The organism is Nitrosarchaeum sp., from assembly GCF_025699065.1.
In the GTDB taxonomy this organism is placed as follows: Archaea; Thermoproteota; Nitrososphaeria; order Nitrososphaerales; family Nitrosopumilaceae; genus Nitrosarchaeum.
The window spans coordinates 1-57,450 of the sequence record NZ_JAILWF010000007.1 but is presented as its reverse complement, the minus strand read 5'-3'; the positions used below and the strand labels follow the sequence as shown (position 1 = coordinate 57,450).

General features: G+C 32.5%; 66 protein-coding genes, 6 tRNA genes and 1 pseudogene (1 of these 73 only partly in view). 38 read left to right on the top strand and 35 right to left on the bottom strand.

The features are described from left to right. The 3 genes from K5782_RS08475 to K5782_RS08465 all read right to left on the bottom strand — a co-directional run. Positions 1-23, bottom strand: a tRNA-Arg gene (locus K5782_RS08475) (it extends 52 nt beyond the left edge of the window). A 33-nt stretch (positions 24-56) separates the two neighbouring features. Continuing rightward, the gene (locus K5782_RS08470; RefSeq protein WP_297465762.1) at positions 57-899 is read right to left on the bottom strand and encodes a DNA glycosylase; all 843 of its coding nucleotides are present in this window, start codon (positions 897-899) and stop codon (positions 57-59) included. Position 900: 1 nt separating this feature from the next. Beyond that, positions 901-2,166, bottom strand: coding sequence for an MBL fold metallo-hydrolase (locus K5782_RS08465; protein WP_297465760.1), 1,266 nt, complete (start codon positions 2,164-2,166; stop codon positions 901-903). Positions 2,167-2,279: 113 nt separating this feature from the next. On the opposite strand from K5782_RS08465, the gene K5782_RS08460 reads away from it, so the two are divergent. Then, positions 2,280-2,492, top strand: coding sequence for a hypothetical protein (locus K5782_RS08460; RefSeq protein ID WP_297465756.1), 213 nt, complete (start codon positions 2,280-2,282; stop codon positions 2,490-2,492). A 163-nt stretch (positions 2,493-2,655) separates the two neighbouring features. Further along, complete coding sequence (locus tag K5782_RS08455; protein ID WP_007403030.1) at positions 2,656-2,958, top strand: 4Fe-4S binding protein; 303 nt, start codon at positions 2,656-2,658, stop codon at positions 2,956-2,958. Positions 2,959-2,996: 38 nt separating this feature from the next. On the opposite strand, the gene tgtA is transcribed toward K5782_RS08455, so the two are convergent. Together tgtA and K5782_RS08445 are read right to left on the bottom strand one after the other, a co-directional pair. Further along, positions 2,997-4,508: a tRNA guanosine(15) transglycosylase TgtA gene (gene tgtA / locus K5782_RS08450; RefSeq protein WP_297465754.1), complete on the bottom strand. Its 1,512-nt coding sequence runs from the start codon at positions 4,506-4,508 to the stop codon at positions 2,997-2,999. Positions 4,509-4,539: 31 nt separating this feature from the next. Next, positions 4,540-5,088: an AAA family ATPase gene (locus K5782_RS08445; RefSeq protein ID WP_297465752.1), complete on the bottom strand. Its 549-nt coding sequence runs from the start codon at positions 5,086-5,088 to the stop codon at positions 4,540-4,542. Between the two features lie 73 nt (positions 5,089-5,161). Between K5782_RS08445 and K5782_RS08440 the strand changes: the two genes are divergently transcribed. Further along, entirely contained in the window at positions 5,162-6,352 is a 1,191-nt protein-coding gene (locus K5782_RS08440) for a redox-regulated ATPase YchF (RefSeq protein WP_297465749.1), read from the top strand. A 1-nt stretch (position 6,353) separates the two neighbouring features. Then, entirely contained in the window at positions 6,354-7,337 is a 984-nt protein-coding gene (kae1, locus tag K5782_RS08435; protein WP_297465746.1) for a KEOPS complex N(6)-L-threonylcarbamoyladenine synthase Kae1, read from the top strand. Here kae1 and K5782_RS08430 read toward each other — a convergent pair. Continuing rightward, a complete protein-coding gene (locus tag K5782_RS08430; RefSeq protein ID WP_179365384.1) occupies positions 7,331-7,657 on the bottom strand; it encodes a hypothetical protein in 327 nt (108 codons plus the stop codon). The two genes, kae1 and K5782_RS08430, sit on opposite strands and share 7 nt — an antisense overlap. An 89-nt stretch (positions 7,658-7,746) precedes the next feature. On the opposite strand from K5782_RS08430, the gene K5782_RS08425 reads away from it, so the two are divergent. Together K5782_RS08425 and rdgB are read left to right on the top strand one after the other, a co-directional pair. Further along, a complete protein-coding gene (locus tag K5782_RS08425; protein ID WP_297465743.1) occupies positions 7,747-8,367 on the top strand; it encodes a KEOPS complex kinase/ATPase Bud32 in 621 nt (206 codons plus the stop codon). Continuing rightward, positions 8,351-8,914: an RdgB/HAM1 family non-canonical purine NTP pyrophosphatase gene (rdgB, locus tag K5782_RS08420; protein ID WP_297465876.1), complete on the top strand. Its 564-nt coding sequence runs from the start codon at positions 8,351-8,353 to the stop codon at positions 8,912-8,914. The genes K5782_RS08425 and rdgB overlap by 17 nt, the downstream gene beginning before the upstream one ends. On the opposite strand, the gene twy1 is transcribed toward rdgB, so the two are convergent. Beyond that, complete coding sequence (gene twy1 / locus K5782_RS08415; protein ID WP_297465741.1) at positions 8,877-9,902, bottom strand: 4-demethylwyosine synthase TYW1; 1,026 nt, start codon at positions 9,900-9,902, stop codon at positions 8,877-8,879. The two genes, rdgB and twy1, sit on opposite strands and share 38 nt — an antisense overlap. A 154-nt stretch (positions 9,903-10,056) precedes the next feature. Here twy1 and K5782_RS08410 point away from each other — a divergent pair, with 154 nt between their 5' ends. From K5782_RS08410 to K5782_RS08385, 6 genes are all read left to right on the top strand, one after another. Then, on the top strand, positions 10,057-12,474 hold the full coding sequence (locus tag K5782_RS08410; protein ID WP_297465874.1) for a thrombospondin type 3 repeat-containing protein: 2,418 nt from the start codon (positions 10,057-10,059) through the stop codon (positions 12,472-12,474). Positions 12,475-12,486: 12 nt separating this feature from the next. After that, positions 12,487-14,628 carry a thrombospondin type 3 repeat-containing protein gene (locus tag K5782_RS08405; RefSeq protein WP_297465739.1) on the top strand — a complete coding sequence of 714 codons (2,142 nt, stop codon included), beginning with the start codon at positions 12,487-12,489 and terminating at the stop codon, positions 14,626-14,628. A gap of 85 nt (positions 14,629-14,713) precedes the next feature. Further along, complete coding sequence (locus tag K5782_RS08400) at positions 14,714-16,858, top strand: thrombospondin type 3 repeat-containing protein (protein ID WP_297465737.1); 2,145 nt, start codon at positions 14,714-14,716, stop codon at positions 16,856-16,858. Between the two features lie 70 nt (positions 16,859-16,928). Continuing rightward, on the top strand, positions 16,929-17,885 hold the full coding sequence (gene dusB, locus K5782_RS08395) for a tRNA dihydrouridine synthase DusB (protein ID WP_297465735.1): 957 nt from the start codon (positions 16,929-16,931) through the stop codon (positions 17,883-17,885). A gap of 166 nt (positions 17,886-18,051) precedes the next feature. Continuing rightward, complete coding sequence (locus tag K5782_RS08390) at positions 18,052-18,291, top strand: Lrp/AsnC ligand binding domain-containing protein (protein WP_297465733.1); 240 nt, start codon at positions 18,052-18,054, stop codon at positions 18,289-18,291. A 10-nt stretch (positions 18,292-18,301) separates the two neighbouring features. Then, entirely contained in the window at positions 18,302-18,829 is a 528-nt protein-coding gene (locus K5782_RS08385) for an Lrp/AsnC ligand binding domain-containing protein (protein ID WP_297465731.1), read from the top strand. Between the two features lie 362 nt (positions 18,830-19,191). Here the strand turns inward: K5782_RS08385 and K5782_RS08380 are convergent, their stop codons facing one another. From K5782_RS08380 to K5782_RS08370, 3 genes are all read right to left on the bottom strand, one after another. Further along, positions 19,192-19,548: a DUF6659 family protein gene (locus tag K5782_RS08380; protein WP_297465728.1), complete on the bottom strand. Its 357-nt coding sequence runs from the start codon at positions 19,546-19,548 to the stop codon at positions 19,192-19,194. A gap of 218 nt (positions 19,549-19,766) precedes the next feature. Beyond that, positions 19,767-20,024: a hypothetical protein gene (locus K5782_RS08375; protein ID WP_297465727.1), complete on the bottom strand. Its 258-nt coding sequence runs from the start codon at positions 20,022-20,024 to the stop codon at positions 19,767-19,769. 129 nt (positions 20,025-20,153) lie between these two features. Next, positions 20,154-20,495, bottom strand: coding sequence for a P-II family nitrogen regulator (locus K5782_RS08370; RefSeq protein WP_297465725.1), 342 nt, complete (start codon positions 20,493-20,495; stop codon positions 20,154-20,156). 126 nt (positions 20,496-20,621) lie between these two features. Here K5782_RS08370 and K5782_RS08365 point away from each other — a divergent pair, with 126 nt between their 5' ends. Then, positions 20,622-20,798 (top strand): hypothetical protein, encoded by a 177-nt coding sequence (locus tag K5782_RS08365; protein WP_179365373.1) that lies wholly within the window; start codon positions 20,622-20,624, stop codon positions 20,796-20,798. 109 nt (positions 20,799-20,907) lie between these two features. Beyond that, entirely contained in the window at positions 20,908-21,600 is a 693-nt protein-coding gene (locus K5782_RS08360) for a hypothetical protein (RefSeq protein WP_297465723.1), read from the top strand. Here K5782_RS08360 and K5782_RS08355 read toward each other — a convergent pair. The 14 genes from K5782_RS08355 to K5782_RS08290 all read right to left on the bottom strand — a co-directional run bounded on the left by K5782_RS08355 (position 21,590) and on the right by K5782_RS08290 (position 33,704). After that, positions 21,590-22,174, bottom strand: a complete 585-nt coding sequence (locus tag K5782_RS08355; RefSeq protein ID WP_297465721.1) for a hypothetical protein — start codon at positions 22,172-22,174, stop codon at positions 21,590-21,592. The genes K5782_RS08360 and K5782_RS08355 overlap by 11 nt on opposite strands. A 71-nt stretch (positions 22,175-22,245) precedes the next feature. Next, complete coding sequence (locus tag K5782_RS08350) at positions 22,246-22,467, bottom strand: hypothetical protein (protein WP_297465719.1); 222 nt, start codon at positions 22,465-22,467, stop codon at positions 22,246-22,248. Between the two features lie 45 nt (positions 22,468-22,512). Next, positions 22,513-23,076 carry a TATA-box-binding protein gene (locus tag K5782_RS08345; protein ID WP_007551360.1) on the bottom strand — a complete coding sequence of 188 codons (564 nt, stop codon included), beginning with the start codon at positions 23,074-23,076 and terminating at the stop codon, positions 22,513-22,515. A gap of 68 nt (positions 23,077-23,144) precedes the next feature. Then, positions 23,145-23,594: an ASCH domain-containing protein gene (locus K5782_RS08340; RefSeq protein WP_297465716.1), complete on the bottom strand. Its 450-nt coding sequence runs from the start codon at positions 23,592-23,594 to the stop codon at positions 23,145-23,147. Between the two features lie 5 nt (positions 23,595-23,599). Continuing rightward, positions 23,600-25,150 carry a pyridoxal-phosphate dependent enzyme gene (locus tag K5782_RS08335; RefSeq protein WP_297465714.1) on the bottom strand — a complete coding sequence of 517 codons (1,551 nt, stop codon included), beginning with the start codon at positions 25,148-25,150 and terminating at the stop codon, positions 23,600-23,602. A 77-nt stretch (positions 25,151-25,227) separates the two neighbouring features. Further along, positions 25,228-26,790 (bottom strand): vWA domain-containing protein, encoded by a 1,563-nt coding sequence (locus K5782_RS08330; protein ID WP_297465712.1) that lies wholly within the window; start codon positions 26,788-26,790, stop codon positions 25,228-25,230. After that, positions 26,791-27,588, bottom strand: coding sequence for a MoxR family ATPase (locus K5782_RS08325; protein ID WP_297465710.1), 798 nt, complete (start codon positions 27,586-27,588; stop codon positions 26,791-26,793). A gap of 36 nt (positions 27,589-27,624) precedes the next feature. After that, positions 27,625-29,082, bottom strand: a complete 1,458-nt coding sequence (locus tag K5782_RS08320; protein ID WP_297465708.1) for an NAD(P)/FAD-dependent oxidoreductase — start codon at positions 29,080-29,082, stop codon at positions 27,625-27,627. Positions 29,083-29,267: 185 nt separating this feature from the next. Next, complete coding sequence (locus K5782_RS08315; protein WP_297465705.1) at positions 29,268-29,693, bottom strand: RNA-binding domain-containing protein; 426 nt, start codon at positions 29,691-29,693, stop codon at positions 29,268-29,270. 21 nt (positions 29,694-29,714) lie between these two features. Then, positions 29,715-30,326 (bottom strand): 30S ribosomal protein S3ae, encoded by a 612-nt coding sequence (locus K5782_RS08310; protein WP_297465703.1) that lies wholly within the window; start codon positions 30,324-30,326, stop codon positions 29,715-29,717. Between the two features lie 40 nt (positions 30,327-30,366). Next, positions 30,367-31,629, bottom strand: coding sequence for a serine--tRNA ligase (gene serS / locus K5782_RS08305; protein WP_297465702.1), 1,263 nt, complete (start codon positions 31,627-31,629; stop codon positions 30,367-30,369). Continuing rightward, positions 31,629-31,871, bottom strand: coding sequence for a KEOPS complex subunit Pcc1 (locus K5782_RS08300; protein WP_297465700.1), 243 nt, complete (start codon positions 31,869-31,871; stop codon positions 31,629-31,631). The genes serS and K5782_RS08300 overlap by 1 nt, the downstream gene beginning before the upstream one ends. Beyond that, positions 31,834-33,255, bottom strand: a complete 1,422-nt coding sequence (locus K5782_RS08295) for a DHH family phosphoesterase (RefSeq protein WP_297465698.1) — start codon at positions 33,253-33,255, stop codon at positions 31,834-31,836. Before K5782_RS08295 ends, K5782_RS08300 begins: the two co-directional genes overlap by 38 nt. Next, positions 33,255-33,704 (bottom strand): 30S ribosomal protein S15, encoded by a 450-nt coding sequence (locus K5782_RS08290; RefSeq protein ID WP_297465696.1) that lies wholly within the window; start codon positions 33,702-33,704, stop codon positions 33,255-33,257. The genes K5782_RS08295 and K5782_RS08290 overlap by 1 nt, the downstream gene beginning before the upstream one ends. Positions 33,705-33,831: 127 nt before the next feature. Between K5782_RS08290 and K5782_RS08285 the strand changes: the two genes are divergently transcribed. Continuing rightward, positions 33,832-34,164: a hypothetical protein gene (locus tag K5782_RS08285; protein WP_297465694.1), complete on the top strand. Its 333-nt coding sequence runs from the start codon at positions 33,832-33,834 to the stop codon at positions 34,162-34,164. 112 nt (positions 34,165-34,276) lie between these two features. Beyond that, a complete protein-coding gene (locus tag K5782_RS08280) occupies positions 34,277-34,546 on the top strand; it encodes a hypothetical protein (RefSeq protein ID WP_179366374.1) in 270 nt (89 codons plus the stop codon). Positions 34,547-34,642: 96 nt separating this feature from the next. On the opposite strand, the gene K5782_RS08275 is transcribed toward K5782_RS08280, so the two are convergent. The 3 genes from K5782_RS08275 to K5782_RS08265 all read right to left on the bottom strand — a co-directional run bounded on the left by K5782_RS08275 (position 34,643) and on the right by K5782_RS08265 (position 36,185). Next, on the bottom strand, positions 34,643-35,167 hold the full coding sequence (locus K5782_RS08275) for a hypothetical protein (protein WP_297465691.1): 525 nt from the start codon (positions 35,165-35,167) through the stop codon (positions 34,643-34,645). Positions 35,168-35,205: 38 nt separating this feature from the next. Then, entirely contained in the window at positions 35,206-35,520 is a 315-nt protein-coding gene (locus K5782_RS08270; protein ID WP_297465689.1) for a hypothetical protein, read from the bottom strand. Between the two features lie 95 nt (positions 35,521-35,615). After that, positions 35,616-36,185, bottom strand: coding sequence for a methane monooxygenase/ammonia monooxygenase subunit B (locus K5782_RS08265; RefSeq protein ID WP_007551342.1), 570 nt, complete (start codon positions 36,183-36,185; stop codon positions 35,616-35,618). A gap of 253 nt (positions 36,186-36,438) precedes the next feature. On the opposite strand from K5782_RS08265, the gene K5782_RS08260 reads away from it, so the two are divergent. The 4 genes from K5782_RS08260 (at position 36,439) to K5782_RS08245 (ending at position 39,237) form a co-directional block, all read left to right on the top strand. After that, a complete protein-coding gene (locus K5782_RS08260; RefSeq protein ID WP_007402982.1) occupies positions 36,439-37,002 on the top strand; it encodes a methane monooxygenase/ammonia monooxygenase subunit C in 564 nt (187 codons plus the stop codon). A gap of 116 nt (positions 37,003-37,118) precedes the next feature. Continuing rightward, a complete protein-coding gene (locus K5782_RS08255; RefSeq protein WP_179365358.1) occupies positions 37,119-37,481 on the top strand; it encodes a hypothetical protein in 363 nt (120 codons plus the stop codon). 102 nt (positions 37,482-37,583) lie between these two features. Beyond that, positions 37,584-38,234 (top strand): ammonia monooxygenase, encoded by a 651-nt coding sequence (locus tag K5782_RS08250; RefSeq protein ID WP_048110034.1) that lies wholly within the window; start codon positions 37,584-37,586, stop codon positions 38,232-38,234. Between the two features lie 142 nt (positions 38,235-38,376). Further along, on the top strand, positions 38,377-39,237 hold the full coding sequence (locus K5782_RS08245; protein WP_297465684.1) for a DNA adenine methylase: 861 nt from the start codon (positions 38,377-38,379) through the stop codon (positions 39,235-39,237). A 1-nt stretch (position 39,238) separates the two neighbouring features. Here the strand turns inward: K5782_RS08245 and K5782_RS08240 are convergent. Next, positions 39,239-39,312 (bottom strand) — tRNA-Thr (locus K5782_RS08240). Between the two features lie 91 nt (positions 39,313-39,403). Between K5782_RS08240 and K5782_RS08235 the strand changes: the two genes are divergently transcribed. Further along, positions 39,404-39,526: transfer RNA gene (locus tag K5782_RS08235), tRNA-Leu, on the top strand. Positions 39,527-39,534: 8 nt separating this feature from the next. Here the strand turns inward: K5782_RS08235 and K5782_RS08230 are convergent. Then, positions 39,535-39,921, bottom strand: a complete 387-nt coding sequence (locus K5782_RS08230; protein WP_297465682.1) for a hypothetical protein — start codon at positions 39,919-39,921, stop codon at positions 39,535-39,537. Between the two features lie 201 nt (positions 39,922-40,122). Between K5782_RS08230 and K5782_RS08225 the strand changes: the two genes are divergently transcribed. Continuing rightward, a complete protein-coding gene (locus tag K5782_RS08225) occupies positions 40,123-40,269 on the top strand; it encodes a hypothetical protein (protein ID WP_297465680.1) in 147 nt (48 codons plus the stop codon). Between the two features lie 294 nt (positions 40,270-40,563). Beyond that, a complete protein-coding gene (locus K5782_RS08220; protein ID WP_297465678.1) occupies positions 40,564-41,457 on the top strand; it encodes a helix-turn-helix domain-containing protein in 894 nt (297 codons plus the stop codon). Positions 41,458-41,461: 4 nt separating this feature from the next. Here the strand turns inward: K5782_RS08220 and K5782_RS08215 are convergent. Further along, positions 41,462-41,536 (bottom strand) — tRNA-Ile (locus K5782_RS08215). Between the two features lie 33 nt (positions 41,537-41,569). Next, the gene (locus K5782_RS08210; RefSeq protein ID WP_297465676.1) at positions 41,570-42,124 is read right to left on the bottom strand and encodes a thioredoxin family protein; all 555 of its coding nucleotides are present in this window, start codon (positions 42,122-42,124) and stop codon (positions 41,570-41,572) included. A gap of 80 nt (positions 42,125-42,204) precedes the next feature. On the opposite strand from K5782_RS08210, the gene K5782_RS08205 reads away from it, so the two are divergent. The 5 genes from K5782_RS08205 to K5782_RS08185 all read left to right on the top strand — a co-directional run bounded on the left by K5782_RS08205 (position 42,205) and on the right by K5782_RS08185 (position 45,356). Beyond that, a tRNA-Ala gene (locus K5782_RS08205) sits at positions 42,205-42,278 on the top strand. A gap of 308 nt (positions 42,279-42,586) precedes the next feature. Beyond that, positions 42,587-43,648, top strand: a complete 1,062-nt coding sequence (locus tag K5782_RS08200) for a hypothetical protein (RefSeq protein ID WP_297465674.1) — start codon at positions 42,587-42,589, stop codon at positions 43,646-43,648. A 34-nt stretch (positions 43,649-43,682) separates the two neighbouring features. After that, positions 43,683-44,156, top strand: a complete 474-nt coding sequence (locus K5782_RS08195) for a pantetheine-phosphate adenylyltransferase (RefSeq protein WP_297465672.1) — start codon at positions 43,683-43,685, stop codon at positions 44,154-44,156. Positions 44,157-44,212: 56 nt separating this feature from the next. Beyond that, the gene (locus K5782_RS08190) at positions 44,213-44,542 is read left to right on the top strand and encodes a hypothetical protein (protein WP_048110029.1); all 330 of its coding nucleotides are present in this window, start codon (positions 44,213-44,215) and stop codon (positions 44,540-44,542) included. 64 nt (positions 44,543-44,606) lie between these two features. Continuing rightward, the gene (locus K5782_RS08185; RefSeq protein WP_297465668.1) at positions 44,607-45,356 is read left to right on the top strand and encodes a CxxC-x17-CxxC domain-containing protein; all 750 of its coding nucleotides are present in this window, start codon (positions 44,607-44,609) and stop codon (positions 45,354-45,356) included. Between the two features lie 147 nt (positions 45,357-45,503). On the opposite strand, the gene K5782_RS08180 is transcribed toward K5782_RS08185, so the two are convergent. Then, entirely contained in the window at positions 45,504-45,785 is a 282-nt protein-coding gene (locus K5782_RS08180) for a hypothetical protein (RefSeq protein ID WP_297465666.1), read from the bottom strand. After that, positions 45,785-46,894: a tryptophan--tRNA ligase gene (locus tag K5782_RS08175; RefSeq protein ID WP_297465664.1), complete on the bottom strand. Its 1,110-nt coding sequence runs from the start codon at positions 46,892-46,894 to the stop codon at positions 45,785-45,787. The genes K5782_RS08180 and K5782_RS08175 overlap by 1 nt, the downstream gene beginning before the upstream one ends. A gap of 51 nt (positions 46,895-46,945) precedes the next feature. On the opposite strand from K5782_RS08175, the gene K5782_RS08170 reads away from it, so the two are divergent. The 5 genes from K5782_RS08170 (at position 46,946) to K5782_RS08150 (ending at position 51,599) form a co-directional block, all read left to right on the top strand. Next, on the top strand, positions 46,946-48,337 hold the full coding sequence (locus K5782_RS08170; RefSeq protein WP_297465662.1) for a phenylalanine--tRNA ligase subunit alpha: 1,392 nt from the start codon (positions 46,946-46,948) through the stop codon (positions 48,335-48,337). Further along, on the top strand, positions 48,328-49,965 hold the full coding sequence (gene pheT / locus K5782_RS08165; protein WP_297465660.1) for a phenylalanine--tRNA ligase subunit beta: 1,638 nt from the start codon (positions 48,328-48,330) through the stop codon (positions 49,963-49,965). Before K5782_RS08170 ends, pheT begins: the two co-directional genes overlap by 10 nt. 341 nt (positions 49,966-50,306) lie before the next feature. Next, entirely contained in the window at positions 50,307-50,723 is a 417-nt protein-coding gene (locus K5782_RS08160) for an EVE domain-containing protein (protein ID WP_297465657.1), read from the top strand. A gap of 48 nt (positions 50,724-50,771) precedes the next feature. Beyond that, positions 50,772-51,011, top strand: a complete 240-nt coding sequence (locus tag K5782_RS08155) for an Lrp/AsnC ligand binding domain-containing protein (protein ID WP_048110523.1) — start codon at positions 50,772-50,774, stop codon at positions 51,009-51,011. Between the two features lie 18 nt (positions 51,012-51,029). Then, positions 51,030-51,599, top strand: a complete 570-nt coding sequence (locus K5782_RS08150) for a hypothetical protein (protein WP_297465651.1) — start codon at positions 51,030-51,032, stop codon at positions 51,597-51,599. Positions 51,600-51,636: 37 nt separating this feature from the next. On the opposite strand, the gene K5782_RS08145 is transcribed toward K5782_RS08150, so the two are convergent. Next, on the bottom strand, positions 51,637-52,269 hold the full coding sequence (locus K5782_RS08145) for a hypothetical protein (protein ID WP_007551318.1): 633 nt from the start codon (positions 52,267-52,269) through the stop codon (positions 51,637-51,639). Positions 52,270-52,425: 156 nt separating this feature from the next. Here K5782_RS08145 and K5782_RS08140 point away from each other — a divergent pair, with 156 nt between their 5' ends. Further along, positions 52,426-54,690: an aconitate hydratase gene (locus K5782_RS08140; RefSeq protein ID WP_297465649.1), complete on the top strand. Its 2,265-nt coding sequence runs from the start codon at positions 52,426-52,428 to the stop codon at positions 54,688-54,690. A gap of 10 nt (positions 54,691-54,700) precedes the next feature. On the opposite strand, the gene K5782_RS08135 is transcribed toward K5782_RS08140, so the two are convergent. After that, positions 54,701-54,852 (bottom strand) — tRNA-Trp (locus tag K5782_RS08135). 91 nt (positions 54,853-54,943) lie between these two features. On the opposite strand from K5782_RS08135, the gene K5782_RS08130 reads away from it, so the two are divergent. The 4 genes and pseudogenes from K5782_RS08130 to K5782_RS08115 all read left to right on the top strand — a co-directional run. Further along, a complete protein-coding gene (locus K5782_RS08130) occupies positions 54,944-55,477 on the top strand; it encodes a hypothetical protein (RefSeq protein ID WP_297465647.1) in 534 nt (177 codons plus the stop codon). A gap of 31 nt (positions 55,478-55,508) precedes the next feature. Beyond that, on the top strand, positions 55,509-56,477 hold the full coding sequence (gene pdxS, locus K5782_RS08125; RefSeq protein ID WP_297465645.1) for a pyridoxal 5'-phosphate synthase lyase subunit PdxS: 969 nt from the start codon (positions 55,509-55,511) through the stop codon (positions 56,475-56,477). Beyond that, a complete protein-coding gene (pdxT, locus tag K5782_RS08120) occupies positions 56,474-57,091 on the top strand; it encodes a pyridoxal 5'-phosphate synthase glutaminase subunit PdxT (protein ID WP_297465643.1) in 618 nt (205 codons plus the stop codon). Before pdxS ends, pdxT begins: the two co-directional genes overlap by 4 nt. Before the next feature lie 56 nt (positions 57,092-57,147). Beyond that, a pseudogene (locus K5782_RS08115) lies at positions 57,148-57,450 on the top strand (hypothetical protein); the annotation flags it as partial.

Below are 57,450 nucleotides of genomic sequence, written 5' to 3'. Positions count from 1 at the left end.
TATCCAAGCTGAGCTACCAGCCCAAGAATCTAAAAATTAATTGTCATTTTAAGGGTTTACAACCATTTTTTCTGGTAATTTTCTCTTTCCATTTTAAACAAAAATTGCTGTGCATATCCTGCATATGGGCCGAAATAATTTACAATTTTTTCATGTAATACATTATATTGTTTTTCTGTAATTGATTTTGTCTTAATTTCAAATTTTTCTAAATAATATTTTTTTAAAATTCTAATCATCCAAGTGTCTAATGGGAATGCTTCTGTCTTATCAAGGGAAAATAATAAAATACAATCTGCAACTTTGTTTCCTATTCCTGGTACGCTTAGAATTATCTCTTTTGCATCATAATAATTTAATTTTTTAAGACGCTCAAAATCTATCTTTTTTGATTCTACCATTTTTGCTGCATCAATAATGAATTTTGCTCTATATCCAACACCACAACTTTGAATTTCTTGAATTGATGCATTTGCTATTTTGATTGGTTCTGGAAAACCGTAAAATTCTTGATTATCAAATTTAATCTTTGCACCAAATTTTATCGAGATTTTTTCTAAACTTGATTTAATCTTTTGAATATTGGAATTTGAAGAAACAATAAATGATATAAAACACTGAAATGGATCTTGTCTGATTAGTCTAAGCCCAAGATATTTTTTTACAGCAATTTTAGTTGTTTTGTCTTTTGAAATTAATTTAATTATTTTTTCAATATCATCATCACTTCTAAAAAAATCATATTTTTTTCCACTATGGGATACAACCTCTCCTAAATTATTTATTTTTAAAATATCTTGACCGTTAACACCATACCAAAAATCATCTTGTTTTCTCCAAAGAAAAACTTGTCCACTATTTATTGTATTTTCTATGTTGATTGTACTATAATCTATCATCTCAGATAGTTATTATCTCATTTACATCTGGCGCATGTGTATCAAAACCAAATTTTTCATGAATTTCCTGAGCAAATTTTTTACATGATTCAGAATCTCCATGAACTGTTAAGACTTTAGGATTACCTTTGATTTTTTCAATTATTTCAAAAAGTTCATTTCGATCTGCATGACCTGAAAATTCAAATTGTTTTACCTCTGCAGCAACTCTTAGATCTTTTCCTCTGGTGGATACTTTTCCTGTATCTAGAAGTTTTTTTCCAGGAGTTCCTTCACCCTGGTATGATACAAGAGCAATTCCATTATTGCTGTTAAATGAAAGCTCTTGCAAATAATATGTTGCATTGCCTCCTACTAGCATTCCTGCAGGTGAAATAACAACACATGGTTCCTCTAATGCATGCTTTCTTTTTTCATGATCTCTTATTGCAACTGATTCATTGATTGCATCTGCAAACACTTTTGGATCTCTTAGATATTCTGGATGATTAAACATTATTTCATTTACTTTTAGTGCCATTCCATCCATTATGATTTTGTGTTTAAAGTTTGAACTTCTTAAAATACATGCCATTTCTTGAGAGCGTTCAACTGAAAATGATGGGATAAATAATACTCCTTTTCTATCCATGACCTCATTTGCAAATTCAATTAATTCTTTCTCTGATTCTTTTCTAGGTTTTTGTTCTGTTTGTGAATATGTGCTTTCAATGATTAAAAGATCAATATCTCCAATATCTAGATCTGCTTCACGAAGCATTCTTGAACCATGTGTTTTGATATCTCCAGTATAGAAAAGTCGTTTCTTCTGAGATTCTACTAATACAGAACCTCCCCCAATCACATGTCCTGTCTCTCTTAATTCAAAAGTTGCATTACCTTTAGTAATTTTTTGTCTAAATCCTATCTCTTTTGCATTTCGCATCATATTGTTTAATTCAGGTAGTCCAAATGGTTGAGCATCTTTAGTAATTTTCAGCATATCTTCTATGAGTAATCTTGTTAAATCAAAAGTCGGTGGTGTTGCATAAACATCTGTATTTCCACTGACAAATAATGACGGAACATTTCCTGAATGATCAAGATGAGCATGAGTGATGATGATTGCATCAAGATCTTTTGGTTTTACATGAAGTGGGTATTCTGGTGGCGATCCACGTTTTCCAAATAATACTCCGTAATCTAACAATAGATTTGTTCCATTACAATTTACCAAAAAACCAGAACGCCCTACTTCATTGGCTGCCCCTAAAACTTTAATCTCCAAGAAATAAATTGAATTTTGCTCTACCTTAAAACCTTCTTAGGGTAGAACCGATCATTATGCCTATCATAGAATCTACAAAAGCTTTAATTAGTGTAAGCTAAGATTCGATCCTCATGGGAAGAAGCTTCCAAGAATGGTTAAAACAACAAGATCAAGCAGTAGTTGCTAAAACACGTGCAGGCGACGAAGCAAACAAACCACTTCTTAACCAAATTAACTGGATTTGGGTAAACAATCTGATGAAACAGAAAGCAGACCTAAATCCATCTTCAGCTGAATTACTTGACTGGGTAACCTCTGGTCAAATTGATGCAATGAGAAAATAAACGTGTAACACACGTTATCTTTTTGTTTTTTATTATATTTTTAAAGTTCTTTGTTGATGAATTTTTTCTTTAATTTTTGAAGTTTTGTTACCGATCAATTTCATAACAGGGTTATGGTTTTTGATTATGGTTTAAATAGCAACCAAACAAACATTATGTTGTAATGCCAATAGCAATACTTCCAGACATTGATGAACAAAGATGTATCGGATGTGCACTATGTGTAGAAATCTGTACAACTCTTGGTCCTGATGTCCTTAGAGTAAAACCTGTTGAAGGCTGGAAGAGAGGTAAAGCATTTGTATTTTATCCGGAAAGATGTATTTCTGATGGTGCATGCATCGGTGTATGCCCAACAAAATCAATCTTTTGGATGAGACCAATGAATTACACAGCTGGACAACCAGTACCTCTTCACAAAAACGGTATCTTCATCAAAGGTTGGGCAGAAGACGCTGCACTATAAGCAGAATCTTTTAGCACACACTTTTTTCTTATTTTTATTTAAACAATAGATTTCTTTTTGATATCTTTGGGAAGCATTTTGACATAGTATTTTAAAAATTCATCGGTCTTATCAAAATAAATTTCTGAAAATTGATTATTTTTAAAAAATATTTCCCAAGTGTTTTCAAAAGTTGGAAACTCTGTGGGGTTGAATTTTAATCTTGAAGTTTCATGATGCGATGCAGGAAAGATATCTGAAATTTCTAGTGGGATTAATCCTAAATGTGGACTGTATTGGCAAACTTGAACATTTTTCATCTCTTTGAATTTCCGTTTTAGTGAGAAATATTCATGTGATAGGTATGCTGGTTTTGTATTGGATTCTTTGGTTATGATTAAAGTTTTTTTCTTTGACTTGAATTTTCTAATCGTTTTATGATATGACTGAACTTCTGGACGATATTGATCCTCTTTCCCATAAAGGAAAATAGCTTTTTCTTTGAATTTTGGAGTTGATGTTTCAAAATAATTTGAATTTTCAGTGAAAATATCGATCATTTCAAATAACTTTGGATGTGCTCTTGCTTTTTTTAAGACATATTCCCACAACCTTCCTTCATGGATTGCCTGTTTTACTTTATCTACTTCATTTTTTATTGAATAAAGGTTGTGTAGCGCAATTTCATTAATTTTTTCATGAATTTCTAGTTGACATAATTCATTAGGGGTGTACTTTGAGCAGACTTCACAGTTACATGGAAATACCGAAATATCTGAAAGATTTCTTGTGCCATCATCTGTGATGTACCTTTCTTGTTTAGCGTATAACATGTAAGATGCAGAATCAAAAGTATCACAACCTAGTGCAACTGCAAATGGTATAGTTAATGGATGTCCTGCACCAAAAAGATGTAAGGGAATGGAATGCGGCATCTGTTTTTTTGCAGATACAATCATTTGCGCTAATAATTTGTATTCATATGATTCCATAAATTCTACTGGACTACCTAAAGCTAGCATTTGAAAACCCATATCGACTAAACCTTTAGTTGATTTGGCTACCAGATCAAAATGTTCTCCGCCTTGAATTGGTCCAATCCAGATCTGGCCGTTACTTTCACTGTCTTCAAGTGTCTTCTTTGAGACTTTGAGAGTATGGTTGACGTATGATTCAGCTTTTTTCCATGCAAGTCCGTAACCTGTAGGTTTATCCAACGGAATTGCAAAATCTGTAAGTATCTTTCTTTCAAATTCTGCCATCTCTGGTGGTAAAACTCTGACATCACCATACTCTAATACTTGATAACCTCCAGAGTCTGTCATTATTGCGCCGTCAAAATTTATTATATTATGAATTCCTTTTTTTACGGCTTCGTCACCATAATTGTTTTTGGTGATGTATGCATTTGTAATTACTAAATCAAAACCAATCTCTTTGATCTTCTTAGCTGGAATTGTTTGTTTCACAGGATGAATTACTGGGACATACGCAGGAGTTTCAATTTTTCCATGATTTGTATGTATTACCCCAATTCTTCCAGCCAAGTCACTTTTTAAAATCTCAAACAAGTTACAGATTCTCAATAATAGCATTATTTAATCAATAAGCAAAAAATTTTTTCAAATCGTCATGTTTTGCTACTAAATCAAGCCAATCAACATCCTCACTTGAATCTTCACCATCAATTATGCTCATTACTTTGTTTGTAACTTCTAAAACACTCTTTGTTGTAACATCTACTTGGAATACCTTTACTCCAAATTGATTTATTGCATCATGTACTATTACTCCTAAAATCTCACTACCTGTATTTTCTCTAGTTTTTTCATCTGAGTACTCTCTTTTTTTATACACTGAAATCAAATCATAGGGATTTCTTCTCAATACGATCATTTTACTTATTTGTTCGGATGATAAAACATATGGTGCTAAATGTCCAACAATTAAAGATGACTTTGAAATTTTCTTGTTAATTATTTTTTTTAATTCTTCAGTATCTACATCATTTGTATCTTCATTTCTTTCAAATAATCCTGAATCTTTAGCGATGTTGTTTATGTCTATTATATGTAATTCTAATCGTTTGGCAATTTCATTGGCTATAGTGTGCTTTCCGACTCCAGGATTTCCAGTAATTACTATTGACATATTATAAAACTAACATGAACTGAATTAAACAATTTCTGCAATACTAATAAGTCCAATAGCATTTTTGTGTGTATTGCAAATTGGTTTATTAGGTAAAGCAAATGTTGGAAAATCTACATTTTTTTCAGCTGCTACTGAAACTCCTGTCTCTATCGGTAACTTTCCATTTACAACAATTCAACCAAATGTTGGTGTTGCTTATGTAAAATCTGATTGCGCCTGTAAGCATTTTGAAATTAAACATCAAAATCCATTATGTGTAAATGGAACTCGTTTTATTCCAGTAAAATTAATTGATGTAGCAGGATTAGTTCCTGGAGCACATGAGGGAAAAGGTTTAGGAAACCAATTTCTTGATGATGCAAGGCAAGCTGAAGTCTTGATACATGTTGTTGATATTGCTGGAACAACTGACATTCAAGGACAACCTATCCCTATTGGCACACATAATCCTCTTGAAGATGTTAGTTTTGTTGAAAATGAATTTGATCAATGGTTTACAGATATTCTTCGAAGGGAATGGGATAAACTTACCAGAGAAATAGAACAAAAAAGAGCAAAACTCACTGATGGAATTGCAAAACGATTTACTGGTTTGGGAATTAAAGAATATCAAATACAAGATATTTTACATAAACTAGAACTTAGCTCAAAAAATCCTAAAGAATGGAACGATTCTGACATTCAAACTTTTGTTAAGGAATTAAGAAAAAATACAAAACCATTCATCATTGCAGCAAATAAAGCAGACCTTTGCAAAGATCTTGATATAATTAAAAAAATTCCTGATACAATTGTAGTTCCATGTAGTGCTGAAACTGAATTATTATTACGAAAAGCTTCCAAATCAGGAATGATACATTATGAATCAGGTGATGAAAAGTTTTCTATAGTTGAAAATAAAGAAATATTGCCACAACAACAAAAAGCACTAGATCTAGTAAATACAGTTTTTACAAAAATTCATTCGACAGGAATTCAAAAAATTTTAAATCTTGCAGTATTTGATTTGTTGAAACTCATTGTTGTTTTTCCTGTAGAAGATGAAACAAAATTAACTAACAAGAATGGCGATGTTTTGCCTGATGCAAAATTATTACCGCATGATTCAACTGCAAAAGACTTGGCAGGTTTAATTCATGCTGATATTGCCAAGGGATTTTTACATGCCATTGATTGTAAAACAAAACAAAGAATCGGCGGTGATCATAAATTGAAAAATGGAGACGTGATCAAAATTGTTTCAACATTAAGTAGGGGATAATATGCTTGGTCTTGGAGTTGAAAGCACAGCTCACACTTTCTCATGTGCTATAATAGAAAAAAACGGAAAAAAAGGAAAAATTTTATCTGATGTCAGAAAAATTTATCGTCCACCTGAGGGTGAAGGAATTCATCCTAGAGAAGCCTCAAGACATCACGTTGAAAATAGCTCCATTGTATTATCTGAATGCCTTAAAGAGGCTGGCGTTAAAATCAAAGATCTTGATATTATTTCATATGCTGCTGGTCCTGGTCTAGGTCCTTGTTTGAGGGTAGGTGCAGTAGTAGCAAGATCTCTTGCATCTTATTATAAAATTCCAATCTATCCAGTTAATCATGCATTAGGGCATATTGAATTAGGAAAATTACTTACTGGCGCAAAAAATCCGCTAGTTCTTTTAGTTTCTGGTGGACATACAATGCTTCTTGCATTTCTAAATAACCAATGGAGAATATTTGGAGAAACATTAGATATTACATTAGGTCAATTACTAGATCAATTTGGAAGATCAATTGGATTTGCATCTCCATGTGGAAAAAACATTGAAGATTTAGCTTCATCAACTTCTAATTATGTTCTACTTCCATATTCTGTAAAAGGAAATGATGTATCATTTTCTGGATTGTTATCTGCATCAAAACCAATTATAAAAAAAAGTAAATCTGATGCATGTTTTTCATTACAAGAGACTGCATTTGCAATGATAAGTGAAGTAGTAGAAAGAGCATTATCATTTACTGGAAAAAAAGAATTATTAATTGTCGGTGGTGTTGCTGCAAATAAAAGATTGTCTGAAATGCTACAAGATGTTTGTAAAAGACATACCTGCAAATTTTTTATTGCGCCCCAAAAATATGCAGGTGATTGTGGTAGTCAAATATGTTGGACAGGATTGCTAGAATCTCAAGTAAAAAATGGTGTTTCTATTGAAGAAACCTTTGTACAACAATCATGGCGATTAGATTCAGTTAAAATAGATTATTGATTTTTATGCTCTTTTATGGCATTTTCAATATTTTTTAGCCAATCTTTAGTATTAAAAACACCAAACTTGTATGTCTGTTCACCTTCTTTTGTTTTGGAAGTGAAACATACTTTTTTTATCAGTCGTCCCTCTTTCCACACTTTGTCTACATCATTTAATGAAACATCCATTACTGTATCTCCAAAACGTTTTGAAAAGTCCATCATTCGTGATTTTGTCTTATCAAAAGCCAATCTTTTATTAGTTAAAGTTAAAATTCCTGCACCAAGTTTATCTTCGTTACAATCTTCCTGCTTTAACCTCTTTTCTCCGTCTTCCATGATTCGTTTTTACCCGTATCTCTAGGTTATAATTTTAATGAAAATTATGTTAAATAACTCTAAATTATAACATTTCAATTATCTATTTTATGAAACTACTAAAAAAAGGTGCAGAAGCAGATATCTATCTTACAAAATGGAGTAATTTACCATCAATATTGAAAATAAGAAAGACAAAACCATATCGTAACCCTGTTCTTGATGCAAAAATTAGAAAACAAAGAACAATTAAAGAATCTCAAACAATCTCAGAAGTAAAATCATTTGGAATCCCAACTCCTCTTGTATACTTTGTAAATTTAACAAATTCATCTATTCTAATGCAAGAAATTCCTGGTATGCCAGTTCACGATTTACCTGATTTGAAGATAATCAAATTATCTAAAGAAATTGGTAGACTTGTTGGAATTATGCACAAAAATGGTATTATGCATGGGGATTTGACCACGTCAAATTTTATCTTATACAAAAATAAAGTATATGTGATTGATTTTGGTTTATCCCAGAAAACAATCAAATCTGAAGATCATGCCGTAGATTTGCGATTAATAAAAGAAATTCTAAACAGCGCACATGCAAAAATTATGGAATCTGCATGGAAAAATTTTCTTTCTGGCTACAAATCCGTAGTTGGTACCATTACCTATTCCAAAATTATGCACTCGGTATCTGATATTGAAAGTAGAGGAAGATATGCGACAGTCGTCTGATCTTTTCTTTGTATCATCAAACCATCACAAATATCAAGAAGCAAAAAAAATTTTAGAGTCATTTGATATTAATCTTAAATTTTTTAAATATGATCTTGAAGAAATTCAATCTTCTTCTCTCAAAGAAATTGCATCTAAAAAAGCAATACAAGCATTTCAAAAATGTAAAAAACCGATAATAATAGAAGATGATGGACTTTTCATAGATTCACTAGATGGATTTCCTGGACCTTATTCTTCATATGTTTTCAAAACAATTGGTAACAAAGGGATTTTACAACTCTTAAAAAAAAATAGAAAAGCCAAATTTATCTCAATTATTTCTTATCATGATAATAAACATTGTAGATCATTTGAAGCAAAAATTGATGGAATTATTTCTAAATCACAAAATGGAACAGGATGGGGTTATGATCCAATTTTTATTCCTAAAAATTTTAATCAAACATTTGCACAGTTAACAACTAAAAATGATTTATCCCATCGATACAAAGCACTAAAAAAATTTTCTAATTGGTACTTGAATAAGCTGAAATCCAACGATTAATGGATCTTTGATTGTTTTGTAATATTACAATTCTTGAAACAAGACTCTCATCCATTACTGAAAATATTTCACTCTGTTTTGCTACTTCCTCACTAAATCTTCTCACTTCTTCCATTTCTAACATGTTTGAATGTTCTAATCTGTTAGTTGAACGACCAATATGCATGTAAGACTTTATTTCAATAAAATGTGGACTAGCTTGTTTTAACATTGAAGCAAAAGCCGGAATCATCTCTTTTTGGTCATTGTAATCTCTTATGAGCGTAATTCGAAGTACAGTCCTTGTATCAAGGTGTTTTAACATCTCTAATGTTCTATTCCATCTTTGCCAAGAGTCATCGTATTTCGGTCTGTTAATTTTCAAAAATGAATCATAATCTGCTGCATTTGTAGATAAATACAATTGTGTTGGCAATGCATCTTCATCTTGTAATCTTTGAATCATGTCTGGTTCTTGTCCATTTGTTACAAGAAAAATTGATTTTGTTGCATCTAATGACTTTAGATATTTTATTAATTCTGGAAGCTTTGGATACATTGTTGGTTCACCGGAAAGTGAAATAGCATAATGACTTGGTAATAACGATTCATCTAATCTTTGTTTATCATTTCTCGAATCTCCGTAATACCCCATTATCAATTTTTTTCGCTCCTCCATCAACTTAATTAGTATCTCTTTTGGCTCAGAAACTTTTTCTGGTTCCATTTTTAATGAATCGTAAAATTCCATTGGCCTCCAACAATATACACAACGATTTTCACAATGCATTCCAGCAGGAGAAAATTCCATACATTGATGAGTTGAAATTCCATAAAACTTATGCTTGTAGCAACTTCCTTCATGTTTGAATGATTTTTTTGTCCAATGACAAAGCTCTACTGTGGAATGATCTGCAACACCATATTTTGCTTTTTTTAATTGTTGTGAGATTCCAGGTTTGATCTGAATTAGTTTCTCTTCATCAACTATTTCTCCAGAACAACTCATATGCAAAAAATCTGTTTTGCTTTACTTAAATTGATCGTGATCCTTGTTTTTTCTTAAAAATAACTCTCAAAACTTTTCCCATTTTTAGCCGATTTCAGAGTGAAGTTTAATAACTGGATCTTTGACGTAAATTTAAGCTTTGAAAAAAATACGTATGGGATTCATATTTTTATTTTTAGCCATAATAATTGGCATTTCTACAAGTCCTGTATTTGCTGCTACTGATGACTTAGATCGTGATGGAGTTACAGATGAGACAGATAGTTGTCCTAACCTCCAAGAAGATTATGTTGGAATAATTGATGGTTGTCCATCTAATTTTGTTCCATGGTATGATGAGGACTTTGATGGAATTCAAGATAATATTGATCAATGTCCAAGTTTAAGAGAAAATTACAATAAATTCCAAGATGAGGATGGTTGTCCTGATACTGCTCCTGGAACTGCTTCTGGAGGACCTCCAGATTCTGATGGTGATGGTTTTATTGATGTTCTAGATTTATGTCCAACTCAACCTGAAACATTTAACGGTATATTTGATACTGATGGTTGTCCTGATACTTTTGGTTCTGGTTCAGATAGAGATAGAGATGGTGTTCCAGATCATCTAGACTCTTGTCCACTAAGTGCTGAGACTTACAATAAATTCCAAGACACTGATGGTTGTCCTGATACTATTACTGACTCATCATTTGTTGATACTGATAATGACGGTATAATTGATAAAATTGATTTTTGTCAAACAGAACCTGAAACGTTTAACGGTTATAGAGATACAGATGGTTGTCCTGATATTGTTTTAGATACTACATTTAGTGATGCAGATGGCGATGGAATTCCTGATAAATCTGATACATGTCCTAACCAAAAAGAAACGTTCAATCAATATGCTGACTATGATGGTTGTCCTGATTCAGTTCCTTCATTCACTGGAAAGCTAAATGACTCTGATCGTGATGGTATTATGGATATAGATGATGCATGTCCATTAGAACCTGAACGATACAATAAATTTGAGGACACTGACGGTTGTCCAGACATTCCTGTTTATTCCATTACTGCTGATTCAGACCAAGATGGAATTCCAAACAGTGTAGACCAATGTCCAACAGTGAAAGAAACTTACAATAAATTCCAAGATGATGACGGCTGTCCTGATTATGTTGCAGATGATAAAACATCTCCAGATTCTGATGGCGATGGAATTAGAGATTACGCAGATTTATGTCCAACTCGTGCTGAAACATTTAATGGATTTAGAGATGATGATGGCTGTCCTGATAATGCATCATTAATTGATAGAGATGGCGATGGCATTATCGATAGTGAAGATGCATGTCCAACAGAAAAAGAAACTTACAATAAATTCCAAGATGATGATGGCTGTCCTGACAAAATATCTAGTTCATCTTCTTTCGATTTTGATGGTGATGGAATTGCTGATTTATTGGATAAATGTCCATTAGAACCTGAAGTTGTTAATGGTTATCAAGACACTGACGGATGCCCAGATATTTCTATAATGGATTCTGATAATGATGGAATTAGAGATTCCTTAGATAAATGTCCAACTGAACCAGAAACGTGGAATCGATACATTGACAATGATGGCTGTCCTGATAACCCTGGAGATTTAGATGCTGACTTTGATGGAATTTTAGACTCTGTTGATGCATGTCCTCTTGTACCTGAAAGATATAATGGATTTGAGGACACTGACGGCTGTCCTGACTTTCCGTCTTATTTGATTGATGTCGATTCTGACTTTGATGGTATAGTAGATTCAAAAGATAATTGTCCACTTGTTCCAGAAACTTACAATAAATTCCAAGACACTGATGGCTGTCCAGATTATGTAGCAGATGATAAAGGCATACCTGATTCAGATGGTGATGGAATTCATGATCGTATAGATAATTGTCCAAACCAACCTGAAACATTCAATGGAATTTTAGATTTGGATGGTTGCCCTGATAACTATATTCCCAAGATTGATTCAGATAGGGACGGAATACCTGATGCAATAGATGCATGTCCAACTGCTAAAGAAACTTACAATAAATTCCAAGATGATGATGGCTGTCCTGACAAAATTGTTGAATCATTTGTAGTAGATTCTGATAATGATGGAATAAGTGATGTACTTGATCAATGTCCTTTGGTTGCTGAAACATTTAATGGATTTGAAGATGAAGACGGTTGCCCTGATACTAACATATCTCAACCTGATGCAGATGATGACGGTGTTCCTGACATAATGGATATGTGTCCAACACAAAAGGAAACTTGGAACAAATATGTTGATTACGACGGTTGCCCTGATACTGTTCCAATAGGAAAAACTACTGTTGATACAGATGGTGATAGAATAAATGATGATGTTGATATGTGTCCTAATGATAAAGAGACTTTTAATAAATATCAAGATCAAGACGGTTGCCCTGATACTTCTCCAGAACAATCACGTTACAAACATGATGATGACTTAGATGGCATCGTAAATAATTACGATTTATGTCCTACAATCCCTGAAGATTATAAAGGTACAATTGATGGATGTCCAGAACAATAGGTGTGTTATAAAATGAAACAATACCAAATACTTGGATTTTTACTTTTGATTGCCTCTGTTGGTATATTCCAAAGTAGTGTATTTGCTGTTGAAGACAATGATAATGATGGTGTTGCAAATAATGTTGATCAATGTCCTAACCTCCAAGAAGATTATACTGGTGCAATAGACGGTTGTCCATCTACCTTTGTTCCATGGTATGATGCTGATTATGATGGAATTCCAGATCATATTGATACATGTCCTACTGTTAGAGAAATCTACAACAAATTCCAAGATGAAGACGGTTGCCCTGATTTATCCCCATTAACAGATAAGATAGTTGCAGATACTGACGGTGATGGTATTATAGATAATATTGATAAATGTCCAACTCAACCTGAAACATTCAATGGTGTTGATGATAAAGACGGTTGTCCTGATACTATTTCATCAAAAGACACTGACAGAGATGGTATTTCTGATAGTCTAGATTCATGTCCACTTATCCAAGAAACTTACAACAAATTCCAAGATGAAGATGGATGTCCTGATATAGCAATTGGTACTACAACTGATTACAAATTCCCAGACGCTGATGGCGATGGAATTGATGACAGATGGGATTCATGTCTTGATGAAAAAGAAAACTTTAACGGATATCTTGATTGGGATGGATGTCCAGATGTTCCAGGTACAACTGCTGGTAAATTAGCTGATTATGATTATGATGGTATTCCAGATTCTATTGATCAGTGTCCTAAAGAACGTGAAAATTTTAACAAATTCCAAGACACTGACGGTTGTCCAGACGTCGTTGATTATAAAATAATAAGTGATGTTGATGGTGATGGAATTTTTGATCACAATGATTTATGTCCATTTAATCCAGAAACTTACAATAAATTCCAAGATGATGATGGCTGTCCTGATAATATTGCAGATGATAAATCAACTGCAGATACCGATGGTGATGGAATCGTAGATCGTTTAGATTTATGTCCAACTCAACCTGAAACATTCAACGGATTCTTAGATAAAGATGGCTGCCCCGATAAATCACTTTTGAATAATGACACTGACAAAGATGGTATTCCAGATGATATTGATCAATGTCCACTTATCCAAGAAACTTACAATAAATTCCAAGATGAAGATGGATGTCCTGATGTAGCAATTGGTACTACAACTGATTACAAATTCCCAGACGCTGATGGCGATGGAATTGATGACAGATGGGATTCATGTCTTGATGAAAAAGAAAACTTTAACGGATATCTTGATTGGGATGGATGTCCAGATGTTCCAGGTACAACTGCTGGTAAATTAGCTGATTATGATTATGATGGTATTCCAGATGCTGTAGATGATTGTCCAAAAATTGCAGAAAGATATAATGGATTCCAAGATGAGGATGGTTGTCCTGATGGTATAGATCTAATCTCTGGAGGTGACTCAGACAAAGATGGTATTCCAGATGATATTGATCAATGTCCACTCATTAAAGAAACATACAATAGATATTTGGATTCTGATGGGTGTCCAGACTATATTGCAGATGATAAATCAACTGCAGATACCGATGGTGATGGAATCGTAGATCGTTTAGATTTATGTCCAACTCAACCTGAAACCATCAATAATTATCAAGACAAGGACGGTTGTCCTGATAAATTTACATCTACTCTTGATACCGATGGTGATGGTATTCCAAATACAATAGATGCATGTCCATCAAACCCAGAAACCTACAATAGATTCCAAGATGAAGATGGATGTCCTGATGTAGCAATTGGTACTACAACTGATTACAAATTCCCAGACGCTGATGGCGATGGAATTGATGACAGATGGGACTCATGTCTTGATGAAAAAGAAAACTTTAATGGATATCTTGATTGGGATGGATGTCCCGATGTTCCAGGAGCTGAATCTACTATATCAAATAGAGCTGATTCCGATGGTGATGGTTATCCTGATTCAGTAGATTCATGTCCAACTGCACCTGAAACATGGAATAAATATAATGACTCTGATGGCTGTCCAGATACTGCTCCAGAACAACAAAGATTTGTTCATGATGATGATCTTGATGGAATTATCAACGATGAAGATCTATGTCCTCTAAAATCTGAAGATTATATTGGAATAATTGATGGCTGTCCAGAACAATAGGCTTCATTTGTTGTTTAGATGTTTTTTATAGGATCTTTTTAACGTGAGATTTAATAAATACTCGATAATATCGAAGTCAAAGATAATGAAACAATATCACGTTCTTGGATTTTTATTCTTGATTGCCTCCATTGGTATTTTCCAAACAAATGTGTTTGCTGTTGAAGACAATGACAACGATGGTGTGCCAAATAATCTTGATCTATGTCCAAATTTGAAAGAAGATTATACTGGTACAATTGATGGCTGCCCATCCACATTTGTCCCATGGTATGATGTTGATTTTGATGGAATTCCTGATCATATTGATACATGTCCTACCGTTAGAGAAACTTACAACAAATTCCAAGATGAAGACGGTTGCCCTGATTTATCACCATCAACAGATAAGACAATTGTAGATACTGACGGTGATGGTATTTCTGACGATCTAGATTCATGTAAAACTCAACCTGAAACATTCAATGGTGTTGATGATAAAGACGGTTGTCCTGATACTATTTCATCAAAAGACACTGACAGAGATGGTATTTCTGATCATTTAGATTCATGCCCAACAGCTCCTGAAACCTACAATAGATTTCAAGATGAAGACGGATGTCCTGATGTAGCAATTGGTACTACAACTGATTACAAATTCCCAGACGCTGATGGCGATGGAATTGATGACAGATGGGACTCATGTCTTGATGAAAAAGAAAACTTTAACGGATATCTTGATTGGGATGGATGTCCAGATACTGCAGCTATTCATTCTGGAAGTTTGATTGATTCTGATTATGATACAATTCCAGATTCTATTGATCAATGTCCACAAGAACGTGAAAATTTTAACAAATTCCAAGATAATGACGGCTGCCCTGATGTAGTTGATTATAAAATAGCGGGTGATGCTGACGGTGATGGTATTTTTGGTGACAATGATTTATGCCCATATGTTCAAGAAACATACAACAAATTCAAAGACACTGATGGTTGCCCTGATAGTATTTTTAATGAAAAATTCACTGCAGATACTGACGGTGATGGAATTATAGATAATTTAGATTTGTGTCCAACTCAACCAGAAACAGTTAATGGATTCCAAGATAATGACGGTTGCCCTGATAAATTTACATCCTCACTTGATTCTGATTATGATGGTATTTTTGGTGACAATGATTTATGTCCATACACTAGGGAAACTTTCAATAATTTCCAAGATGATGACGGCTGCCCTGATGTAATTTCTGACGCTACTACATCTTATCAATTCCCAGACGCTGATGGCGATGGAATTGATGACAGATGGGATTCATGTATAAGTGAACCTGAAACATTTAATGGATTTTTGGATTGGGATGGTTGTCCTGACACAGTGACAGCACGTTCCGGAAGTTTGATTGATTCTGATTATGATACAATTCCAGATTCTATTGATCAATGTCCACAAGAACGTGAAAATTTTAACAAATTCAGAGATGATGACGGTTGCCCTGATAGTCTTGATTTAAAAGCAGTTGGAGATTCTGATTATGATGGTATTTTTGGTGACAATGATTTATGTCCATATTCTCGAGAAAATTATAATGGATTCCAAGATGATGACGGTTGCCCTGATTTGTTGCCTGCTAGTGGTAAAATGACTGCAGATACTGACGGTGATGGAATTATAGATAATTTAGATTTGTGTCCAACTCAACCAGAAACAGTTAATGGATTCCAAGATGATGACGGTTGCCCCGATAAATCTACCTCAACTCTTGATATTGATCGGGATGGAATTCCGGATTATTTAGATTCATGTCCATCAAACCCAGAAACTTACAATAATTTCCAAGATGATGACGGTTGCCCTGATGTAACTTCTGACGCTACTACATCTTATCAATTCCCAGACGCTGATGGCGATGGAATTGATGACAGATGGGATTCATGTCTTGATGAAAAAGAAAACTTTAATGGATATCTTGATTGGGACGGTTGTCCTGATGTGAGAGGAGCAGATTCATCTGCACCAACACGACCTGACTCTGATTCTGACGGATATCCTGATGATGTTGATTCATGCCCAACGGCACCTGAAACTTGGAATAAATATAGAGATTGGGACGGTTGCCCTGATACTGCTCCTGAACAACAAAGATTTGTTCATGATGATGATCTTGATGGAATTATCAACGATATTGATCAATGCCCCCTAAAATCAGAAGATTATGTTGGAATAGTTGACGGTTGCCCAGAGCAATAGTTTTTTGATTTTTGTAATTTGAAAAAATCTATTAATATGATAAATATATCTAAAATTCAAAACTATCATAATGCTTCCGACTTTTTCAAGTAGAGCCTTTTTAGCACCGATGGCCGGTGTTAGTGACGCCGCATTAAGATTACAATGTAAAAGAATGGGTGCAGGACTAGTGGTAACTGAATTTACTAGTATTCACAGTATTATTGCTAAAGAAAAACAACTACAAGAAAATAAAAAAACCATTCAGGAATTTTTAGAATACTCTGAACAGGAAAGACCTTTAGCTGTTCAATTATTTGGTTCTGATCTTTTAGCATTAGAAAAAGCTGCAAAGATTGTTGAACCTTTTTTTGATATCATTGATTACAATATGGGCTGTCCTGCACCACATATTACACAACAAATGGCAGGTGGAGCTCTATTACAAGAAATTAATCTTACCCAACAAATTTTTAACACTCTGGTTAATGCTGTTAAAAAACCAGTAACTTTGAAAATACGTTTAGGTGTTACTGAAGCAAGTAGATATCTCTTTAAAGATATTTCAGAAATTGCTGAAGATGAAGGCATACAAATGATAACACTTCATCCTAGAACTGTAACTCAGGGATATTCTGGTAATGCTGATTGGCAAATGATTAAAGAACTAAAAGAAATATCAAATATTCCTATAGTTGGTAATGGTGATATTACAACTCCTGAAGATGCTAAAACAATGATAGATCAAACTGGTTGTGATTATATTATGATTGGTAGAGGTGCAATGGGTAATCCCTTTTTGTTTGAACAAATCAATGATTATTTGACAACTGGAACTTATAAAAAATATACATTCAAAGATAAACTTGATGCATTTTTTGATTACCTTCACCTTACAACTCAATACAACATAAAATTTTCAAACATCAAAAGTCAGGCCATGAGGTTTACTAAGGGAATGAATAGTGGTTCAAAATTACGACCAAAAATTTCTAGAACGAAAAATCTAATTGAACTTGAAAAAATTATGAATGAGGCATATGTTTAACTTTAATATTTTATATTCAATTACTAATAATTTGTTGAGATTTTTATAATATGTATACACATATTCATTTTTTAATTTTTAATCTATCAATATTTAAATAAATTCAGATTATTCTTATATAATTTCTAATGATATTAAAAATATAGAAATGGAGATGTGTAATTAAATGGCTATAGGGTATGTGTTGATTAACTGTGATCTAGGTTCTGAAGAATCTGTAATATCTGAATTAAAAACTATTGAAGGAGTTACAGAAGTTCATGGAATATTTGGTGCATATGATATTCTGACAAGGGTGGAATCAAAACAGGTAGAAACGTTACGTGAAACAATAACTTGGAAAATAAGAAAAATTGCAAAAATTAGATCAACACTAACTTTAATGGGTATAGAAGGACAACAATAATGAGGTCAAAATGCCCCGAGCATATGTGCTGATAAATTGTGACTTGGGATCAGAAAAAAATATAATTTCATCGTTAAAATCAACTGAAAATGTTATCGAAGTGCACGGTACTCTTGGTCTTTATGATATTGTTTCAAAAATAGAATCAGATTCTGAAGAAAAAATTCAAAAAACCATTACAAATGTAATCCGTAAAATCCCAAAAATTCATTCTACTGTAACTCTTACTAGATCAGAAGGTAAAGAACTATTCCAGGCATCTGAAAAACTTATTGGATCTATACTTGGTAAGAATGATGTTCAGGCTTATGTTGTCATTCACGGTGATAAAGGGGAAGAATACAATATTTTAAAAAATTTGAGTCATATTCAAGAAGTAAAAGAAGCTGATGTGGTATTTGGTTATTATGATGTTATTTGTAAAATTGAAACATCTGATTACAAATTAATGGAAAATATAATTACAAAAGGCATACGAAAATTACCTCATGTTAGAACTACCATGACACTAAATGTAATTATAGAACAAGAAACTTAACGCTTCAAATTTTTTATAACATTTGAGTAACATTTTTCACATAATTCAAGTTTATCATATATTCTTATTTTTTCTTTCTTTAGACAAATATTGCAAATTGTAATACAATTATCACAAAAGACAGCTGGTAATTCCAATCCTCTTTCAAAAATTACTGTTGATAAAATACTTGGATTATTGTGCTTACATCCAAAAATATATTTTATTTTTGATGGCATATTATTAATTTGCTATGCTAATTAATTAGATATTTTATTTTTTTTTTGAAAATTTGTTTGATTTAAAATTTAAATTTGAATGAATTTATGCATTGGTCTTATTATTTATTTTAATATCTATTATTTTCATGATAATTTTCTTTGTTATTTTTCAAGAATCTGAAGAATTTTGTACGCTAATCTATCAATGTTTACATTTGGTTCGGTAGTGATTAAAAGAATATTTTTCTTTAGAGGAAAGCTCATCATTACCAATTTTTCACGTCTTGATGCTGAATATTTTACAGGACCCATAGAATAATCAAAATTTTTTCTGGTTGCTACTCTGTATGCTAACTCTCTAAATATTTTTTGTTGTTCGGTATTTGTTTCAAAAGGAACAATGTCTTCTCTAAATTTACCTTTTATCAAACTTCCTCTACTATCTATAAATCCCGCAAATCTTATGTCATTTTCTTGGAAAATCTCATCTAATCTATGTTGGTAAAAATTATCATTCATTTTATTATCTAATATTTGTTCTATGATTGATGATTGTATAATAAATGATTATTTCTATTATGAATTAATTAAAAATTATGCCTAATCTAAAATCTTTTTAGAAGCATCAAATTATTTGCTTTTATACTTAAATTGTAATGGTTGATTATCCCTTCAAAACACATGTCCCCCAAAGGGATACCTCACTGAGAGGAAACCATTGTTATCCTCTCAGTTGACTATTGTTTTTTAGATTTTTTATTCTTCACATCTTCATTATTTTTTGATGCTTTACGTTCTTTACGAGTTGTAATTACTCCTTTAACAATAATTGGTAAAGAGATTGCAAACAAAATGATCACTAATTCTTTTGGAATATCTGACACTGCTTCTTCTGCTGTTTTTAATGAATCCTCAGACGTAATTATTATTTGAAATATTATGGTTGGAATGAACCAAACAGATAATCCTAAAATCAACCAATATAGTCCCTTCAATGACTTTTTATTTTAAGGCCACTTTATAATTTATGAACTTTCATTTTTTATATTTCTCAATGTTATTCTAAATAATTTAAAACTATTCACTTTTACTATCATTTTATGATTTTGATGAAAATAAAATAATTAGAGGGCTTCTGAGCCTCTCTTTTTTGATGCGATATTTATAACATCATCAACTGTTGATACAACAATAATCCCATCGCCCGCTTTTCCTGAAAATGCTGCATCTGAAATTGCCTTGATGATTGCTTCTACTTTTGAATCATCTACAATTGTACTAACAGTTGCAACTTTATTGAATTCTGCAACAAAAGTACCAGTACCTCTTCCACCTCTCATGGTTTGTCTTTGACCAGAACCTCTACCGTTTCCTTCTAATACGGTAAATCCTCCAACCATGTCTTTTATGGCATCTGCAACTGGACCAATTTTGTCATTTTGAATTGTTGCCTCGATCTGCTTCATTTGCTTCACTAAATTTCTATTATTTAAAAAAGATCACATGTTTTAATTCAAATTCTATGATACATTGGGATCAACTGGTTATAACATAATCCTTTGACCTTTTTAGTATTAAAATAAAGTAGATACATGAAAAGTGAAGAGAAAAGATCTCATCGACTAAATTATCTTTTAAAATATTATTTGAGTAATCCTCAAGAATATGCTCTATATCAAAGAGCTAAACAAATGGGCGTTTCTGATTCTACCGCAAAAGACTATATCAGAACTGTCATAATTCAAGCTCAAAAAATATATTCTAAATAATTACCCTTATCTGGTTTTATTAATCCATAATTCAAGCCTATTTGTATTAATTCTTAGTAATCTTAAACAAGGTAACTTCATAAATAATCTATTGGGAGAATAAAATAATATGACTGATCCTCTGCTTGATGATGTTCAAACCTTACTTGATAAAGAAAAGGGAGATGAACGTATACTAAAACAAATTCTTAGGGCTTGTGAAAATAATGAAGTAATTAGTAATTATGAGCGAAATTATGTTAGAAATTTAGCGGAAAAATACCTTGGTAGATTACCTGAAAACCTAGAAGACACATCTGCTGAAGAAAAATCAACTATTCCTGATGTAATTGTACCAACAACATCATTACAGCAAAACATTGAAATTCCAACTTCAATGGCTCCACAAATAATTCAGAAAAAATCAAAAAATCCAAAAATGTTGATAGGTGTTGGTGTAGCAGTGTTAGCAATAATTATCATTGGTATCTCTCAATCTGGAATTTCTATGATATCTGATAATTCTAAAACAATAGATATTGATTCTGCCTCACTTTCAATTCAAACTGATTTATCATCATATCAAAAGGGTGACATCATCTCAATTAGTGGAAAATCTAATACCTCTGAAAAAATTAACATCTCAATAGAAAATCAAAACGGTCAGTTAGTTTGGTCTGAACAAGTATCTATAAAAAATGATGGTAGGTTTTCTACTTTAGCAATTGCTGGAGGACCTGGTTGGGATAAATCTGGTACATTTACAATAAAAGTAGAAAATAACGAGGAAACAAAATCAAAATCATTTTCATTTAAGGTTTAATTCTTTCAAATTCTTTCCAATGCGAATCAATCATATCCCTTAATTTTTCTATACTTATCTCTTCCATATATTCTCGATACACAATAAATTTATTCTGTTTTCCTGAATCTTCACCATAAATATCTCTAGTATTTTTTGGAATTATTCCACTTTTCCATTGTTTCATCTCAAAGATCCAAATCGATGAATTAGAATTTAAAAAATCAGTGTCATCACAACCAATAATGTACAAATAGCATTTAGTGGCTTGATTTAGTTTCTCATGTAATTTTTCATACGCAATAATTTGACCTTTTGGAATGTTTATCTTATCATTATGAAATCCTTTGAATTCCATGATGATAAAACCTCCATTATGCTCAATTAGCCAATCAATATCGGTTCCACCTGAGGCTATCATGCCATGAACTATTAGATCTCCTAGTATCTCTCTGCCACGTGTAAATTCAGATTCATCAAAAATTTGATATTTTGCTCTCAAACTTTTTCTAATTTGTTGCGAATTTAACTCATTTTGAATAACTTTTTCTTTATCATAAAATACATCAATCAAATCATTATTTTTATCAGTCAATGATTATGGATTTGGACCGTTAATGATAAGATCTTTTGTAAAATTAAGTGAATCTTTGATATTTTTGTAATTTATCTACAGAAATTTTCTCCACTCGCATCTTTATACAAGATAAAATAATCTTCTGAATTTTTGCGTTCCTTTTTTGCATTTAATGCATCTTGATACATTTCAAAATGCTCTATTAAATACAATTGATTATCTGAATCTGCAAAATAGTCTATTCCAACCAAATTAAATCCATTTTCAGGAGTAAGCCTATTTTTTTCTTTTTCATATGTATCTTTATTCAATTAAGATTGAATTTTTTATAATTAATTTGAATATTGTGATTGTTTTTACTGATCATATATCATGAGGTTTTTTTCCTCTAATAATGAATGCAAGTTATGTACGGACCGATATACGTCTGATTCTTTTTTTGCACCTGTACATACTAGCTTTCCTGAGGCAAATAACAATATGACCGTTTTTGGATCTAGCATTCTGTGAATTAATCCTGGAAATTGTTCAGGCTCATACATACTTCTAGGTAATGTTCTAGCCGCTTTTTCTAAGTGGATTTTTCCTCCAAGATTTATTGCCGCTACTATATTTTGAACTGTTATCACTGCATCATTTTTTATTTTTATTTTACCCTTTCTTAGTTTTTGAACTACTGTGTTAACAGCTTTAATTGCCATGTCTTCAGATTTTGCACCTGTACATACCATTTTTCCTGTTCTAAAAATGAGTGTTGCAGTTCTGGGATTTTGTAATCTAAATACTAATCCTGGAAATTGTTCTGGATGATATTCTGTATCTGGAAATTTTTCAGTTATTTCATTGAGATCAATTTTTTGTTCTACTGAGGCAGAAGCAACTACATTTTCAACACTAACGATAGGTTTTGTTTGAGGCATGTCGAGGGACTTTAAATAGTCCCTTTATATATACTAGTCATACTTTTTTTTGGTGATAATCTATTCTTTTAATGATGATTGATCCATTGATATCTATATTCTTCATCTATGATATCTGACAAAATATCTTTGTTTTTGATTTTTGTTAATTCTACATTGAAGAAACCTAATTGTCCTTTACATAGAATTGGAATTTTTAATATTTTTACATTTCTTATTTTAAACCCATACATTTTATTTTGAAATTTTTTTGCCGCAAAATGGAATTTTTGATCCTCTCTTATTTCTTTAATTGAATTATATTTTTTTACATCATAAAGTTCTGCTTTTCCAATTATGACCCCCGTGACAAATTTTTTATTAATTTTTAATCTCTTACAGTCTTCAGTTTTTATTTTAAGTGGTGCATGAATCAAAAACTCTCCTCGAAAATTTGTATTCCAATTTCTTAGTTCTATTGTTTTTTTACCCGAAATTATTAAATCTGCAAATGGTTGGGATACTGATAAGCACTTCAAAACTATTATTCAGTAGCTGCTTTGATGAATTCGCCAGGATTTCTACCTCTTCCTTCAGGCAAATTTGTAATTCCTCCGTTCAAGCTTTGAGTAATTATTCCTTTACTGGCAAGTACTTGCGCAGTCATGAGGGAAGTATTTCCTGCCATACAAACTAACAGTGATTTTCCTTTTGAACCATTTAGTTCCTTACTTAACTCTTCAGGAATTTTCTGAGTAGATAATAATTCGTTAATTGTTCTTGCTTTGGGTACAGAGATTTTAGACTTATCAACCCCTAATGATTTTGCAAGCATCTCAATTCCAGCTTCTTTAGGAGTATATTGTGTATGTACCCAAATAATTCTGTCATAATCATTCACCATTGATGATGCTTCTTCTAATGAAATATTAATTGGCAATTGATTTTTTGATATTTGCTCAAAATTCTTTCTATATTTTTCAATTCCATCTGCTACTATTATGATGAACTTTTTATGATTTCCTGATTTTGCCATCTGCATTGCAGCAAATAATTCTATAGCAGTACTTTCACCTATATCATACCCCTTATCTACAAAAAACTTCAATAGGAATTTTGCTTTCTCATAATCTATCTCATGTTCTGCAGCAAATGTATCTGGTTTGTAGAGTGTTAATCCTGAAGCTTTGGCTCTTGTTCTGATTCCAGCAACATCCTGACCAGGAATAGGAAAAACAACATGTATTGATTTTTTTCCATATTTTTTAGCCATGTATTGACTTAAACCTCCAGATGTTCCTCCGGTACCAAATGAACAGATTATTTGATAATTTTCTAACGAATCATCATTTTCGCCAAGTTGCTGATCAATTTCTGGAGCTGTTATAGTTTTATGAACATCAACATTCAATTCGTTATCGTACTGTTTTGGACAGAATAAATTGTAAATTTTTGCAAGAAATCTTGCTAAATTTATGATGTCTTGTTTAGCTAATAGTGCTTCTATTTCTTGAATATTAATGTCAAAAATTTCAGGATTAAAACCAAGTTCCGATAACTGCGAACGAATATTTCCAGCAGTTGCTTTTGCAGCTAACTCATCTGCTTTGTTTTCCATTCCTGGAGCTGGACAAATATCCATATCTAAATCCATAATTCGAATATTTTCATTTCTTAATTCTTTAAACACTCCCTCTTGTAATTTTCGTGATACTAACGCAACTACACTTACTCCAATTTTTGATAATAGTCCTAAAGCTATTCCAAAATTTCCAGAAGTAGCTTCAATTACAGTTTGATTTCCTTTTAGTTTTCCCGATGCAATTGCATCATGAATGATATGAGTAGCAGCTCTTACTTTGATTGAACCGCTTAGTAATGTAGAATCAAACTTTCCATAAACTTTCAAATTGTTATCGTCAAGTTCGAATTTATAGATACTTTTAGCACATTCTTTGAAATCTTCTGTTAGATCAATTAATGGTGTTGAGTTTACAATCTTTGTACCTTCTAAATGAGGTACTTTACTCCAAATTTCTTGTTCAAAACGCTCCAATAGGACTTTATCTATATTATTTTCTTTTTCGTCTGACAACTTTTCTCTGATTGTTCTAATCTAATAAAGCTCATATAAAATATCTGATAGTATCTTGGGTTGATTTGAATTCTAAATTATACATCTAAAATGCTAATCACTTTACTTGGAATGTCTTTTAATCTACTGACTGCCATTGTTTTTTCATATCCTAAATGTTTGAGATTACTTGCTATTGTTGTAGCCCTAATTGTATTTGGACCCAAACCCAAAGCTACCATGTTTATGCCTAATCTTTTGAAAGATTTAGTCATATTTCTAACTGCATCAGGATCAGACGGTTCTCCATCAGTTAATGTCAAAAAAATATCTGGTCTTTTTGATTGTATTGTTGGGAACATTTTACTATACACTTCTGCTAATGGTGTTGAACCATTTGCAACTATTTGAGCTAATCTTTTTGCAGAAATATTATTCCATTTCATATTATCTGGTTTTATCAACCAACATACAATATCTCTATTTTGTGTGTTAAATGCATAAACAGCAAATTTTACTTTAAGATATGCTAGTACTTCACAAAGTGCAAGTGTCGCTTTTTTGTATTCTAATGCGTCTGATGCAATACTAGATGAATGATCTAACAAAATAACAATCTTGGATTTAATTAATTTTTTAATATCTGTAAAAAATGGTTCATGTTCATCAATGTAGTTTTCTTCATCAAATTCATCTCCGCTAATATGATGTTGTTCTTTCCATCCTGATTTTAATTCTTTAAATTTTATTTTAAGATTATTTATTAAATTCATGTCGTAGATTATTGTTTCATCAATGTTAGTTACAATAGGAACCTGAATTCCTATTGATTTTGGTCCTAATCCTTTTTTTTCATTTTTCTTCTTTTCATCAAGAATTACTTTGTATTCGTCATAGATGTTTTCTCCACTTAATGTCGATTTCGGATCAATCTTGCCAAATTCACCTTCTTTATTTTTTGAAATTATTGTTAGAAATTTTAATAATTCTTCTTCTGATAATGCCATACCAACTTTCATAAACGGTAACGATACTGGAATTGTAAGTAACGAATCTATGTCTAGAATTTTAATTATTTCCACTACTTTTTTTTCTAACCATTCTGTATCGTATTTTTTTCTTATAGATTCCTCAACAATTTTCTTAGCAAAGTCTGAAGCTTTTTTTATTCTTTCAAAATGACTAGATTGTACTTCTCCTTTTATTGTTCCAAACATAAAATATTGATAAAACGCTTCTACAATTCGTGCTTTTCCATAAACTGTATGTAATTGAGGCCTGCCTACAAGCATGTATGCATAATTAAAGATAATTTCTTCATCCATTCCCTTCCAAAATTTCCTTCCTAACTGCTCTACTCTTACCGTCTCCATCGTGTTTAGAATAAATCCAAATGCATGATCGTTGCTAAGAATTTTTTTACAAAATTTTACTCTCATAGATTCATACCATAATGAAGTTCTAAACTGTCTATATCTCTGAAATTCGTTTCCAATTCTTTTTTCAATTGGAGTTAAGATTACTCTATTTTCTTGTAATCTTGTTTTTGTATTGACTCTATCTGAAAATTCTACTGTGATGTTTTCTCTTTCTGACCATCTTCTAATCAAAAATGTGGCTATCTCAACTAGTGACTCGTTTTGTAATTGTAATGATTGCATCTAATTACCAAACATTGAGGTAATGATGTCACTTACTTTTTGATATTCTATATTTCCCCATTGTGTATACACATTACCAAAAACAATATTTGCTGCTTTTTTAGGAGTCATTCCCTCATCAAGTAGTTTTCCAAATGCAATGGTTTCCCTTAAACTTGGAGAGTAGAATAATTCTTCAACTGCAGCTGCCTGTCTTAATACATTTGCAAGTTTAATTGCTTGAATGATCTCAGAATCATGATTTCCTGAAACATGTTTTTTAATAATTTCTAATTCAATATTCTCTGGTGGATATTCTAAGCTAATTCTAACTGGAAATCTACTGAGTAATTGTGGTGGCAATTCTTTAGTGCCGCTATGTGTTAATGGATTAATTGTTGCAATTACAAACCAACCTTCTTTAGCTTTTACAATTTCACCTGTGGATTCTTTTAATACAATCTGTCTTCTGTCATCAAGTGCTTCATCTAATCTAAGCAACACATCAGCTTCAGCCGCATTAATTTCGTCTAGATATAACATACTACTTTCTTTCATTGATTTAATCAAAAGACCTTCCTCAAAACTAACAGTTCCATTGGTTAAAGTTTTAGTTCCAATTAAGTGACTTTCTCGTGTTCGTAGGCTAAAATTAATAGATTCCATTTTCATATTCATATTTTCTGCAAAATCTCTAACTAGCGATGTTTTTCCTGTACCTTTAGGACCGATTATCAGCACAAATAATTTTGCCTTATAGGCTTTCTTTAAAATTTCATTTGAATTATTCCAATCTAAATACTGTGTCTCTTTTAACATCTGATATTTTTTTATGATTAGGTTTACAAATAAAGCTTAGTTTTGATATTGAGGTAATTTGGCATTAGATTCATCAAGAATATGATGTAGTTTCTTACTCCACTCATCAAATCCTTCTGGAGATTCAGGATATTCGTAATAGTGTTTTGTTAAGAGTCTGTTTTGTTGTGTAGTAAAACGTAAACCATCAGCTAGTTTTTTGTTAAGCGCACCTCTGATCATCATTCCTAATTTTGTAACGTTTGAAAAGTCAGGATGTTCTCCTTTTGAAATTGCTTCAACGTCTAGATTCCCCAAAAAGTGTTTCATTCCATAACTGATTTGTTCATTGGTGAGAGTTTGAATTAATTTTCTAAAAATTTCTAATCCAGCTGTTTTGTAACCGTATTCATTAATGAATTCTTTATTGTATTTCCATAATCCTTTTTCTGTAACATCTCCTGACTGGATTGCTTCTACTACACATTTTCCAACAATAGTTCCAGCAACTAATGCTGGTCCAATCCCTCCGGCATCAAGAGGTTTTGGCATCCATGCAGAATCCCCGACTATTACAAATCCATTTGCTACCATACAATCATTTTGTCTTCTGACCGAAACTTGGAAATTTCCAGTTGCATTATTCTTATCTTGAGCATCTTCTGATAGTCTTGCATTTTTAATTGCTCGATTTCTTTCAACGTATTGATTAATTAACATGGATACATTATCGTTTTTTCCTAATCTCTGATTTCGTTTTTCAAGAAGTGTTTTTTCAACCCCAAGACCTATGTTTACTTTATTTTTTCCTTTAGGAAATACCCATCCATATCCACCTGGAGCAATATCTTGATCAAGATGAATTATGCAATAATTTGGATCAAATTCTGTTAGATCTTCTTCTCCTTGGTCAAAATACATGATATGTCTTCCTGTTGATTCTACATCTGTACGATCTATTTTTTTTTCCATTTTTGTTGTGTTGGAAATTTGATTTCGAAGCATAGATGTCATTCCAGTTGCATCGATTACAACTTTGGCTGTCTTTTTGTATGGTGTTTTTGTTTTGTTGTTGATTCCTTGAACTCCAATTACTTGATTTCCATCATAAACTAATCCAGTAAGATTAACTTCAAAATCAAAATCTACTCCCATTGCTAAAGTTCTTTCATTTTGACGTTCTGGCAAAACTTGTCTATTGAGCATATATCCAGCACCATCAAATGGAATGGATGTTTCTCTATCTGGAGAAAATGCCATTACTCCTTTTACTTTATGTTCAATTTCTGGCTCACTCCAGTTAACTTTAATTCTATTTGTCATGTAGTCTACAGCTTCTTTACTAACTGCATCTCCACATATCCAACCTGATACACTTTTAGATCCTGGTAAATTTGAAGGGCTTCTATCAATAACTAGAATTTTTAATCCTTGATTTGAGTAATGTGAAACTGATTGAGCAGCTATAGTTCCTGCTAATCCTCCTCCAGCTATAATGACGTCGTAATCTACCACAAAAGAACGCGCCGTTTATCCGTATTTAAAATAATACCATGATTTCAGTGAGAACAATTTTGATCTTTATAATAAATTCAAAAACGGGGTCGGTTCGTCGCGGCGTCTTCAAAGCTTTTGCTCAGACTGGAGCGGCTATTATCTCCTCATTCCCAAATTGAATTGCTTTCTTATTCCTATTTAATCTAGTTGGCAATTTGGAATAGCTGCCTGAATATCTTGACAGTATCTTTTTTATTATAAATTGGTGTATGAATTTTCACTTTTATTGCATCTCTTTCACTTAATACTATATTTCCTTTGATGAATTCTTGTTTGTCTAATCTAATATGAAGCCTGGAATCTACTGTTCTTTCTTCTATCTCTTCTATTAATTTGATAATTTGTTCTTTTGATATAGCTTCAATTAATCTTACGACAAATTTTTGAGCCTCCTTTTTTTCAATTTTCCTACTTAGTATTGTTATTGTATTCTCAAAATGACCCAGGGTTTCATTAACTGTGAAACTATCATCTAACTCAAATATGTCATCAAATGATTTTAAGAATTTAGAAACATCTTCAGTTGCATGTATAATTACATCAATTGTAACTTCTAGCTTGTCAACCATTAGCTGAATGAATACAATTGTTTAGGCTTCAAGTAATGCTATTTCTTTTTCTGCAGTTCTAATGAGTTTGACTTTCTCTAGACCTACATGTCTTACTCTAATAACTTTCTTAAATGCAGCCATGATATCGGAATTAATCTTGCTATAACATGTAGCCTGAACAAACTGGTCGATTGTCATTTGAGGTACAGTATTGTTAATTACATCTCTAGCAATCAATCTTAATGCATGTTTTCTAGATGTGTTAAGTTGTCTATGTGTGAGTGCAAGTATTTTAATTCTAAAGACATAACCATCTTTTGTTTTGATATCTATAATGAAATTGATTTTAGATGAACCTCGTCTTACCAAACTACGCAAAAATTCTTTAGAATATTCATATCTTTTAAAAATCGTAGTAACTTTATCTTCTTCTACTTTGTTTATTTGGAAGTAAATCTTGTATTGATGTTGTGATGGGTCTCCTTTTAGAATATCATATAATGTGACTTCTAAAACTCTCCCTACTGCATTTTCATCATCAGTAATTGGAACATAAGCAATTGGAACATTGTTAAATGAATCTGGGGCGCTTACAGTTACCCATTTCTTTTCTCGCCATTTGTCCTTTACGCGTCCTTTTCTACGTGCCAATTATTATCGACCTTTGAATCCAAAATATAAGGGTATGTGACTAGATTATGTTTTTGCCCATGTATTTTTGTAAAACTTTTGGAATAACAATATGTCCATCATTAGTTTGAAAATTTTCCATTATTGAAACTAAAACACGTGATGTAGCAACTAACGTGCTGTTTAATGTGTGTAAATATTGTGTTTCTTCATTTGTTTTATCTCTAAACCTGATCTTTAGTCTTCTTGCTTGATAATCTAAACAATTTGAACACGAAACAATTTCTCTATATGCATTCTGACCTGCCATCCATGCTTCAATATCGTATGTTTTTGCAGATACTTTTCCCATATCTGCTGATGATAATAGCATTACTTTGTATGGAATCTCTAATTTTTGATAAAACTCCTCAGCTACAGATAACATTTTTTCATGTTCTTTCCAGGATTCTTCTGGACGAGCAAAAACAAATTGCTCAATTTTATCAAATTGATGTACTCTAAAAATTCCTTTTTGATCTCTTCCATGTGCACCAGCTTCTTTTCTGAAACATGGACTTACTCCTGCAAATCTTAAAGGAAGATCTTTGCCTTCAATAATCTCATCTGAACGCATTGCTGCCATAGCATGTTCAGAAGTTCCAATCATGTACAGATCTTCATTATCAATTTTGTAAATTACTTCTTCAAAATCATCGGCTATTATTGCTCCTTCCATAGATTGACGATTGATCATATATGGCGGTTGAACTAGAGAATAATTTTTTTCAGCAAGAAAATCTAATGCATAATGAATAAGAGATTGGTTTAATCTGACAAGATCGTTTTTCAGATAATAAAATCTTGCACCTGCAACTTTTGCTGCTCTCTCAAGATCAACTAGATCCAAATTCGCAGAAATGTCTATGTGGTCATTAATTTTAAAATCAAATTTAGGAATTGTTCCCCATTTTTTAATTTCTATGTTGGCATTTTCATCTTTGCCAATAGGTACAGACTCGTGAATCAAATTTGGAATAGTCAATGCTAAATTAGAATATTTTTTTTCCACTTCTCCCTGTAATGATTCTAATTTTGCAAGTTCTCCTGAAATATTTTTCATTTCAGATAAAATTGGCGAAATATCTTCTCCTGATTTCTTTTTTTGAGAAATTTCTAATGCTACTTGATTCTTCTTTTTTCGCATTTCATCTGTTTTGAGAATAAGGTCTCTTCTTTTTTGATCAGACTCTACTAATTCATCAAGATTAAATTCAACTGCTCTTGCTTTTAGCATATCTCTAATTCTTTGTGGATTATCTTTGATTATTTTTGGATCTAACATTACTCAATCACCTTTAATGCAAGCTGAACATGCTCTAAAACTTCATCAATAGTGCCTATCAATTTTTTCATATTCTCTCTACTCTCAAAATTAAAAACTAGTTTGTTATCAATATTTTCAACATTTAGACTTAATCCTTCTGGAAAATTTACATTATCTGGTTCTAACGCTTTTTTTACAGTTTCTGCCTTTTCTTTTGAAAGATTATTGAGAATTACCTGTACTTGGCATGTTAACGACATTTACTTCTAAATAATCTAGAAATCCATCTAATTTGTCTTTAGTTATTTTTGCACCAGCTGCTGCATTATGACCTCCGCCAACTCCATCAAATTTCTCAGCTCCTGTCCTCATTAACTCACTTAAGTTAATCTCTGATTTACATCCAAATGACTTTCTTGATGAAAATTTTATAGTGTTTTCTTCTCCACCTGTCCTTAAAATTATGATTTTTCCGGCATTTTTTGGAGAACCTGCAATTAATGATGAAATTGTACCTGTCATCATCTCTGGTACAATTCCTTCCCCATTTACCATGACACATGTTTTGCTTTCTGAAATTCTCCATCTTTCATTTGTTAAGATATTCATGTACTCTCTAATCATTTTTCTATAATCTGTAAGAATCGTTTCTCCTTCCCTTAGGATCTTATTTCTATCACCCATACAAACAGCAATTCCAACTCCAGAACGATTAATTCGTCCACAGGAATTTAGCATAGTTGAAAATTCTCTTCCATCTCGCAAAAAACTCCTCTTATCTTCTCTTGGAAATGTATAGGTATATCCAATTAATTCTGACATTATCTCTGTTGCATTCTTTCCTGAAGTAAATTTGGTAATGGTTTCAATGACTACTTTTTTTTCATCATCATTTAATTCTGCTGGAACTCTCCACCTGCCTCCTTCTTTTAGTTGTATTCCAGAAGAATTCAAAAGTGATAGGCAGGCATCTCTATTCCAAGTTAAGCCTTCAATAAATGGTTGAGATGTAAATGCTAAAGAATCTGAAATTGGCCTTGTCTCTCTTCCAACCAACAATAAATCTAAATCAATGTCTACTAATCCTTCTTCCTTTGCAGTATTGGCAATTTCAAAATTTTTTCCAACAAACGATTTTCTTTCTCCTTGGTCTTGTCTATCACCAAGAGCTGAAACCACAGCTATTGCAGACAAATCAATATTCTTGTCGTCTAATGCCATTGCTGCAAGATATGCCATTCCACCTGCACAAATTTCTGTACCTCCATCAATTCCATATTTCCATGCATTGATGACTCTTTGATTTTCATGCTCTTTTTCAGGTATTTGGTGATGATCTAATACAATCCAGTTTTCTCCTAACGATTCATCTAAGTTGGTTGCAAACCCACCTGCAAGATCTGTAATTATATGAAAATCTCTGGAATCTTTTTTTAGAGAATCAATAACTTTCTTACTAAATTCTTTTGAAGTTCTAACTGTGCATTTTGCCCCAGATCTCATGAGTGCTTTTGTGATGATGCTCCCAGAGGTTAATCCATCACAATCGATATGAGTTGTAACCGAAATTGATTTTCTTGTTTTTATACAGTCTGAAATTCTATCTTTGAAAAACGAAAGCGACTCATCAAGAGTTTTTGTCATTACTCTAATTGAGCAACTACTGATTTATATTTCCAGTTTTCAGGAATACGATTTATTCTTTTATAGTACACTGATAATCTGTGTACTTTTGCCTCAATTAATTCAAGAGATCTAACATTTCTATTATCTCCCTTGTTTGCCTTTAGGTGTTTTTGAAGACCTACTGCTTTTTTTACAATATTGTCTAGATCTTCTGGCATTTCTGCTTGAAGATTATTTTCCTCTAGTATTTTTCCAAGACTCTTCTTTGTGATCGATTTGATGAGTGGAATTGAATGTTGATCTCTGAGCTTTAATCCAATTTGACTTGGAGATAATCCATCTTTTGAATATTTTACAACTAATTCTTCTATTTCTTTAGGACTAAGTGTGTTCCATGATGGTGCACGAAGTGTAGATGGTCTAATCGTGTGTGATTTTCCATGTCTATGTGTGTGTAATCGTCCCATGATTGGGCTGATTATAGAACAAAATTAAACGTTACTTATTCCGATTCTCGTACATAATGTCTGCATTTTGAAGCTTAGAATAAAAGTTAAATATGTACAATTTTATCAGAACGAACAGGTAAACTGTATGAATACAAAAATACTTTTAGCAGCATCTCTGATTGCTGTGTTCACCATCGGTTACTACGCAGAAAATGCAATCGCATTTGCACAATACATGGGTAACGTTGGTTCAGAAGGAGAAACTGGATCATATACCTTGGAAGAAGCACTGGAGATTCAACGAAGAAGAATTGAAGCTGCAGAAGCTAATCCTGCATCTGGATCAGGTACGCCTTATCTTGATGCAAGTGGTGTGCTTGGTGCAACTATTATTACAGCTGCAGTCTTTGGTGGTATTGCAGGAGCTCTCTTCATTAGAGGAAGATCTGGCAAGTACGCAGCAATGGGACGAGGATAATCAAACCTTACTTTTCTCTTATTTTCTTTGATATACTTTAGTGGATACTGATCTCGTACTTTATGATAATAAAAGAAATGTATATATCGCACAAATAGAGCCAAAATATACAATGACTCCTATCGTAGGAACTTTCCTAAGCATCCTGTCTTCACTTACAGGTCAGTTAGGACCAAACTATGATCCATTATTCTATGATGTAATGATTTACATCTTCGGAACCATAATGTTCTCAGTATTCCTTCTTGGAGTAATCTCATTCTGGTTACGTGTACACGGATGGGCTTACAAAGACAACCGTGAGAGATGGGTCGACGAATTAGACAGACACTTTGAAAGAGAAGGTATCGGTTTAATTCCAGACAACGGTAAATACTGGTAAAATAACTCCTTTCCTCTTTTCATTATTTTTATAATTCTGAATAAACCTGTTTATTCAAGTTTTTTTCTAAAGTCTGATTTGAAAATTTTCTATGACTTAGTTCTGAGGAGGCAGGAAGTCTGTATCCTTTGCCTCATCGTATGCTTTTGAGGTAAACATCGCCTTGTAATGATATCCGTCTTGCAATGGCGTCTTGATAAAATTTTCTGAAATCCTATCATTGACATATATCACAGATTTTGATTCATCCATGTCTCTTAGTGGAAATTTGAAAATCCATAAAAAGTGTCCAATCTCAAAATTAGGATCTTCTTTCCATTCTGCATATGCCGTTCCATCATCACTTAGTGTGTAAATTGCTCTTTGGCATCCACCTTCCATGAAACCAACATTAGCTGGTATGTCTGCTTTTTGATTATCGACATAAATCTCTACAGTAAATGATATCTTCCAATTTCTCTGGATATCGTTGATACATGCACTACGTGGTTGTTCTCCGATAAATGGATTTACAACTAGAATTGTAATTAAAACCGCAACAGCTCCTACTCCTGCACTTAAAGCCAAAAACTGTAATGTCTTTTTTCTCTTATACGGATCCCCGGTTCCTGGCCAAATCATATATGTGATTTTTTTGAGGATTATTTAAAGTCCTTCTGTTAAGTGTCCATTATCTCAATAGTGTCAAACTGGTCTTGGTGGTCTGCCAGAAAATAAGTAATTTCATCTGAATCAATTTCGAGCCATTCTGATTGACCGTAATACGGCAAATAATCTTCAACAAACAGATCTTTTGATCCTGTCATTCTTACTATCATCTTTTCTTTTTTTGAATTAATCCCAAAAGGTAATTTGAGTACTTTTCCTCTTTTCTGATTTTGTATGTTTATTTTATAATTATCATTACGAAACTCAACATCTCCAAAAAAATAACTTTGAAAGATATCTAATTTTTTTATTTTAAAACTTAACATATCCTTTCTATTTTTTTCTTACAGATAAAACTTGGTTGATTGTAATACTATAATCGTAATGAATATCTATAAAATGAAAAGGAAAAGTGGGTGGCTTAGATAACTTGCCAGGGTCGTGTTGCAAACGTGATTACATAGCCAACACCAATGATAATTGATTGATATGCGATGTTGGTATATGGAATTGGTTTGATAATTGGTTCTCCTTCAACAACTACTGTTTGACCTGGACCTAGACCTGGACCTACTTTAGCTACGTTGAGTTGTGTGTGTACGTGATATACACCAGCTTCAAGTGCTTTTGCAGATAATGAATATTCAACAACAGCGTTACCTGGAATGTCAAAGACGTTTCCTGGTGGGTCTCTTGCTAACATCTCCCATCTGTTACCTGCGTTAGTAGATTCTGAGAAAATGGAAATCCATCCTCTAAGGTCTCTTTCTACAAGACTAACTAAAGTACCTTGAACAGTCAAAGTTTCTCCAGTTTGTAGTGATTGTCTATTGAAGGTTTCATCTTCGATTCTGATGAAACGACTCTGAAGTTGTGCTTGGACACCGTGTGCATCTGCAGTTGGAATTATGGATTCAACCCAGTTGAAACCAAGTGTACCTAATGCAAGTACAGCAGCGAGTCCTAATACGAAAATCTTTTTTTCGACCATAGTCCTAATATTCAGAATGATAATACACATTGTTATATATTTTACCTTGATAACGAGGATCGATACTTCGTAATGATGATCATCATCGATGATTAACATTAAAATTAACAAAAATTAAGTATAATTATTTCAAAATATCTTGAATTTTATATGAAAAATTCCAATAATTTATTGTTTCATTGATCAAAATTCTGATAAAATATTATAATTTCAAAACCTTTGCTTTATATCCAGAATTAACACTAAAGTCAACATGGCACAGATGCCCGCATTAATCCCAAAAGAAGTTGAGATTCAGAGACTAAAGAAAATCTGGCTCATCGTCATTGCTATGGGATCCACTGCAGCATCAGTCGAAGTAGATAACTTCGTTGATGGTTCTTTACATCAAACCTCTATCAGAGATAGTGCATTTACACCAGCACACTGGTGGCTATACTCCCACTTCATCACATTACCACTTGGATGGGCAGCAGCAGCAATCTATGATAGAAAAGTACCAGTACTCAGAGGTCCAAATAATTCAATTAACACTGGATTGAAGATGACCATTCTTGGTTACCTTGCAACCATGTTTACAATTGGAGTCAATGAGATGTGGCACTTCTGGTTTGTAGAAGAAATCTTTGCAGTACCAAATCATTGGATGTTTAACATGGGTGTCGTAGTAGCATTCATGGGTGCACTAGCATACGTAGTTAGAGTATATGCTCGACTCGTAGAATTAGGTGCAGAAACTCCAGGTGAGAATCCGTACGTTGCAGAGATGTACAAGATGGCTTTAGAAGGCAAATTGTACAGCAGAGCAATTCCATAGACACAAAGTGCATTAGCACATTTTTTCTCTTTTTCTTCTTTTCAATATCACGAAGATCGTACTGGGTCTCACATTTAAGAAAGATTTAAAAGGATTCTGATTAGTATAATTCCAGAATGACTCTTCCGAAAGGATTTGGTTCAAGTGGCGCAGGTGGCGCATCTAGTTCCGATGTAGAAAAAATGATTGGTCGACGTGTCGAAAATATGACAGGTATGATCACCATATCTTACATCGCAGCTTGGTTAGCAACTTTTGGTGGTACTGCAGCAGGATACTTCTATTATCCATGGGCATATCCAACAAGCAGTGGTCACTATGCGTTCATCGTTCTAACAATTATCGAAGCAATCGGTTATCTCTTCTGTGTTAAAGTTATGGAAGAGGGCTCTAAGAAGAACAGCAATGGAATAGTTGCTGCAACTCTAGCCGCAACCGCTGTGGGTACTGTACTTATAGTACTATTTGTTGGACATTAGAAGGAAAATCCTTCAGTTCTTCTTTTTACTTTATTTTAAAAAAATTAACGATCTCCACCACACTCTAAAATTTTATATACTGACCGTTTATTCTACTTGATAATGGTCTGGCTAAGACGATGTACTCACTACTTGTTCATAGTAGTAGTTGCAGTTAACTCTACACTGTTAACAATTAATGCAGGAGACTACATTTTCTATACTGACTGGGCTTGGACATCGTTTACGGTATTTTCAATATCGCAAACTTTGATGCTTTGCGTAGGTGCAACATATTACCTAACGTTTACAGGCGTTCCAGGAACAGCGACGTATTACGCCCTAATTATGACAGTATACACATGGATAGCAAAAGGTGCATGGTTTGCTCTAGGTTATCCATATGACTTCATTGTAACACCAGTTTGGTTGCCATCAGCAATGTTGCTTGATTTGGCATATTGGGCTACAAAGAAGAACAAACATTCATTGATACTGTTTGGCGGCGTACTTGTAGGAATGTCTTTACCATTATTCAACATGGTAAACCTGATAACAGTAGCAGACCCACTAGAAACGGCATTCAAATATCCAAGACCAACATTGCCACCATACATGACACCAATAGAGCCTCAAGTAGGTAAATTCTATAACAGTCCAGTAGCACTGGGTGCAGGTGCTGGTGCAGTATTGTCAGTTACGTTTACAGCATTGGGTTGTAAGCTGAATACTTGGACATACAGATGGATGGCCGCTTGGTCAAAGTGGGACTAAAACTTCAACCCTTTCCTTTTCATTTTATTATTTTAGTTTAGAGTATTCTATACATGATTTTAGAATTTGATTAAAAAATATTGTACATATTGTGATCTTTTGTTGTCTCTTTTGACAATATGCGTTATTGTGATGATATCATGTGAAGCAACAATATGAACAGATTTTTGTTACTCCGAAACCATTTGTAAAATGGGCCGGAGGAAAAAGACAGTTAATTCCAATATTGCATCAAAATCTTCCCAATGCTTTTGGTACGTATTATGAACCATTTCTTGGTGGAGGTGCTTTACTTTTTCATATTCTTACTGATAAAAATGGTCAAAAATGTAGTATCTCTGATCTAAATTCTGATCTTGTATTGGCATATACAACAATTAGAGATAGAATTGATGCATTAATTTCATCTCTGAAAAGTCACGAAAAAAATTATCAAAAAGATTCCAAATCATACTATTATTCTGTAAGAGAAAGCAATCCTAGAAATGAAGTTGAAAAAACATCTCGATTAATTTTCTTGAATAGAACTTGCTTTAATGGGCTTTACCGAGTAAATAGTAAAGGAAAATTTAATGTTCCATTAGGAAAATACACAAACCCAAACATAGTAAATGAAGAAAATCTTCGTGTTGTAAGCAACATCTTGCAGACAAATAGAATCTCAATCAAATGTAGAGATTTTGAGTCAGTTCTAAGAGATGCAAAAAAAGGGGATCTGGTATATTTTGATCCTCCATATCAACCAGTAAGCTCTACTGCAAATTTCACGAGTTACACTACAAAAGATTTTACATATGATGACCTTACTAGACTATCTGAACTTTGTTTGAAATTAGATTCTAAAGAATGTCATGTATTATTGTCCAATTCTGACTCTAAGGAAGTATCTGATATCTTTGCAAAAAAACCATGGAAAATCACTAGGATAGAAGCAAACCGATCCATTAATTCAAACTCTAAAAAAAGAACTGGCCATTTTGAACTTTTAATAAAAAATTATTGAAAGCTCCGAACGGGATCTGAACCCGCGACCTTTACCTTACCAAGGTAACGCTCTACCAGGCTGAGCTATCGAAGCACAAATTTCAGCGTTTGAAAATCCTTATAATTCTTGATTATGTCTCAAAACACTCTAAACTGTTAAATTTCACACAAAATTCTACCTTTTTGGAGGAGTAATCAAGCCTGGCCAAAGTAAGCACATAGTGCTTTTGGACATGCAGGACTTAAGATCATAAAAATGGGTGATCCTGTCTCTCAGGAGTTCGTGGGTTCAAATCCCACCTCCTCCACTGCTAATTTATTTTGGATGTCTAATTCCTCTAGAATTCAAAATTTCATAAACGTCTGGAAGTGAAAATACAAATCCAATATGAACACAATCTTTCTCTTCGCAAAGCTGACAAAACAATTCTCCTTTTTGTACTGCAACTTCAGCTATTCTGTTTTTGATATTGTCTTTTAGTATAACACGATCATCATCAATTGAAATCTTCTCAATCTTTGGAGCATATCTTGCAAATGTTTTGTCTTTTTGCATCATCTCCTCTAACATGTAAGTTACATAACCTGAAAAACTGTTAACGCCTTTCATTGCAAGGTTGTCTTTATTTTTCTGATAAACATCTTGGAATTTATCGTAGACGGTTTCAGATACAGTTATTGATTTGAATCCAGCTTTCGGCAATTTACTTTTCCTTACCGTACATTAAAGTACCGGACTATATAAGATTTTATTTTATGGGTACTGTTACCTTCTCGGTTGGATTTTCTTCCTGTTACCCCTCGGTTGATAGAATAATTTACGCATAAAAAATATGTAATAAAATATTACACTCATACGGATTTTTCAAAAAATTAATTAATTAGGATTTTTGAGAATTTTTAGATGACTCAAAGCAAAATCGAAAAGGAAATGGAAGAACTACTGATTAAGGAACTAGCCCAACTACTTGCAGAGGTTCACGAAGCTGTAGAAAAGAAAAAACAGTTAATGAAACCTATGGAGATAGTTCACAGATTACGAAAGAATTGATTATATCAGATAATCAATAAACACCAGAGTAATCTTGAAACATACTCTGGTGAGTCTCTTTATTTTCTGTTTGCGTTCTGAATTACTGTAATCCATTTGTTGTCTCCATTGATTTGAATCCCACAAGCTTCTGATGGGGTCTTACCATCTAGTGCCATGTGAGGTCTAACGTAATTATGATAGATTTGATAACCGTCAAATATTACAGAATCTATTTGTTATTTCCTTTAATCTCCGTTCTACAAGCCTCATATGAAAATTAGTCTTTATACAATACCTTGACTTTGGAGCAGTATGGGTAAAGGATACGAATCTTCAGAAATTAGGCAGAAGTTGATTGAACTACTTGAGGATTCTAAAAGTGGAATGTCTGGTGTTGAAATTTCTAAAAAACTTGGTGTGAATAGAACCACCATGACAAAATATCTCAAAGTATTTGCTGCAGAAGGATTCCTTCGACAAAACAATATTGGAAATATCACATTGTGGTTTTTAGAGTCAGGACAAGAGGCCTATTCTTTTCCTGATGATTACTTTAAAGTTGCACCACAATTTCTTGATAAATTAATCAAAGTACAGGAGACTCAAATTTATTCACTGATTAAAAACTGTATTAACTCTGGTGCAACTGTTCCAAAACTTGTTACTGAAGTGATAATTCCATCTGTAGAATCAATTCAAAAATTATACGATGATGGAAAAATTGGGAATACTGAGCAAAAATTACTACAAAATATTATATCAAAATCACTTCAAATTTTTAATCAAATTTCAATTGATTCAAACCCAAAAAATAACATAATTGTTATTTCAGCTGATTCCCATAGCAAATTGTTATCCGAAGCTGCATCTGCATCTCTGCATTCAGATGGATGGCGAGTTTTTCATTTAGGTGATATGTCGTCTGCAATCAACGTCTTGTTTGATCTTGATTTACAAAAACTCATGGGAAAAATCTGGAAACAAAAATCTGGAATAATGATTGTTCTTGTTTTTTCAAATACTGAAGAAGGGTTACACTTTTTTGCAGAATCTGTAAACTCAATTAAGGAAAAATTAGGAAAAAAAATTCGATTAGCATTGTGCGGAAAAGTTGGAAAAAAGACAAAAATCCAGTCTGATTTAATATCTGAAAGATTTGAAGATGTTCTTCAATGGTCAAAAACGGTCTCTGAGAGTTCAAAATAAAAAGTGGGCCCGATGTGATTCGAACACATGACCTTTCGATTATCAGTCGAACGCTCCAGCCAAGCTGAGCTACGAGCCCTTAATCCAACCTCTTGACAGGACTCATTTAAGTTTAATTTTCCTTCCACTTAATTGAACACCCAATTGATGGGTCAAAATCTTTTTCAATTTTCTCTCCAGATAGTAATTTTTCTATATTCTTACTCATTGTTTTTTCAGTAACAATAGCATCCGGTTTCATTGCATTGTCTATCTTTCCATGAAATACTAGATGTTTGCTGTTATTGAATAAGAAAGGATCTGGTGTACATATTGCACCATACTTCTTTGCAATTTCTTGAGTATCATCAACTAAATAATCAAATTTGAATCCCTTTTCTTTTGCAGTTATTTTCATATTTTCAAAACTGTCTTCTGGATAGTTTTTGGAATCATTACTGTTTATTCCAACTATTGCTATTTTGTCCCCATATTTTTCATACAACTCGTTTAACGCATCTGCTTTTGCCTTGACATATGGACAGTGGTTACACATGAAAATAATTAAAATTCCATGATAATTGCTATAGTCATTCAATGTGTGTTTTTTATCATCAATACCCAAGAGTTGAAACTCTGGGGCTTTATCTCCTGGTTTTAATTTAATTTGAGATTCTAAAAGTACCATGAATTGATACTTTGGTATACAAATAAAATTCTTCTCAAGAAGACAACAATTAAAATCCACACATTATCCCTTCTTGATGTGGGCTGGTAGTATAGCCTGGTAGTATACCCGCCTTGCACGCGGGGGGTCATGGGTTCAAATCCCGTCCAGTCCACTTCCACATCCTTCGATCAATTCTGAATATCGGATTTCTGGATGGATTTAAATAGGATAACTTTTCGTTTTAATCTATGACAAGCGCAGCAGATGCATGGCCAGTTTGGATTCCACTCATTGTTGGATTGGCACCAGGATTAGTTTACTGGTTAGCAATTACAGCAATGAAGAAAAGACGATAAAATTTTTATTTCTTTTAACTTCTTTTTATTAATAATTCAGTGATAACTGGGTTAAACGTTCTTACCTTTCTTGTTGACTATATCATATGTTGCATAAAATTAATCTCTAATCAATAAAATTTACATGAAGAAAATTATTCTTAGCATATTTTTGATTTTAATGTTATTTCCTATAAGCTCAAGTTTTGCTCAAAAAACTGACACATTACCTACGTTATCTGTGATTCTCACTAGTAACGCTCCATATGTTTACCAAGATGAACAAGGTTATACTGTTGTGGTGGGTGAAGTTAAAAATACTAATACCCTTACTTCTGTGACTGATGTACGAATACGTGTAATATTTTATGATGATACTAATCCCGAGCCTCTAGAAATTGTTGAAGGAAAATCCTCTTTGCAAGTAATTCCACCACTTGGAACTTCACCCTATATCATTAAATCAAAAACTCCAAATTCTGAGATTACACATGCCTCTGTTTCTCTTGGGTTATTCAATTCATCGACTTCTAAATCAAACCAACTATCTGTTGAAGTAAGCAATATTGATTTAGATGATACTTTACGTTTTTCAGGTGTTCTAAAAAATGGAGCGGCTCCATCCAATAATACTAATGTCTATCTTTCCTTCTATGATAATTTTCAACCTCCTAGAGTAATTGATGTAATTACAATTCCTATTGGTAGTGTAAAATCAAATGAAACAATAAATTTTAATTTCAATGAAAAAATTCAATCAAGATCAGTAGGATTTACTGTTTCAGCTGAATCAAATGTGTTTTATTCAGAACCTAAAAATGTGATAATTCCACCATCTGAAATAGCAACAAAACTTGTTACAATATCTAAAGTATCTTTACTTGATAAAGAGGGAAAAAACCTTTCAGAAATTAAAGTAGGTTCAACAGTAGTAATTACAAGTGATGCTTGGATTCAATTCTCAGCTGATCAAAAAACTAATGAAACTCCTTATACCTATTATGTTCAAATTAAACAATCTGGGACGCCATATGTAGAATTTATAGGAAAATATGATGGACGATATATTGAAACTGGTCAACAATCCCAGGCAGTAGATTGGATTCCAGAAAATAACGGTTTGTTTTTTATTGAGACATTTGTTTGGGATAGAAACAATGTTCCAATTGCAAATCCAGGACCCATAGTATTGATACTTGTAAACTAGTAGATTTATTTTCATATCTTTTCTATTTGTTAGTATGTCTAAGTTTACTCTTGTTGCAATGGGAGGGACTTTTGATATAATTCATAAAGGTCATCTTGCTTTACTTGCAAAAGCATTTTCAATTTCATCTAATGTAATTATTGGTTTAACCAGTGACGAATTAGCTGAAAAAAGAGGAAAAAAAACTCTGAACAATTATGAAAAAAGATTTGAAATATTAACAAATGCAATTAAAACAAATTTTCCAAACCATCACTTTCAAATAAGTAAATTAGACAATGATTTTGGTCCTGCGGTTTTAGAAGAAAATGTACAGGCTCTTGTAGTAAGCGATGAGACCGGAAATCAAGGAGAAATATTAAATCAACTTAGAAAAGAAAAAAATCTATCTCCTGTAAAAATAGTAATAGTTCCTATGGTGTTGGCTTATGATGGAAATAGAATTTCTACAACGAGAATAAAAAATTCAGAAATAGACATAGATGGTAACGTATCATCAATTGACTAGAAGATTCTCTATGTTTGAGTAATTGTAATAAAACAATATTTTTGGATTAAGGTTTAATGGCAATTATAAATAACATGATGAAAAAATTTGATGCTGATATTTCAAACCTAAAGGAGGGTCTACACCCTGAAAATCTTTCATTTTGGTATAATAAAATTATTAAAGAAACTATTGATATGGCTCCCCCATGGCTGCAAGATAAAATCAAGGTGAAACAAGACCCAATTCTTCCTATGAAATTTAATCTTGATATCTCAAAAAGGGCAGTTCGTTATTTTATGATTGTAGTTGATAATAATTTAGATGATATGCCGTATTCTACTAAACTATATTTTCTAAAAGTTCAAGAAATTATGGGAACTGAAATGGATAAATCCCTGGTTTAATTCACATATTTTCATTCTAGGCACAAATTCAAGCTCTAACTATCTATAATCAATAATGATGAATATGTATAAGAAAATGGATTTCTATAAAGCTAAATATTCTGATAAGGAATTTGTTCGACATTCTAAACCTAATCAAACTTCTAAAAATTCTAGAGATGACGTACCATCACGTTCTTTTCGAAATTCTAGATATGAAAGACCATCTCGAGATAGATATTCCAGAAATGAAAGAAGATCAGAAATGCATACTGTAACATGTGGAGATTGTGGAGATGAATGCCAAATTCCATTTGAACCAAAATTTAACAGACCTGTATATTGTAGCGAATGTTTTCAAAAAAATAAACCACAAAAATCTCGAGATAGATATTCCAGAGATGAACCAAGATCTCGAGATAGATATTCCAGAGATGAACCAAGATCTAGTCAGGATGATTTTAGAGCTAAATCTAAAAATGAAAAATTCCTAAAAAAATCTGAGAGTTTCTATTCAAATGGTTCTGAAAAATTCTATTCTTCTCTAAAAGAAAAATTATTTGAAATTCTAGGTGGTAAAATATGCTCCAGTTGTGGATTCAAAGATGAACGAGCTTTGGGATTTAATCATATTAATGATGAAGACGCATTTGATAGTATTCGAAGAGGTGGTTTTGCTTCATCCTGGGGAAAGTATATTTCTGAACCAGAATTGGCTAGAAAAGATTTGAGAGTATTATGTTTGAATTGCAATGAAATTAGACAACCACAAGCCAAAACTGAATATAAAAAACCAAAATCTATGAAGAAAAAAAGCAGATATTTTCCAAGATAATTTTTCTAATCCCTTTTTAAGAATTTATTAACATTTTTAATGTGATTATTTATTTTCAAATTATGGATAATGATTTTAAAGCATTAGGTATCAGTCTTATTGTAATGGTTGGAATTGTAGCAATTTACACATTATTTTCAGGTTGATTTACTCTTTTACAATTTCTACATATTCATCCAACATTACAGTAGAAACTATCTTATGTTCGTTTTCGATAACTGACTGAATAAAATCTGCAAATACATCTACATCTACTTTATCTTTTAAAAGAATGCTGTGGGCTGATTTATCTTTTAATGCTACAACTATTTCATTATCAAATATGTTTAAAATTGCTGTAATGAAAGTTTCATTTTTGTCTTTGATAAATAGAAGGCTTGATAGCTTTTGAGCCTCATACTTATCGTCGCATCTAATTTTGATTTTCATTAATTCTCAAAAATGAATTGTTCGATCTGATCTTTTGCTTTTTCTCTTTTTTCTTGATGAATTGCAAGAAATTCGTTTATTTTTTCAATTAATATTGCTTTTAGTTCGCCAGTAAGCATTTTTCCAGATTTATAATCATCGTAAATTGATTTTAATTTATTATCATCTGGTTCAAAGAAAATTCTAAGATACTGATAAGAGACATCAATATCTGGATTCCCTCCAAGTTTTCTATGTTGCTCAATATCTGTCTGGCCTCCAGAAAATGCATGTTTGTTAATTTTTTTCTTTACTATATTTGGAGAATCAGTTGTGTATATAGTTCCATTTTCATCTGAAGCTGACATTTTTCCTCCAGGTCCTGATAACCCCGGAATCATGATATTATGAATTAAGGCTGGTTTCTGTTTTCCAATTTTTGGAGCTATGTCTCTTGTTAATCTAAAATGAGGATCTTGATCAACTCCTAATGGAATCAAAACTGGTTTATCTTCAATGAAACATGGTGCAGATTGTAATGCTGTATAAAAAATCATTCCAATATTTGTCTCATTTGTAAATCCAAATACTGCCTTTGTATTTGAAAAATTAATTTTTTTAGCAACTTGTGCAGCAATAGGATATAATGTTTGAATATTTTTTGTATTGATAATTATTTTTGTATTGTTTGGCTTAAAACCTAAAGCAATAAAATCAAGTGCATTTTCATATGCAAATTTACTAGTTTCTTCTAAAGTGAGATTTGGTTTTGCATAAAATTTTTCATCATCTGTTAATTGGAAATACATATTTACGCTAAATTTTTCTTGTAGCCATTTAGAAAATACCCAAGGAACCAAATGACCAATATGAGTATGTCCCGAAGGTCCTCTACCAGTATATAAGAAAAATTTCTTACCTTTATCATAATCCTCTAAAATTCTATTTAATTCTCGATGAGAAAAGAAAATGCCTCTTCTTAGCATAAAATGGTCTTCGCCGGTAGTTTTTTTGATTCTATTAAGAATATCGGATGAAATTTTTTCAGTTCCAAATTTTTTGATTAATTTATCATAATCAATATCACCTTCAACATGCCAAGGAGTTACAATAAAGTCATCAGCTGACATTCATTTTGACTTAGGTTAAGGTTTAAAAAGTCTTTTTCAGTCTTTCTGCTGATGTCGCAGGTACTTCATGAGATTGAAAAAAAAATTATCACTTCTTTGAAAAACAATGAAAAACAAACTCCTGAAAACCTTGAAAAATCTACAAATCTATCCCCTGACCAAATCCGTCGTGGAATAGAATGGCTTAAACTAAAAGGCTTAGCTGTTGTTACCGAATCTCAAGCTATAAGCCTATCACTTGGAAAAAATGGATTAGAATCATTTCATAAAGGATTGCCTGAAAGAAGATTACTTGATTTATTAAAACACGAATCAAAAACATTACAAGATCTTCAAAAAGAACTTGGAAATGTTTTTGGTCCTGCTATGGGATTGGCAAGAAAAAACAATTGGGTGGATGCATCTGAAGAAAAAATCTTCCTAAAAACTTTCCCTTCTGAGCTTCCAGGAGAAAAAGCTCTAAAACAAATTGGAGAAAATAAAATATCAAAAAATGAAATTGATGCAGATGATTTATCATTTATTTTGAAAAGACCTGATTTTATAATAGAAAATGTGATTAAGACAAAAGAAATATCATTAACAGATACTGCAAAATCTATTGAAATAACTACTGGTTTGTCAGGTGAGATAAATGTTGAATCTAAAGTGCCTGACGTATTTGTTGCACGTACTCATCCTCTCAAGGATACTATTGATGAAATTCGTGAGATCTTTGTTACATTAGGCTTTACAGAAATAATTGGTAGTATGACTCAACCAAGCTTTTGGAATTTTGATGCGTTATTTACTCCTCAAGATCACCCTGCACGAGAATTACAAGATACATTTTATCTTGATGGTATATCTACCAAAAAAATTGGGACTTCAGAACAAATCAAAAAAATTTCTGAATCTCATAAAAAAGGTTGGCGATATAATTGGGATATTAATGAAGCACAAAAAATGGTTCTTCGAACCCATACAACATGTGTGACAATCAAACATCTTGCAGAAAACAAATCTGATGAAGCTAGAGTATTCTCTCTTGGACGTGTATTTAGGAATGAAAAAGTAAGCTACAAACATCTAGTGGAATTTAATCAAATTGAAGGAATCGTAATTGGAAAAAATGCCACTCTGCGTGATTTGATGGGAATACAACGAGAATTTTACAGACGAATAGGAATTACAAAAATTAAATTCTGGCCAACATTCTTTCCTTATACAGAACCGTCTTTACAAACAATGGTTTACAATGATCGATTAGAAAAATGGGTAGAGCTATTTGGTATGGGTATTTTTAGACCTGAAGTAACAAAACCTCTTGGAATTACAAAACCTGTACTAGCTTGGGGTGGAGGTATTGAAAGAATTGCAATGCTAAAATATGGTTTGGACGATGTCCGAGAATTTTACAACAATAATTTGAGTTGGTTGAGGAGTACAACAAAATGCCAGTAGTTGAACTATCTTATTCCAGACTCCAAAAATTAATTGGAAAAGTTTCAAAAAAACAAATTTCTGACTCACTTCCTTTCTTAGGACTCGATATTGAATCTGAAGATAAAGATCTGGTAAGAGTTGAGTATAGTCCTAATCGACCTGATTATTCTACTGATTTAGGTATTACACTTGGTTTACAAGGACTACTTGGAATCAAAACAGGAATTTTCAAATTAAATATAAAAAAATCAAATAATTATGTTATTCATGTAGATCCATCGGTATCAAAAATCAGACCATTTGTAACTGGAGTTATTGCAAAAAATGGAAACGTTGATGACAATTTGATTAAACAACTAATGGCAATGCAAGAGGATCTTCATTTTGGAATTGGTAGAAAAAGAAAAAAATCTTCAATTGGAATTCATGATTTAGATAAAATTATTTTTCCATTAACATATACTTCTACTAATAGGGATCACAGATTTATTCCATTAAATTCTAAAAGTGAACTTACAATAACTGAAATTCTTAGTAGTACAGATGTAGGGAAAGAATATGGAGCAATACTTGGAAATTCAATAAAAATTCCTCTTATTTTAGATTCAAAAAAACAAACAATGTCATTTCCACCTATTATTAATGCCGCAGTAACAACTGTTACTCCAAAAACAAAAAATCTTTTTGTTGAAGTAACAGGGATTAACAAAGAGGATGCAGAAGACATGCTTTCTGTAGTTGCCACAATACTTCAAATTGCTGGATTTACTCTTTATTCTACAAAAATTCTTGGAGCCAAAAATACTTCACCAAAATTAGAACCCCGAAAAATCTTGATTAATTCTAATCTAATCAATCAAACACTTGGACTTGATCTTAGTAATTCTCAGATTATCTCATCTCTTAAAAAATCAAGACTCGATGCTACTTTGAAAGGTAAAAATATTATCTGTTCTGTTCCTGCATATCGATTTGATATATTTGGTCCAATGGATTTAGTTGAAGAAGTTTCATTGGGATATGGTATCCAGAATTTAATTCCAATTTTATCGCCATCTCAAACTTTGGGACAACCAAATTCAATATCTGTAAAACTCAAATCTTTAAGTCTGATAATGGTTGGATTGGGATACACTGAAGCTCTAAATTCAAGCTTGACAAGTAAACGAGTTCTATATGAAATGACAAACAGAGAACCTAGAAATATGATCTCTGTATTAGATTCAAAGAGTCAAGAACATACAATTTTACGAGATTCAATTCTTCCTGGATTGTTAGAGAATCTTTCTAGAAATATTCATACTGCTTATCCACAGAAATTATTTGAAACTGGTACTGTTTTTTCATATGGAAAACCCATAAATGAAACAACTAATCTTGCAGGAATTAGCGCACATCAAGATGCAACTTTTACCGAAATTAAGTCCATCTTACAATCTGCATTAAAAACAGGATTTAATTTAGAAATTGAGACAAAAACTTCGTCCAATCCAATTTTTGAAGAAGGGCGAACAGCTTCAATTTCAATAAATGGAAAAACAATTGGAATGATTGGTGAAATCAATTCAAAAACAATTGAAAACTACAAAATACGTGTTCCAATAGTTGGATTTGAAATTTCTCTTTCTGGATTAATTTTTGAGTAATTTTATGTTTTGATTATTTCAATCATATTTTTTAATTTAGACTAAATTTGTGCTTAGTTACTTTATATCGTAGAATAATTCTGATCAATGGTTTTTAGCATAGCTAAATCTATAGTTAAACGCCCAAGAGCAGGCACACAGACGGATTAGGATGATGTCGATCGTATTGATACCAATGATTTCTAATTCACCCAGGTGTGCTACAATATGGGCAAACCCCGGTTAGAAAACCCAAGGAGGTTTAGGCTAAAAATACCAATGATCTTGCGCGAGTCAGAACCGGGGAACATTTAACAATTTTAAAACGTAAAGCATTCATAACGATGTAAACTCTCAAAAATGTGAATTACTGGTTAGCAAAACAAGAACCTAGCGGACCACGAGGATATAATTTTGAAACTCTAAAAAAAGATAAAACAGCAGTATGGGACGGTGTTCATAATAATTTAGCTCTGAAACATATGCGTGAAATAAAAAAAGGAGATCTTGTTTTATTTTATCACACTGGTGATGAACGACAAATTGTTGGAATTATGGAAGTAATTTCAGATCCATATCCAAATCCAAAAGAAGATAACAAAAGATTCATTGTGTTTGATGTTAAATATAAAAAATCATTAAAACGTCCAATTACATTAGATGAGATAAAAAAACAGAAAAAATTTCAAAATTGGGAACTTATCCGTATTTCTAGATTATCTGTAATGCCCGTACCACAGCAAATTTGGGATGCTGTTATTGATATTTCTCAAAACTAAATTCGGCATAATCGGTTTATTGATATAGTCGTTTTGTTTAATGAATACATGGCAACAGCTTATGTTTTAATAAACTGTGAACTAGGTTCTGAAGAGGCTATTATACAGCAACTTAAGGGTCTAGACGGTGTGAAGGAAGTTCATGGCACTTTCGGAGCATATGATATCTTAGCCAAGATTGAATCTGATACTGTAGAAAAACTCAGAGAAACAATTACTTGGAAGATTCGAAAAATTGAAAAGATTAGATCAACTCTAACCCTTATGGGTATAGAAGGTCAATCATAAACATTCTTTTTTCTAACCATGATTTTACATTTTATTTTTGTTGTAAAAGAAGAAGATCTTGAAAAACGTAAACCTGAATTTGAATATGTCAAACAAATGGGAAGTTTTTTCAAGGTTTGGATCAAAGAAAAATTTGGTAAAGATTTTGAAGTTCAATGTGATGAATTAATTACAAAGCCACGACGTTTATTTCAAAAATTAGATACACATACACTGCTTCAAGATCATCAACAAAGAGGACCTCAAATTTTTCATTTCTATCTTTGTCATTTTAAACCATTATGGACTGATTGTACATGTGAAGGTTATCAAGCAGAAAACTTTGGAATGGTTTGGTGGCAACCTCCAAAAGATAATTTTGACACATTGTTTCTTGCAGAAAAAAATTGTACAACTGTTTCTCATGTGTTAGCACATGAACTTTTACGAGTATCAGGACACAAAAAATTCAGAGAAATAGTTCATGATGTATGGACAAAGCATTTCTATGATCAGTTGGATTTTGAACAATATGGGACTAATTTTGAAAAAACTGATGGCAAACCAATGTTTCTTACAATCGACACATCTACTCTAAAAACAAAATAATACCTAGTTAACTAAACTACTTTTCAATAAATTCTAATTAACACTTTGTAACTGAATAAATATTGTTTTCAAAATTTGCTGTTTTGAAATCAAGTTTATTTTCAATATCATGTGTTCTGGATTTACTCAAATTCTCAAGCTCTACTAATGCATCTCCTCTAAACCCTACTGAAGAACCATAGATTGCATCACTTAACATGGTTCCATGATCACCTTTTTTGATATCATCAACCATTTCATAAAATCGTGTAGTTTCTTTTTTATTTACTGGATTTCCAGTGGCTTTGTTAACTGCAACTGCAATATACATTCCATTATTTTTTACCGCGACAGGTATTTTGTGATTTGTTCCAGTCGCTCCTGGAATCGTTTCATTTACTAAAACCTCGCATTTATGATACATGCTAGAAACATAAGCATAGAATCTATACTGTGCATATTTTCCTGCAGCATCTTCTTCACATCCAACAAATACTTTGTGTAACAGTTCTAAGGCATCATCATTCATGCTCTGTAATCTATCATCAATTCGTCCTCTTTCTAGGAGATCTGATTTACATTCTTTTGCAATCAATACTAAAATAAAATCTGGGAGATTATAATTTTTTAAAGCTGCAACAAATGCCCCTGCTTGGGACATTCCAAATTTTGGAAAACCTTTATTGACCATTTGAATTCCTCACTTTAGAATATCTGATATTACTCAACAATCAATTATAAAGCTACTTTTAGTTTATAATTGTTAAGAAATTTCTATGCCTGTCACAATATTTGCAGTAATTTTTAGATTGCAAATATTAAATTCCGGTTAAATTGACATACATTTGTGGAAATAGATACTACCCCTGAATTTGTAACTCGTATTTACAACAAATCGCGTGAAAATATTCAAAAATATCGAAAAATAATTGGTAGACCTTTAACACTTACTGAAAAAATACTTTCAGGACATTTTGAACAAATGGCAGAAAAAAATCTTGATGGGGGTAAAAACTATGTGTTCCTTATTCCTGATCGTGTAGCCTTACAAGATGTGACTGGACAAATGGTAATGCTACAATTTATGCAAGCAGATCTTAAACAAACCGCATTACCTACTACAGTTCACTGTGATCATTTGATACGTGCTAAAGTAACAGGTGATGCTGATATGAAAGTTGCACTAGATGAAAATAGTGAAGTCTTCAAATTTTTACAATCAGCTGCTGCCAAATACGGATGTGGTTTCTGGAAACCTGGTGCAGGAATAATTCATCAGGTTGTTCTTGAAAACTATGCATTTCCTGGTGGATTAATGATTGGAACTGATTCACACACTCCTAATGCTGGTGGATTAGGAATGATTGCTGTAGGAGTAGGAGGATTAGATGCAGCTGAAACTATGGCAGGATTGCCATGGGAATTACTTTATCCTAAAAGAATTGGAGTGTACTTAACTGGGGAACTTAATGGGTGGACTGCGCCAAAAGATATCATCCTAAAAGTTGCTGAAGAATTAACAGTTTCAGGAGGAACAAATTCTATTATTGAATACTTTGGACCAGGAACAAATACAATCAGTTGTACTGGAAAAGCTACGATTACAAACATGGGTGCAGAAGTAGGTGCAACATGTTCGATATTTCCATATGATAAAAGAATGGAAACTTATCTAAGATCAACAAACAGAGAAAAAATTGCCGAACTTGCAAATCAAAATAAAGAATTACTTGTTGCAGATAAGGAAGTAGAATCTAATCCTGAAAAATTCTTTGATAAAGTTATTGAAATTAATCTTTCAACATTAGAACCACATATTGTTGGACCGCATACTCCTGATCTAGCAAGATCAATTTCTAATTTAGCTAATGATGTAAAATCTAACGAATACATTGATTCAATATCAGTTGCATTAATCGGCAGTTGTACAAACTCTTCTTATGAAGACATGTCTAGAGTAGCAAGTTTAGCAGAACAAGCAAAATTAAAAGGCATTAAATCTAAAATCCCACTTCTAATCACACCTGGATCTGAGCAGATTAGAAGTACTATTGAAAGAGATGGACAAATGGATTCACTAAAAGATATTGGTGCTACAGTTTTGGCAAATGCATGTGGTCCATGTATTGGTCAATGGGATAGACCTGAATTGAAAAATGATGAAAAAAATACAATTGTTACTAGTTTTAACAGAAATTTTCCGGGTCGTAACGATGGTCGTAGAAACACACTGAATTTTATTGGTAGTCCAGAGATGATTATTGCATTATCTCTAAGTGGTAGACTTTCATTTAATCCTCTAAAAGATGAATTAACTGCTGCAGATGGTTCAAAATTTAAACTTGAACCACCAAAACCTGCCCCTGAAGTTCCAAAAAATGGATTCAAGATACCTGATGGAATATTTGTTTCACCTCCTAAAAATTCAAGTGATGTAGAAGTAATTATTGATCCTAATAGTAAACGACTTCAACGTTTAGAACCGTTTTTGCCATGGGATGGAAAAGACTTTGTTGATTTGCCTATTATGGTTAAAGCAAAAGGAAAATGTACCACCGATCATATTTCTCCTGCAGGTGCTTGGTTATCGCTTCGTGGCCACCTTGATAATCTTAGTGATAACATGCTTTTAGGTGCCGTCAATGCATTCAATGATGAAATTGGTAAAGGAAAAAATATCTTAAATAATCAACTAGAATCTTTTTCAAAAATTGCTAGACAGTATAAAGAAAAAGGAATGCGTTGGATAATAGTAGGTGATAATAATTACGGTGAAGGAAGTAGTAGAGAACATGCAGCAATGTCTCCTAGATATTTAGGATGTGCAGCTGTTATCACAAAAAGTCTTGCAAGAATACATGAAACAAACTTGAAAAAACAAGGAATTCTAGCTTTGACTTTTAGTAATCCTGATGATTATAATAAAATTCAAGAAGATGACAAGATTAGTCTTATCGGATTAAATAATCTAGAACCACACAAACCAGTAAAATGTATCATTAAACATAAAGATGGAACAAACAATGAAATTTCTCTTAATCATTCTTATAATAAATCACAAATTGAATGGTTCAAAGCTGGTTCAGCACTAAATGTTTTAAAAAATAAATAATATTCTAACGTGGGGCCGACCGGAATCGAACCGGCGACCTACGGGTCACTACAGCTCCAAACTTACATCATCCGTGAGTCAGTTTAGCTTAGTTTACCTTTGGAGCCCTTAGCGGTGATCTAACGTATGCACTGTCGCCCTACCAGGCTAGGCTACGACCCCACGAACAAGAATGAAATAGACTAGAATTTTAAGTTATTTTAACCAAGATTTATTTGCGATTAATCATGAGCTTCATCTGTTAAGGTAGATCATGGTAAAACCAATTGTCATAGTAATAGCTGCAATTCCTGCTATTCTTGCAATTTTAATTGCAATTCCATTACTTACACAACCTGAGATTCCATATTCTGCATCTAATTCAAGTGATGTGATGGAAATTGAATATGCAAAATATCAATTAAAGAAAATATCTTTTGGAGTAACTGAAAGACTCGGAGCACAGAAAACAGAAATTTTACTAATAAAAAATAATGGGGAAATAAAATATTCTGTAACTGAAGATGGGTATTCAAAACCAGATATCAAATCAACTTTAGATGAACAGAAACTTCGTAAAATAAAAGCTCTGATTAAAGAAACTGGTTTTATTTCAATTCCTTCAGAATCATTTCAAATTCGTGAAAATGTAACTGATTTTCAAAAATCAAATATCAAAGTTATACTTAATGGAAGGATTAATCAAATTAACTGGCCCGAACAAAATGCAACTGATCAATTTATACCTCCAATAATATCAATGGTTGAATCCCAACTTGATAATATTATAGAGCAAATTGGTGAATAGGTACAAATAACCTTCTAATAAAACTCTGACTATGCTTTCACTTTCAGGCGAAAGAACTGATGCAAAAGGAATCATTAAAGAAAAATCTAACTCTGATAATATTTTGCGTGGAACATCTACTTTAAAACGTGGTTTTGCTCATATGCTAAAAAATGGTGTAGTGATGGATGTTACAACTGTAGAGCAAGCTCAAATTGCAGAAGATGCAGGAGCTGTATCTGTTATGGTTTTAGATAAACTGCCATCTGATGTAAGAAAAGCAGGTGGAGTTGCACGAACTGCAAGTATTAGAATTATCGAAGATATTATGGATTCAGTTACAATTCCAGTTATGGCAAAATGTAGAATCGGCCATGTTTATGAAGCAAAAGTTCTTGATGAAACTAATGTGGATATGATAGACGAATCAGAAGTTTTAACACCAGCTGATGAACATCGTCATATTTGGAAATGGGATTTTACAACACCTTTTGTTAATGGAGCAAGATCACTGTCTGAAGCATTAAGAAGAATTGAAGAAGGAGCTGCAATGATCAGAACCAAAGGGGAACCTGGTACTGGAAATGTTGCAGAAGCTGTTACTCATATTAAAAAAGTCAATGATGAACTAAGAACAATAAAATCAATTTATGACTCTGGTGATGATCAAGATCTAATTAGAATTGCAAGAGAATTCAAAGTATCATATGATATAGTTGCAAAGACTGCTAAACTTGGAAGATTACCTGTAGTTAATTTTGCAGCAGGAGGAATTGCAACTCCAGCTGATGCTGCATATTTGATGTCACTTGGTTGTGATGGAATATTTGTAGGATCTGGAATTTTTAATGCAGATGATGCTAAAGAAAGAGCAAGAGCTATTGTTCTAGCAACTACATTCTGGAATGAATCCGATAAAGTAAAAGAGGCACAAAAAATGATTGATGAGAGACAATCTATGCTAGGATTAGATGTTAAAACTCTTGAATTGAGAATGCAAGATCGTGGTGGTTTAGCATGAGTCTTACTGTAGGTGTTTTGGCAATTCAAGGCGATGTATATGAAAATATCACATCAACTCAAAGAGCAATTAAGGAATTAGGAGTCGAAGGTTCAGTAGTAGGTGTTAAAACATCTGAAGAGATTTCAAAACTAGACGGTTTGATTATCCCAGGTGGTGAGAGTACAACTATAGGACAACTATCGCTTGTAAATAGTTCACTTAAGATAATTAAAGAAAAAATTGAACAAGGAATGCCAGTACTAGGAATATGCGCAGGTATGATAATGCTTTCAAAAACAGCAAACGATCGCGTTGTAGGAAAAACAGATCAACCTCTCTTAGATTTACTTGACATTAAGCTAGAAAGAAACTCGTTTGGTAGACAAAAAGAATCATTTGAGGCAAACATTTCTATGAATTCTATCGATATTCCAAAGTTTAACGGAGTTTTTATTCGAGCTCCATCCGTTTCTGATACTGGTTCAGGTGTAGAAGTTTTATCAAAGTTTAATGAAAAAATAGTTGCAGTCAAAAAAGGAAATATGTTAGGCGTAGCATTTCATCCTGAATTAACAGAAGACGTGTCATTACACAAATATTTTATAAATTTAATTAAGAAATCGAGAAACTAGTCCATTATGATAACTTCATCGCAATTCTTTTTAACCCTAACTTGGAAAATTTTAAAATGAAAACAAATTTTATTTTATCATTTACATTATGTTCAATCTTACTATTAGGCATATTTGGGTCATTTTATGGTGATGCATTTGCACAAAATCTATCTCCAAATGATGATGACTCTGAATTTGAAGAAAGACAAAAGGAATTAGAACAGAAAAAAGCTGAACAGAAAGAAAAAGCTGAAGAAAGACAAAAGGAATTAGAACAGAAAAAAGCTGAACAGAAAGAAAAAGCTGAAGAAAGACAAAAGGAATTAGAACAGAAAAAAGCTGAACAGAAAGAAAAAGCTGAAGAAAGACAAAAGGAA

Excerpts from the sequence above, each read along its gene's own strand:
- K5782_RS08470 (WP_297465762.1), bottom strand. The coding sequence starts at position 899 with ATGATAGATTATAGTACAATCAACATAGAAAATACAATAAATAGTGGA.
- K5782_RS08460 (WP_297465756.1), top strand. The coding sequence starts at position 2,280 with ATGGGAAGAAGCTTCCAAGAATGGTTAAAACAACAAGATCAAGCAGTA.
- K5782_RS08455 (WP_007403030.1), top strand. The coding sequence starts at position 2,656 with ATGCCAATAGCAATACTTCCAGACATTGATGAACAAAGATGTATCGGA.
- K5782_RS08445 (WP_297465752.1), bottom strand. The coding sequence starts at position 5,088 with ATGTCAATAGTAATTACTGGAAATCCTGGAGTCGGAAAGCACACTATA.
- kae1 (WP_297465746.1), top strand. The coding sequence starts at position 6,354 with ATGCTTGGTCTTGGAGTTGAAAGCACAGCTCACACTTTCTCATGTGCT.
- K5782_RS08430 (WP_179365384.1), bottom strand. The coding sequence starts at position 7,657 with ATGGAAGACGGAGAAAAGAGGTTAAAGCAGGAAGATTGTAACGAAGAT.
- K5782_RS08425 (WP_297465743.1), top strand. The coding sequence starts at position 7,747 with ATGAAACTACTAAAAAAAGGTGCAGAAGCAGATATCTATCTTACAAAA.
- rdgB (WP_297465876.1), top strand. The coding sequence starts at position 8,351 with ATGCGACAGTCGTCTGATCTTTTCTTTGTATCATCAAACCATCACAAA.
- twy1 (WP_297465741.1), bottom strand. The coding sequence starts at position 9,902 with ATGAGTTGTTCTGGAGAAATAGTTGATGAAGAGAAACTAATTCAGATC.
- K5782_RS08410 (WP_297465874.1), top strand. The coding sequence starts at position 10,057 with ATGGGATTCATATTTTTATTTTTAGCCATAATAATTGGCATTTCTACA.
- K5782_RS08405 (WP_297465739.1), top strand. The coding sequence starts at position 12,487 with ATGAAACAATACCAAATACTTGGATTTTTACTTTTGATTGCCTCTGTT.
- K5782_RS08400 (WP_297465737.1), top strand. The coding sequence starts at position 14,714 with ATGAAACAATATCACGTTCTTGGATTTTTATTCTTGATTGCCTCCATT.
- dusB (WP_297465735.1), top strand. The coding sequence starts at position 16,929 with ATGCTTCCGACTTTTTCAAGTAGAGCCTTTTTAGCACCGATGGCCGGT.
- K5782_RS08390 (WP_297465733.1), top strand. The coding sequence starts at position 18,052 with ATGGCTATAGGGTATGTGTTGATTAACTGTGATCTAGGTTCTGAAGAA.
- K5782_RS08385 (WP_297465731.1), top strand. The coding sequence starts at position 18,302 with ATGCCCCGAGCATATGTGCTGATAAATTGTGACTTGGGATCAGAAAAA.
- K5782_RS08380 (WP_297465728.1), bottom strand. The coding sequence starts at position 19,548 with ATGAATGATAATTTTTACCAACATAGATTAGATGAGATTTTCCAAGAA.
- K5782_RS08370 (WP_297465725.1), bottom strand. The coding sequence starts at position 20,495 with ATGAAGCAGATCGAGGCAACAATTCAAAATGACAAAATTGGTCCAGTT.
- K5782_RS08365 (WP_179365373.1), top strand. The coding sequence starts at position 20,622 with ATGAAAAGTGAAGAGAAAAGATCTCATCGACTAAATTATCTTTTAAAA.
- K5782_RS08360 (WP_297465723.1), top strand. The coding sequence starts at position 20,908 with ATGACTGATCCTCTGCTTGATGATGTTCAAACCTTACTTGATAAAGAA.
- K5782_RS08345 (WP_007551360.1), bottom strand. The coding sequence starts at position 23,076 with ATGCCTCAAACAAAACCTATCGTTAGTGTTGAAAATGTAGTTGCTTCT.
- K5782_RS08330 (WP_297465712.1), bottom strand. The coding sequence starts at position 26,790 with ATGCAATCATTACAATTACAAAACGAGTCACTAGTTGAGATAGCCACA.
- K5782_RS08325 (WP_297465710.1), bottom strand. The coding sequence starts at position 27,588 with ATGTTAAAAGAGACACAGTATTTAGATTGGAATAATTCAAATGAAATT.
- K5782_RS08315 (WP_297465705.1), bottom strand. The coding sequence starts at position 29,693 with ATGGTTGACAAGCTAGAAGTTACAATTGATGTAATTATACATGCAACT.
- serS (WP_297465702.1), bottom strand. The coding sequence starts at position 31,629 with ATGTTAGATCCAAAAATAATCAAAGATAATCCACAAAGAATTAGAGAT.
- K5782_RS08300 (WP_297465700.1), bottom strand. The coding sequence starts at position 31,871 with ATGTCGTTAACATGCCAAGTACAGGTAATTCTCAATAATCTTTCAAAA.
- K5782_RS08295 (WP_297465698.1), bottom strand. The coding sequence starts at position 33,255 with ATGACAAAAACTCTTGATGAGTCGCTTTCGTTTTTCAAAGATAGAATT.
- K5782_RS08290 (WP_297465696.1), bottom strand. The coding sequence starts at position 33,704 with ATGGGACGATTACACACACATAGACATGGAAAATCACACACGATTAGA.
- K5782_RS08285 (WP_297465694.1), top strand. The coding sequence starts at position 33,832 with ATGAATACAAAAATACTTTTAGCAGCATCTCTGATTGCTGTGTTCACC.
- K5782_RS08280 (WP_179366374.1), top strand. The coding sequence starts at position 34,277 with ATGACTCCTATCGTAGGAACTTTCCTAAGCATCCTGTCTTCACTTACA.
- K5782_RS08275 (WP_297465691.1), bottom strand. The coding sequence starts at position 35,167 with ATGATTTGGCCAGGAACCGGGGATCCGTATAAGAGAAAAAAGACATTA.
- K5782_RS08270 (WP_297465689.1), bottom strand. The coding sequence starts at position 35,520 with ATGTTAAGTTTTAAAATAAAAAAATTAGATATCTTTCAAAGTTATTTT.
- K5782_RS08265 (WP_007551342.1), bottom strand. The coding sequence starts at position 36,185 with ATGGTCGAAAAAAAGATTTTCGTATTAGGACTCGCTGCTGTACTTGCA.
- K5782_RS08260 (WP_007402982.1), top strand. The coding sequence starts at position 36,439 with ATGGCACAGATGCCCGCATTAATCCCAAAAGAAGTTGAGATTCAGAGA.
- K5782_RS08255 (WP_179365358.1), top strand. The coding sequence starts at position 37,119 with ATGACTCTTCCGAAAGGATTTGGTTCAAGTGGCGCAGGTGGCGCATCT.
- K5782_RS08250 (WP_048110034.1), top strand. The coding sequence starts at position 37,584 with ATGGTCTGGCTAAGACGATGTACTCACTACTTGTTCATAGTAGTAGTT.
- K5782_RS08225 (WP_297465680.1), top strand. The coding sequence starts at position 40,123 with ATGACTCAAAGCAAAATCGAAAAGGAAATGGAAGAACTACTGATTAAG.
- K5782_RS08220 (WP_297465678.1), top strand. The coding sequence starts at position 40,564 with ATGGGTAAAGGATACGAATCTTCAGAAATTAGGCAGAAGTTGATTGAA.
- K5782_RS08210 (WP_297465676.1), bottom strand. The coding sequence starts at position 42,124 with ATGGTACTTTTAGAATCTCAAATTAAATTAAAACCAGGAGATAAAGCC.
- K5782_RS08200 (WP_297465674.1), top strand. The coding sequence starts at position 42,587 with ATGAAGAAAATTATTCTTAGCATATTTTTGATTTTAATGTTATTTCCT.
- K5782_RS08195 (WP_297465672.1), top strand. The coding sequence starts at position 43,683 with ATGTCTAAGTTTACTCTTGTTGCAATGGGAGGGACTTTTGATATAATT.
- K5782_RS08190 (WP_048110029.1), top strand. The coding sequence starts at position 44,213 with ATGGCAATTATAAATAACATGATGAAAAAATTTGATGCTGATATTTCA.
- K5782_RS08185 (WP_297465668.1), top strand. The coding sequence starts at position 44,607 with ATGTATAAGAAAATGGATTTCTATAAAGCTAAATATTCTGATAAGGAA.
- K5782_RS08180 (WP_297465666.1), bottom strand. The coding sequence starts at position 45,785 with ATGAAAATCAAAATTAGATGCGACGATAAGTATGAGGCTCAAAAGCTA.
- K5782_RS08175 (WP_297465664.1), bottom strand. The coding sequence starts at position 46,894 with ATGTCAGCTGATGACTTTATTGTAACTCCTTGGCATGTTGAAGGTGAT.
- K5782_RS08170 (WP_297465662.1), top strand. The coding sequence starts at position 46,946 with ATGTCGCAGGTACTTCATGAGATTGAAAAAAAAATTATCACTTCTTTG.
- pheT (WP_297465660.1), top strand. The coding sequence starts at position 48,328 with ATGCCAGTAGTTGAACTATCTTATTCCAGACTCCAAAAATTAATTGGA.
- K5782_RS08155 (WP_048110523.1), top strand. The coding sequence starts at position 50,772 with ATGGCAACAGCTTATGTTTTAATAAACTGTGAACTAGGTTCTGAAGAG.
- K5782_RS08150 (WP_297465651.1), top strand. The coding sequence starts at position 51,030 with ATGATTTTACATTTTATTTTTGTTGTAAAAGAAGAAGATCTTGAAAAA.
- K5782_RS08145 (WP_007551318.1), bottom strand. The coding sequence starts at position 52,269 with ATGGTCAATAAAGGTTTTCCAAAATTTGGAATGTCCCAAGCAGGGGCA.
- K5782_RS08130 (WP_297465647.1), top strand. The coding sequence starts at position 54,944 with ATGGTAAAACCAATTGTCATAGTAATAGCTGCAATTCCTGCTATTCTT.
- pdxS (WP_297465645.1), top strand. The coding sequence starts at position 55,509 with ATGCTTTCACTTTCAGGCGAAAGAACTGATGCAAAAGGAATCATTAAA.
- pdxT (WP_297465643.1), top strand. The coding sequence starts at position 56,474 with ATGAGTCTTACTGTAGGTGTTTTGGCAATTCAAGGCGATGTATATGAA.